The following is a 57,671-nucleotide window of genomic DNA, read 5'->3' as shown; positions in this document are numbered from 1 at the left end:
GGCGTCCATCCCGTCTTCGATGGCCCGACCGATACGGTCGATCTCGTGATCCATCTCCAGGTTGAAGAGGGTCTTGACCACGATGCGCAGCGTCAACTCCATGCTGTCGTGGTGGAACTTACGATCGGCCGTGTCCCCCCAGGGCTCCATCATCGTGCGCGTAAAGCGCACCATCGCGTCGGCGTAGGCCTGAATATGACGGCGCTGCAAGGTGGGCGCAGCGAGCTTACGTTGCCGACGCCAGAGCTCCCCCTCGCTGGTGAGCAGGCCCTGGCCGACGAGATCGTCGAGCTCGTGTGTGATCTGATCTTTTATGAAGTCCCCGGCCTTGCGCAGCATCACCTCTTCGATGAGCTCCGGATCGCCGAACTGCCACATGGTGTTGCCGGCGAAGCGAAAGCGAGAGACGTCGCCAAAGCGCTCCTGCAGCCCCTCGATCATTGGGATGGGGCCGCGCGCGAAGTCGCGCAGCGTCATCGCAAGCGTAAGCCCCCTGGGGCCAGGAACCGGGCGGTCGGAGCGAACGGGGGGAGAGGACATGGCATCACTCGCAGGAAAGCGCAGGCGTCAGAAGGCCCACGGCCAGGAGATCGGAACGTGGGCCAAGCTTCGCACAGCGCGTCCTGCGGTCAAGCTCGCCGCCCCTCAGCGTATCGGAAATATCGCCTCGACCGAGGCGCGCTCGCCATCAGCCTCGCTCCCGGCGATCGGAGCCGGCGGCTGCGTCACAGCGTTTGCCGGCGGCGGGTCCGGCCAGAGCGATAGCGTTAGCGCGCCGATCAAAAAGATCATCAACCCCAACGCCGCCAGCTGCGGCTGGGGCTGCGGATCGATCTTCTCCCCCTGCATACACACTCCCTGTGCGCATGCGCGACACCCGGCCCGCAAGGGCCCGGTCGATGCCGCGCATGAAGATGTCATCCCTGAGACTACCTTTGAATCTAATCACGACACCGCCCACCACGGAGCCAGCTTTGACAGACCTCTATCTGGGCCCGGGCTGCCGGGCCGCGCTCCCCGGCGATGCCGTCGAGCTCGACGCTCAGATCTGGATGCGCCCCTCCCCGGTCTGGGATCATCGGGTGATTCGCCACGGGGACGGGCGCGCGGTCATCCTTGGCGAGCGGCGTGCGCTTGAGGCCTTCTGGGATGATGTGATGGCGATGCTGGGTCGGGGCCACACCCACGCGCTCTCCAGCATCCCCGGCGTGCACAGCGGGATCTTCTGGCACAAAGGGCAGCCCGGCTGGATCTGGTGGCGGGATCGCTTCGGGCGCATTCCCTGGCAACACCGCAGCCGCCCGGCCCTGGCAGCCAGCACCGATCCCGAGATCATCGCCGGGCTCAGTCACAATGAGGCGCCCAACCCGTTCCGGATGAGCGACTTTCTGGCGGGAGGATTCGCCAGCGATCGGGCGGACTTCGCACGTAACGTCGAGCGACTCCGCCCCGGAGAGGTCGCCTCGATCACACGAGACGAACCCATCACCCTGGGCGGCTGGTGGCGCGCGCGCGCCGGCGCGCATCTCCCTGTCCCCTCATCGCCCCGGCGTCGGGCCGAGATCGCCGACGCGCTGCGCGCTCACCTTCTGCCGGGCGCGCGCACACTCGAGGAGCCCGGCACCTGGCTCGCGCTCAGCGGCGGCCTCGACTCCGCCACGCTGCTCGGATTGAGCCCGCAGCCCTCACGGACCCGCAGCCTGACCCTGGCGCTGGATCCCGGCGAGCTTCAGCGCGCCGGGGAGCTGGCCCGGGCGATGGGCGCGCGCTGGGAGCCACTCTCCATCGACGCCCGTTGGCCCCTTCGGCACCCGCCCCATCACCTGAGCGCGGCCGGCTGGGGGCCACACGCCCACCCCGACCTCGGGTGGTTTCCCGCGGCGCTCTGCGAGCTTCGATCGCGCCTCCAGGAGCCGCTCGCAACCCTGGTCACAGGTCACGGCGCCGACGACGCGCTGTGGATCCCGCCCCGGGTCTGGCTCAGCGAGCGCGTGGCCCGAGGCGCCACCAACGATCTTCTCCAGGCTGCCCGGCATCTCGGCCCGGCCCCGCTGCTCGCTGCGGCTCTGGGTGCGCTTACCGACGGCCTGGGTCTACGCTCTTTTCGCGAGCACGTGCGTCCCCCGGCCCCGCCCGCTCCGGCCTGGCTGCGCGCGCTGCCACTGACCACGCCGGCGATCTCTGCCCCCGTCGCGTTTCGATTCTCGCACTTTCGGGCCGCCCGTCTGCACACCTGGAACTGGGAGATGATCATGCGCAGCCTGGCCCGCATCGCTCGCCAGGCCAACCTGCGCCTTCTCACGCCTTTCCTTGATGCCGCGGTCTGGGACTTATCTTTAGAGCTAACCCCCGAAGAGCTGGTTGAGGGGGGACGCCAGAAAGCACCGCTTCGCCGCCTCGGTCACCGCCTGCCCACACCTGTGCGGCGGCGCCCGAAGCTCGGAAGTTTCGACGCGCTCGTTGAGCGCGGGCTGGCCGATCGGGAGCTCAATCGCGCGCTGCGCCTCATGGTCGACTCGCAGCTCGCCCGACACCGGATCATCGATGAAGCCAACTTCCACCACGCCCTCGCCGACTACCTGGCGCGCCCCGCCGCGGGGCCGCCCTGGCGCGGCTCCTGGGAGATCTGGCGAACCCTGGCAGCCGAACTCTGGCTGCAAAACCACCGCCGGTGGGCCACAGCCAATTCCACCTGATGCTTCTCTGTTGGAGGTTCCTATGTGTACGCATCAACCTCGCCATCGCATCGATCGCCGCGCCCTCTCCACACCGCGCGTTGACGCCACCCGCTCGGCCTCCTCAGGCTATCAGCCGCCTCGCGTTGAGCCCCTTGGACCTCTCAAAGCCCTGATCCGAGGCGCCACCTCCAAGGGAGTCGACGCCACCGGCGGCGTTGATATGGACATGCCCTACCCCGGCTGACGCCCACCGGCCTCGATTCCTGGTGACCACCCCACAACGGGAAGCTCGCGAAGCGGGGAGCTGTAAAACTCCAGCAGCTCCCCCTTCTGCTTGCCAAAGATCCGCAGGTAGCGCTCCACCTCCGCGCTGTTAAGCTCCACCATGAACGTCTGCAGGTAGCTTACCGGATCCTCAACCTCCGGCGGCGCCACCAGGCAGGTGCAGTCGCTGGAGACCACCGCGCCGCTCAAGTCGAGCGCAAAGCAGGGGCGCCTGGCACGTCGGGGCACGACCAACTTCGGCGCTCGCATCGCCGAGGCGTCTCGCGGCCAGTGCAGTCGGTACCAGGGCATCTTTCCGGTGCGAACCTCCCGACGCGCTTCCAGAATGCGCCGAAAGGGCCCCAGAACCTCCATCACCGCCGATCGATGCGCCGCATCCACCTCGCCGTCGAGGTAGAGCATCCAGGCGTGCACCTCCTGGCCCTCATAGACCTTCCCCGCCTCCAGCCTTCCGGATCGCAGCACCGGCCGAACATAGGCCAGCAGCGGCTCCCAGTGGTGCGGCGGCGCAGCCCCCTCACTCAAAAAGATCGGCGCCCCCACCTCCCAGCCCTCCTGATCGCCGAAGAGGGTGATGTGGCGCCGCGTCACCCGATCCGCGCCGCTGACCACCCCCTGGAAATCACGCAAAAGCTCTCCCAACGGCCGGCCCGCCGCCCGCCGCCGCGCTCCCCAGCTCAGGTCATCGTCGTCAGCCCGAGGGTTCCAGCGCGTCCCGCTGAGCGTCGAGGGATGCACCCGCTGCCACGTGCCCGCCCCCTCTCCCACCTCGGCCGCGGCCGTTGTCTCCGCCCGCCACTGCGGCATACGCTGCGCCGGGCCACGTCGAAAGATCGAGAGCAGCACGTCCTGACCCGGGGCCGCGTCGAAGACCGCGCTCGTCGGCAACCACTCAAAACGCTCCATCGCGCCGCGCGCCTGCAGCCAGTCTCGCAGCCGGGCCGCCCCGTCGGCTCGCAGCCAGTGCGGCGGCGTCAACCAGGCACATTGGCCGCCCGCCGCCACCATCTCCACCGAGCGCGCCAGAAAGAAGTAGAGAAGATCCGCCCGCGCGCCGCGCACCTCGTTCAGGCGAGGATGCGTGCGCAGCACCTCGGCAAGCGCCTCACCGTGCCCTTTCTCGGGCACATAGGGCGGGTTCATCACCACCGCCGCCACCTCGCCATCGAGGTCTTCCGGCAAGCGCGCCAGACCGTCGCCCGTGACGATGCGCACGCCGTCATGGGCGCGACCCCGGCGAGCGTCGAGAAGACGAAGCGCGGCGACCCGGGCCAGCGCCGGGTCGCGCTCCACCCCGACCAGCGCGCGCCCGGGCCAGCGTTGATCGGCAGCGAGCAATAAGGCGCCGGCGCCACACGCCGGATCGACGATGGGCCCTGGCGTGGCGAGCTCATCGAGATGTCCGATCAGCCGCCGGGCAACTGCCTCCGGCGTAAAATGAACACCATGAGCGCGCCGCTGCGCGTGGCTCAGCAGCCCATCCCACGCCTCACCTGGCCCACCGGCATGCACCGCCCCACGACGCCCGACCTCGGCCTCGACCGTCGCCCGCAACTCCGCAGCGCCCTCCCCCTCCACAACCTCCTCAATCGCTGCCACCACCACGCTGGCACCAACGCCCCACCGCCGCGCCGCCGCGCGCACCTCGGCGGCCAACGCCCGCCACAGCGACGACGCGCCCTTCGGCCCGCTCCCCTCCCCGACTTTTTTCTCCCCTTTCACGGCTCGTCCTTGCCTCGACGCTCTTCCCTTTCCTATGCTGCACGGGAGCCTATCAACGGCATCATTGGCAGCTCCGACCTGCATCAACCGGGCCGCAGCACCCCTCAGGCACCACACACGCTATGACGACGCTCTCCCTCTCGACACCGGGCACTCGCCTGGCCGACCGCTACGAGCTCACCGAAGCCATCGGCGAGGGCGGTTTCGGCATGGTGTACCGCGCCCGCCAGCTCAATGTCGACCGAGACGTCGCCATCAAAATCCTCCCGCCGCGCTTCGCGTCGGTCGACGATGTCGTCGAGCGTTTCCGCCGCGAGGCCCGCCTGGCAAGCCGACTTCAGCACCCCAACACCATCACGGTGCACGACTACGGCCAGCAGGACGATCTCTTCTTCATCGTGATGGAGCTCCTGCGCGGACGTGACCTGGCGGATTACCTCGACGTCGCTTCGCCACTGGAGATCCAGCAGGTCCTGCACATCGCTCGTCAGACCCTGGGAAGCCTGCAGGAAGCCCATGACCAGGGCATCGTCCATCGTGACCTCAAGCCCGAGAACATCTTCCTGACGCAGATCGGCGACGATCCCAACTTCGTCAAAGTCCTCGACTTCGGCATCGCAAAGATGGCCCAGGGTGGACTGGAGAGCGCTTCGGAGCCCGGCGGACGCCAGCTCACGATGAGTGGCTCCACCGTCGGGACCCCGCCCTACATGTCGCCCGAGCAGGCCGCCGGCGAGGAGGTCGATCCGCAGACCGACATCTACGCGCTGGGCATCATCATCTTTGAGATGCTCAACGGGCACCCGCCCTTTAGCGATCCCAACCCGGTCAAGGTGATGCGCGCGCACCTCTTTGAGCCCTTGCCTGCCTTCACCAACGCCGGGCTCCGCAACACCCGCATCGAGTCGATCGTGCGCCGCGCGCTGGAAAAAGATCGCACGCACCGCTTTCAAAACGCCGCTGAGCTTCTCGACGCCCTGGCGCAGCCCAACCTCACCGCTCGCTCGCTGGGCTTTGCCCCCCTTGCCAGCCCGGGCGACGCTGCGGCCAAAACACCACCCGCCACCGAGGCCACCGCGCGCGCCGAGGACGCCGTCCCCTTTGAAGACGTGCGGCGTCACCCGGTGGAGACCCCGCCGCCGGGATTCGCCAAAAGCGAGAGCTCCTCAAGCTCATCAATCATCACCGTGCTTGAGCCTCCCGCGCCTCGCGAAGACGTCATCGTGCTTACGCGCCGCAAAGAACACCCGACGCCCATCGCGGCCAGCTCACGCCAGCTCACGCCAGCCCCACACACCGATCTCGAAGCGCCCGACAACGCCCGCCCCGCGCAGCCCACCCCGACGCCCTCAAGCTCGCCAGACGATGTCTGGACCTGGGCCGACGACGCCACGCCCGACGCCAGCGGCTCTCAGCTGCTGGCCTCCCCCTACGAGCGCACCCCCAAAAGCGGAGCCAGCGCGAAGATCGCGCTGGCTCTGGTCCTGATCGTCGTGCTTGCCGCCCTGGTGATTCTCGGCGCGCTCGGCGTCCTCCCCCTGCCCGTCTAAAGGAGCGCGGGCGTTCACACGCACGCCCCATGTCGCAACTCAGATCAGATCGAGTTGATTGCGCACCTTGATATGCGTGAGCCTCGAGGTGATATCGGCCACGACCATGTTGATGGCGATGTCATTTTTGCCGCCGCGCGGGATGATCACATCGGCGTAGCGCTTGCTCGGCTCCACAAAGCTGTAGTGCATCGGGCGAACAGTGCGCTGATACTGCGAGATCACCGACTCCAGCGTGCGACCGCGCTCGGCCACATCGCGCTCCAGGCGACGAATGAAACGGATGTCGTCGTCGGCGTCGACAAAGATCTTCACCTCCAGAAGATCGCGCACCCGCGCATCGGCCAACACCAGGATTCCCTCGACGATCACGATCGGTGCCGGCTCCACGTCCACCACATCGGCCGTGCGCACGGACTCGGCGAAGCTGTACACAGGCTTCTTGACCGCCTTGCCCGCCGAGAGCTCCTGCAGATGCTGAATAAAGAGCTCGGTATCAAAGGCGTCGGGGTGGTCGAAGTTGAACTTGCGACGCTCCTCTTTGGGCATCTCGCTCAAGTCGCGGTAATACGAGTCCATATCCAGGCAGATCACGTCCTCGTCGAACGCCTCCAGAATACGGCGCACCACCGTGGTCTTTCCCGAACCGGTGCCCCCGGCAATTCCGACTAAAATGGGACTCGTACTGCTCACGCCTGACCTCGCTTGCCGCTTGTCGCGTTGAAGGTGGAGGCGCAAACAGGCTCAGGGCCGCTCCACCGTAACCTCATAAGGCTCACAGGAAGAGCCTCCGCTTGCGCTGACGGCCAGATAGTAGAGCCCATGGGGCAAGTCAATCGTTAACTCTTCATCGGCGCCGGGACCGGCACGATTGACCTGGGCGACACGGGCGCGTTCGTCATCGAGAAGTTCAAAACGCAGGTTGAGGCGATTGGCCTTCAGCCGCACGCGCACGGGCTCCGTCTCCGGCGGCTGCCAGCCGAGCGAATCCCCGGTCGGCGCGGCGGCGCCGGGATCGTCTTCGGCGATCGCTCCGGGCTCGGTCGCCTCCGGGGCGGCCTGATTCGCGGCGGCATCCTCATCACTGCGCGCCCCCTCTTCAAGGTTCTCAACCGGGGCGTCCGTCTCTGCCGGGCCGACCAGAAACGCGTAGTAGTCCACATCGCCCTCGGTGGAGACAAAGCCCACGCGCGCGGCCGCTTCCACCAGGCGATCCGACGCCTCCGGCGCATCGTTCGGCTCGATCTCCAGCCCGGGGGTTTTGGCGACGTTACGCAGCCGCAGCTCATAGTCGTAGGAGCGGTTCACCAGGCTGAAGTTGGACTCGACCGCCCGCACCTCCACGTCATACGCTCCCGGGCCGAGCACATGATTGCACACCGTCAGCGACTCGCGGGGCTCCTCGGCCTCCAGCGAAAACTCTCGCTCCCCACTCTCCACGTCGGGGATCCAGCGAAGCGCGAGACGATGATCTTCTTTGAGAGGGTTGAGGTTGAGCTGCGCCACAACCTCCGGCGCCTCCTTCTCGGGTACCGCCGCCCAGGGGTCGGCCTCAAGCTCCGGCATTTCCTCATCGCCGGCGTCCGGCGCGCTCGCATCGAGCACGTACTCGACCTCGTCCTCCTCGGGCGCCTCGATCACAAAGCGGTAACGATCCACATCGCCCGGGGCGTGCAGGTACGCTCGCACGACATCCTCAAAGTCGATGATCTGCGCCCCGGCGCTGCTGTCGTTGGGCTCGCGCTCCACCACAAACTCCGGCTCCGGCGGGTGCTCGATCACACGAAGCCTGTAGCCGCGCTGGCGGTCGTAGGCCTCCCCGGCCGTGAGCACAAACCACAGGCCCTGCGCGCCACTGGCCAGCGCGATGTTGGGGATGATCGCCGGCCGATCTTCGGCGACCACCAGCTCCAGCAGCGCCGCCTCCAGCTGCGGCGCCCCGTAAATACGCAACGTCTGCGAGATCCCGGGCACCGAGCTGACCTCCAGCGAATACACCTTGCTCGGGTCGAGATCGTCGGTTTTTACAAAGTAAATGTCGCGGTCCTGGGGGCGGTCATACACCCCCTGGACTTCACCGGGCACCGCGAGCGGCGAGGCGATGTGGGCAAAGTCGTTGGGCTCCACCTCGACGGCGCCGGCGCTCAACCTTCGGCTCACATCCACGCGGTACGCTCCGGTGCTGCCGTCGGCACCGCTCACAAAAAAGCGACGCCCCTCGGCCGGCACCGACATCATCGGCACCGTCTCCGCCTCACCAGGCCCCGCCACCTGGTAGAGCAGCTCCGGAAAGTCGCCCTCCCCCTCCACCTCGACATAGATTGCCGCGTCCAACGACTCGCCAGCGGGGGTCACGCTCACATCCACCAGCCACGTCGCCCCGGCCGGGGGCTGCACCACGTACCAGTCCACGTCTTCAGCGGGCTCAATCGCCCCGTGGGTCGGGCGCATATCGACGCCCAGCGCGATCGCCGTGGCCTGCGCCGCGCTGTCATTGGGCTCCGTCTCGCGAAGTTCGGTGGTCTGCTGGCGCTCCTCGGCCGGGATCACCCGCTCGTCTTCGCTCTTGCCCATCAACGAGCGCACCTTGCTCTCGACATCACAGCCCGACGCGCACAGCGCCAGGCCCAGAATCAATGCAGTGTAGCGGTGGGCTCGCATCATCGTCCTCGCCGCCTCGCCAGTGCCGATGGGCCGACGAGGCCGTGGGCGCTCACTTACTGGTGAGCGGCGTTGTAGCGTCGCACAAGCTCGTCGGTCAGGTTCATCCCGTCGGCCGCGTAGAGCACCGACGACTCGGTGCGCTCCAGAATCAGCGTGTAGTTCTGTTCGCGGGCCATCGTGCGGATGATCGCGCGCATCTTATCGAAGATGCCCTTGGTGGCCTCGGCCTCCTGCTGCGCGAGCTCGTTCTGAAGCTGCAGGTAGAGCTCCTGCAGCTCCTGCATACGGCCCTGAAGCGCCATCACGCGCTCCTGACGCGCCTCTTCCGAGAGCATCATGGCCTGCTGCTCAAGCTCCTGACGCATCTCCAGAACCTCGTTCTGCTTCGTGTCGAGGCGCTCCTGGCGCTGCTGGAACTCCCGCTCCAGGCGCGCTTTCACGCGCTTGCCTTCCTCAATGGAGTTGAGCGCTTCCTGCATATCGACATAGCCGATCTTCACGTCCTGGGCGCTGGCCGTCGACAGCCCCCCGAGGATCACGGCGGCGGCCATCATCAACGCCACCATCAGGCGGCCCATCGACTTGCTCAGTTGCTTGCTGCTCATGACGTCTCCCTTCGTTTCGGATCACTCAGCGGCCCGCTCGCGGGGGGATCCCCGCCGGGCCGCCTCAACTTAAAATGCGTTCTGAATGCTGAAATCAAACACCAGCGGCTTCTCGCCAGACAGACGCTGCAGGGGCACACCCCATTCAAAGCGCAGCGGCCCGATGGGGCTGAACCAGCGCACCCCGAAGCCCACCGTGGTGCGCAGCGCGTCGGCGTAGCGGTTGGCGTCATCACTCATCAGGTCGAGCTTGAGGGTGAAAGGGGTGCCGTCATCAAATGCATTCCCCACATCGGTGAAGACCACCCCGGTCACATTGCCCGCGGCGATGATCGGAAACTCCACCTCGGCCGTCAGCACCAGGCGCTTGTTGCCTCCGTAATGGAACTCACTGAGCCCGCCGGAGGGGTCGCCGCTCGACGACGGAACCCGACGGCTCGGCCCCAGCGTGTAGCGGTCAAAACCGCGGATGGTGTCGGGCCCACCGGCAAAATAGCGCTCGAAGATCGGCACCGGGCGGTCTGCCGAGGTGCTCGTCACAAAGCCCAGGTTCCCGTTGAGGCGCAGCACCATGTTCCAGAAGAGCGGGAAGTAGAAGCGCGCATCCAGGTCATACTTGATGAACTCGTTCTCACTGGCCGTCAGCGTGCCATCGGCAACCTCCACGCGCGCCGAGTGGTACATCCCGCGTTTGGGGAAGATGCGGTTATCACGCGTGTCCAGATACGCCCCCAGACGCACGCTGCTGGTCAACCCGCCGGTAAACAGCGGTGACGCCGGCTGCACGTTAGTGCCCGAATAGCCCCCGGGCTCCACTTGCACGTCTTCGAGTTTGTAGGTCAGCGAGGTAGAGAGCGCGTCGCCGATCTCCAGCCCCAGCAGCTCACCCAGCGGGTAGCCAAAGGTCAGGTTCCCCCCCGTCGAGATGCGCGAGAAGTCCTGGTAGAGGTAATCGAAGTTATAAAGGTCGACCGCAAACTGCCAGCGGCTACCCAGCAGCCAGGGCTCGGAGAAGCGCAGGTTAAAGAGACGCCGAATCCCCGACGCCTGAATGCTCAACGCCAGCGACTGCCCGCGCCCCAGCAGGTTCTCCTGCGAGACCTGCCCCTGGAAGATGAAGCTCTCCTGGCTGGAGAGGCCCGCGCCGATCTGGAAGGTCCCGGTGGGGCGCTCTTTGATCTCAATACGCAGATCCACAACATCCGGCGAGGAGGTAGGCTGGCTGGTCACGGTGACCTGCTCAAAGTAGCCCAGGCGCTCCACGCGCGCTCGCGACTGCTCGATGGCGCTGGCCGAATAGAGCTCCCCTTCCTCAATCACGAGCTCCCGACGCACGACCTTATCGCGAGTCTTGACGTTGCCCACCACCTCAATGCGACCGATGGAGACCAGCGGCCCCTGCGTGATCGTTAGCGCCAGGTTCACCCGCGAGGGATCTTCCTGCGTGGGAATCGGCTGCGGCAGCACACGCGCGTTGGCATACCCGACGTCCTGATAAAATCGCTGGATGCGCTGGATGCCCATCTGCATCTCGCCCCAGCCCATCACGTCGCCGGGCTCGATCTCAATCATCTCGCGAAGCTGCTCTTCGTCCGCGAGCAGGTCCCCTTGAATGGTGACCTCGTTGAGGAAGTGCTGGACGCCCTCATCGATGCGGATCGTCAGGTAGAGATCCCGCTTATCGCGAGAGAGCCGAATCGTGGGCTCGTCGACCTGCACCTGCAGATATCCCTTCTGATAATAATAGAGCACCAGACGCTGCAGATCGTCCTGGAAGTCCTGCTCGCGGAAGTTGCCAAATTTGGTCAAAAACGACAGCCAATGCCCCTCACGGGTGGCCATAATGTTTTTGAGTTCATCATCCTCAATGGCGGCGTTACCCAGCAGCGTCACACGCTTGACGCGCACCTTCGAGTACTCGCGGATCTCAAAGGTGACCACGGCCAGATCGTCGCGCCCCTCCACGCTCTCGATCTCGTAGTCGACCTCGGCCAGGTAGTGGCCCTTCTCGCGGTAGAGTTCCTGAATGGCGGTGGCGCTGCGGTTGATGTCGGCGAAGTTTGCGATGGCGAAGCGCTGCAGCTCCACGACCTCTTCGATATCGTCGGTGCTCACCGCGTCGTTGCCGCGGTAGCGGATGGCATCAATCGCCGGCTTCTCCTCCACAAGGAAGGTCACCACGACGCCTTCATCGGTGGTGGTCGCGTCGACCTGCACATCATCGAAATAGCCGAGCGCAAAGATACGTCGAATATCCTCGCTGACCTGCTCGCGGGAGAGGGCCATGCCGGCGCGAAGGCGCGCCCGATCCAGAATCGAGGCCGCCTCGACGCGGCGGTTTCCCTGAACCCGCACCTCGGCGATGTTCTGCCCCTCGGTCGCGGCCTCGCCACCGGGCAGCGGCGCACTCTGGCGGGGAGCCACCGGCGCGCGCTCCAGAATCTCGGGGCGCTCCAGCTGCGGCATCCCCTGGGCATGCAGCGCCGTCGGCATCCCGAGCAGCGCCACAAGCGCGCCGAGCAACAGCGCGGCCCTTACCTTTCCATCAACCATCACATCTGTTCCTGAGAGCATTTCAAAGTGGGCGCGCATCGTTACGCGTGCGGCGTCGGTGCAGAAGAAGCGACGCCGTCGGCACCGCCGGATGCGCCCGCCACGACCGCAACCTGGCGCGGGTCTCGGGGCGTCTGATCGATCAGCTCATCGGAGACACGCCCTTTGAGCCGACCATCTCCCGGTATCTGAGGGATGAGCTGCCCCTGGTCCACCAGGACACGGATGGGCATGGTCTCGGCCAGGTTCGGATCGTGGGTGACCACCACCACGGTAACGCCGGTGCTCTCATTGAGCTCACGCAGCACGGCGTGTATCCCAGCGCCCGTCTTAAGGTCAAGGTTGCCGGTGGGCTCGTCGGCCAGCAGCAACCGGGGCTTCTTGAAGAGTGCCCGGGCAATCGCCACACGCTGCTGCTCCCCGCCGGAGAGCTCTCCGGGCTGATGCTGCACGCGATCTTTGAGCCCCACCTTCTCCAACAACTCCATTGCCCGCGCTTCGGCCTCCCCCTTGCGCATCCGCCCGATGAGCCCGGGCATCATCACATTCTCCAGCGCCGTGAACTCGGGCAGCAGGTGATGAAACTGAAACACAAAGCCGACCTGCTCGTTGCGAAAGCGCGCAAGCCCGCTGGAGTTGCGCGCAAACACATCCTCCCCATCAAAGAGCATCGTCCCGGAGGTCGGCGCATCCAGCGTGCCCAGAAGCTGCAAAAGCGTGCTCTTGCCGGCGCCGCTCGGCCCCATGATCGCGACCTGGTCGCCCGGAAAGATCCGAAAGTTCAAGTCCCGGAGCACGTCGAGCTGCTGGCCGCGATGCTCAAAGCGACGGCTGATGTTTTTCAGCTCGATCAGCGGTGTGGTGGTCGTCGACTCAGTCATAACGAAGCCCCTCTACCGGTCGCATCTTCGCGGCCTGGTACGATGGATACAATGTGGCCAGGAAGCTGATGAGGATGGTGCTCAACACCACCGCCACAACCTCCAGGCGATCGACCTCAACCGGAAGGGTCGAGATATAATAAACCTCGGAGTCCAGCGGCAGCCCCACCGTCTGGAGCAGGTAGCAGATCAGCAGCCCCATCCCCAGCCCGGCCGCTGCGCCCACGGCGCCAATCACCACCCCCTGAAACATGAAGACCCGCATGATGCCGCCGTCGCTCGCCCCCATCGACTTGAGGATGGCGATCTCGCGAGCCTTCTCGATGACGATCATGATCAGCATCGCGACGATGCTGAAGCTCGCGACCAGGATGATGAAGATCAGCACCAGGAACATCGCGATCTTCTCGAGCTTCAGCGCAAAGAAGAGGCTGCTGTTCATCTGCTGCCAGTCCATCACGCGCAGCTCTGGCGCGAAGATCTCACGCAGCCGCTCACCGACCGCCAGGACCTCCTCCACATCGGCGGTGCGAAGCTCCACGCCGGTGGCCCCTTCAAAGTCGAGCAGGCGCGCAGCGTCATCGAGCGAGGTGAACGCGGCGTTGGCGTCGTACTCGTACATCCCGCTGTAAAACACACCGACGATACGAAATGGCCGGCTACGCGGGATCGGCCCCGAAGGCCCCATCTCACCACGCGGCGTGACCACGTTGACCTCATCGCCCAGACGCACCTGCAGCGAGGTCGCAAGCTCGGTGCCGATGATCAGCCCCGGAAGCCGTCCCTCACCCTCGGGCGCCTCACCGACGATGGCGGGCATCCCCGCGTCGGCCTCATCGCCCTCTTCACCGGGCAGAGGCGGAAGATCCCACCCCCCGGCGCCGCTATCGTCAAAGAGCGGAGGCATAAAACCCTCGTCTTCCCCGGCGACGTCCGGCGAGCCTTCGCCACTCCCATCATCGAGGTCGATCAGCGGCGGCAGGTCCTCATCGGGCGCCGGCATAAAATCGTCGCTGACGCCCGTAGCCCCGCGCTTCGCGTCGATGCTCTCGCGCAGTTCCTGGCTTTCCTTATCGAGGCGGTCGAGCAACACCTCCAGCTCTTCGTCGCGCTCCTTCTCGATGCGCTCCATCATCGCGCGGGAGTCACTCAGGTTGGCGAGCTCGCCCTTCTCCAGGTTCTCCAGAAGATCGGTGACCGTACCCACCCGATCGACGTCGATGCCGCGTAGCACCACGCCACTTAAGTTAGTCGGCGAGGAGACCATCACCTCGCTCTCGATGAAGGGCGAGGCGCCAACGACGCCCTCGACCTCCAGGGCGCGGTCGGCCACGGCGTTGGCGTCATCGAGCGGGCCGAAGTCCGGCTGCTGAATGACCACGTGGGCCTTCGCCCCCAGAATTTTGCTGGTGAGGTCGGCGCGAAAACCGCCCATCACGCTGAGCACGACGATCAGCGCCGTCACGCCCAGCGCCACGCCGCTCACCGCGATCAGGGTAATGATCGAGACGACGCGGCTGCGCTGTTTGGCCATCAGGTAGCGACGGCCGACGAAGCTTTCATAAGACATCAGCATCCCGTTGAGGGCATCGACGAGGAGAGCACGCCTGAGCGGCTCCAACCGGAGCGCGGCCGCGTTGATTCCGCGGCCGCGCCCGGGCACTTCTTACGCTTCGGCCTCTTCTTCACCCTCGGACTGCCCGCCGGCTTTCAGCAGGTACGCCTCCACAAAGGGGTCGAGCCCGCCATCAAGCACCTTATCGACGTTGCCCTCGGTGTAGCCGGTTCGAACATCTTTGATCTGCTTGTAGGGGTGCAGCACATACGAGCGAATCTGACTTCCGAAGGCCACATCCTTTTGTTCGGCGTGCTCATCGGCGGCCTTATCGCGTCGCTCTTGCATCTCGCGCTCATAGAGTTTGGCGCGAAGCATCTTCATCGCCGTGGCGCGGTTCTTGTGCTGGGATCGCTCGTTCTGGCACGCCACCACAATGCCGGTGGGGATGTGCGTAAAACGCACCGCCGAGTCGGTTCGGTTGACGTGCTGACCACCCGCACCGGAGGCGCGGTAGGTATCGATACGAAGATCGCTGTCTTTGATCTCAATCTCGATGTCGTCATCGATCTCCGGGGCGACCGAAACCGCCGCAAAGCTCGTATGCCGACGCTTCGCGCTGTCAAAGGGGCTGATGCGCACCAGACGGTGCACGCCGGCCTCGGCTTTGAGGTGCCCGAACGCAAAATCACCGGTGACGTGCAGGTCCGCGCTCTTGATGCCCGCCTCATCGCCGGCCTGCTGGTCGGTGACCTCCACCTGCCAGCCTTTCTGCTCGACGTAGCGCAGGTACATGCGCAAGAGGATCGAGGCCCAGTCCTGACTTTCGGTGCCGCCGGCCCCGGCGTTGATCGAGACGAAGGCGTTGTGGTCGTCGTGCTCACCGCTGAGCATCCGGCGCGTCTCCAGGCTCTGGACCGCGCTTCGCGTCTCGCTGATCAGCTCCCCGGCATCGGCCAGAGCCTGCGGATCGCCATCGGCCTCGGCGGCCAGCTCCAGGTAGAGCTCCGCCTCATCGAGGCTCTCAAGCTGCGTCTCATAACGCTCAATCACATCGACCAGCTCACCGCGCTCCTTCATCGTCTCCTGGGCGCGTTCGCCGTCGTTCCAGAACTCCGGGTCCTGGCTTATCGCATCGAGCTCTTCGATCCTGGCTTTCTTTTGAGCCAGGTCAAAGATACCTCCCGAGCTCAACCAGCCGTTGACGAAGATCGCTGATACTGGATCGGATCTCTTCACGGGTCATGGCATGACCTCCATATCGCCACGCGCAGCGCGCATGGGTAGGTGTGTTATCAAAAGGGGCGCATCGCCCGAAAATTCGCCACCTTCGGCGGCCGGGCGGTTGTAGCGCGCGGGCTTTCGACCTGTCAATCAGGCGTCCGACGCCGCGGGGCATTCGGTGCAAGAACAACGCGTCATCGGGCGTTCATCCCCGCAAAAACGCACAAGCGCCGCCCGCGCTCGATACGCGGGCGGCGCTCGCTCGAGCGTCGTCTCACGACGCCCCTGTGCACGACATCGCTTACTTGCCGAAGATCGAAGCCCCCGGGTAGCTCGCCGTCGCGCCGAGCTGCTCCTCAATGCGAATGAGCTCGTTGTACTTCGCCACCCTATCGGAGCGCGAGAGGCTCCCGGTCTTGATCTGGCCGCTGGCCGTGGCCACCGCCAGGTGCGCGATGGTGGTGTCTTCGGTCTCGCCGGAGCGGTGGCTGATCACGGAGGTGTAGCCGTTGCGATGTGCAAGCTCCACCGCGTCGAGCGTCTCACTGAGCGTGCCGATCTGATTGACCTTGATCAGAATCGAGTTCCCCACGCCCTGCTCAATGCCCCGCGCGAGGGTCTGGGTGTTCGTCACGAAAAGATCATCGCCGACCAGCTGCACCTTCTTGCCCAGGCGATCGGTGAGCGCCTTCCAGCCCTCCCAGTCATTCTCATCAAGACCGTCTTCAATGCTGGCGATGGGGTAGGCGCTGACGAGCTCCTCGTAGAAGTCGATCATCTTCGCCCCATCGAGCTCCCGCCCCTCCCCGGCAAGTTTGTAGGTCTTGGAGTTCTTGTCGAAAAACTCGCTGGCGGCGCAGTCCAGCGCCAGCACCACGTCTTCGCCCGCTTTGTAGCCGGCCTTCTCGATGGCCTCCATGATGCGATCGAGCGCCTCGCGGTTGCTCTTGAGGTTGGGAGCAAACCCACCCTCATCGCCCACCGAGGTGGAGTAGCCCTGGCCCTTGAGCACGCTCTTAAGCGCGTGGAAGATCTCCGCGCCGCAACGGACCGCCTCGGTCAGCGACCCGGCACCGACGGGCATGACCATGAACTCCTGAATATCGACGCTGTTATCAGCGTGAGACCCGCCATTGATGATGTTCATCATCGGCACCGGCATCACCGTGGCTTTCAGCCCGCCGATGTAGCGGTAGAGCGGCAGCCCCAGCGCCTCCGAGGCGGCGTAGGCCGAGGCCAGGCTCACCGCCAGCAGGGCGTTGGCCCCCAGACGGCTCTTGTTCTCGGTACCGTCGAGCCCGAGCAGGATGTCGTCGATGCGTCGCTGGTTCGCGCTGTCTTCGCCGATGAGCTCCGGCGCGATCTCCTCGTGGATGTTCTCCACCGCCTGCTGCACACCCTTCCCAAGGTAGCGCGCGTCGTCACCGTCGCGAAGCTCAATGGCCTCATGCTCGCCGGTCGAGGCGCCGCTGGGGACCGCAGCGCGCCCCATCGCCCCGCTCTCCAGATACACATCACACTCGACGGTGGGGTTTCCGCGGCTGTCGAGAATCTCACGGGCTACAATATCCACAATATCAGTCATGTCGTTCCTCAGTCTCAACGTTGCGCTCCAGGAGGTCACCGTGGGCGACCGCCCCTTCTTCATCATGTTCACGTAATGTCGTGGCATTCGACGCGTCGGTGGTGACCTCCGGCGAGCGCGTCGCCACCTCGGCGCGGTCATCTTGGACCGCCTCGCCATCACCAGGCTGGTCCCGGGCGCTGACCAGATAAATCGCCGCGTTAAAGAACTTCTGCCGCGGCCCCCGCGCATACAGACCAACCTGACCACGCTCGCCATCACAGACAAGAATCGCCTGGAAGGGAAGGTTGAAATAGGTCAGATGTTCGCGAGCAGCATCTTCGGTGAGCAACGCGTCGCTTTCCGGCTCCGACCAGAACATGCCCACCACGTGCCTGCGGGCGCTGCCGGGCTCCTCGCGACGCGCCAGCGCGGCGAGCTGGTCACTGACGCCGCGCTTCAGCGCATCTCCCGCGTCCCCCTCCTCCCACAGGTAAACCAGATCTTCAAAGGCCGTCACCTCGACGAAGGCACCGTTTCCATCCAGCGCAAAATGCCCGAGCAAGATGGCCACCGCGCGCTGCGATCGGTAGCGCGCCGCCTTGGTCAGCTCAGCGAGCACATCGGCGTAGATGTAGTAGCGAACCGGCTGGTTGCCATCTTCACCGAAGACGGCCACATCCACGGCCTCGCCAGAGGTAGGGGGCTCGGCAAAGAGCGCCTTTAAGACCTGCCGCTCCAACTGTGCGATACGCCGATCTGGAAGTTCCATCTCACTCGAATCAGCCACGCGGATTCACCGCCCGTTGCGCGAGCTGGCTAATACGACCAGCCGCATCGACCTCCTCTTTGCGCAGGTTCACATCCCAGGCGATCGTCTGCTCCGTACCATCGAGGTTGTAGACGTACTTGATACGGTAGACGCCCTCGCCGAGTGCCTCGGGCATCCAGCGGCAATTACGCTCTTCTTTGCAGGTTTCAAAGGCCTCGGCGGTATCGGCCTGGGCAGTGAGCAACCACTCCAGCGTCTCAATCAAGTCCGACTGGTCGAGCAGGGTCGCCAACGCCTTACAGCCATCCCGATGACGGGGCTGTCGGCACTGGCTACGCGCCGGCCCCAGCCAGCGGTTGGCGGCCACACGCTGCTTTGGATCGTAGGTGCCCGGCATGATGCTGACGCGATCGGTAGGCTCAAACTCCTCGCCGACCCTCATGATTTGCGCCGCCTGAAGATTCACCGCCCGCAGCGCGCGCTTATCGAAGTCAAACTCAAACTCCGCGTAGGTCGGCTCGCCACCCTCGGTCCACTGAAAGTAGGCTCGGAAGAGGTTGTCGCGATCGTGATCGATGGTCCATCCGAGCACCGTATCGCCCTCCACGGAGCCCTCCCGCTGCTCGAAGTAGAGCAGCAGCGCGCCGCCGAGGTTAATGCCCGCCGGGAAACGGTGATTCGTCATCGCCGAGACCACCTGCGCGGCCTTGTCGTAGTACTTCGAGTCCTGTCCTTTTGACGGATCGGTGGCGACCTGGGCGAGCACGTTTTTCGGCACGACCTTCTGAGTCTTCAGGTCCACCAGCCAGGCCGGCCCGATGCTGATGTTGGCGTCCTGGAAGGCATAGCGCACCAGAAAGAAGGAGGGACCAAACTTCGTCTCTCCCCACCACTGCGCCTGCCAGCCGACGGGTTCCGCGCCGCTGATCTTGAGCTTGTCTCGGATGAACGCGTCGCTCGCCATGAGCTCGCCAACCGTGCCGGCGACCTCGTCATCGCCTTCCTCAACGACGTTCACACGCGACCGCTGCACAAGCGCGATTGCGGCACCGCCCTGGTCGGCCCAGGGGTTCTTGCGCTCCTTCACCTCGCGCTGCTCGGCGACGGCCTGCTCAACGATCACCGTTTCGGCATCGCCCGTGAGCGCGACAACCATCAGCCCGCCAACCACGAGGATTAGCGCGACGACCACTCCCAATACAATCTGAAGAATTGTGCGTGTATCCATACAATGGCGCCGTCGTGGAGTTGGTGTTTCAGCGCGAGGCTCGCGCCTTCGTCCCGCCTGTTTCAGCGGGGGGACTCGCTCACATCCTTAGCTCTCGTCGTCATCCACCAGGCCCATCAGCTCCGGTGAGATCATCACCTTGGCTTCCGGAGCCGGCTCAGACATCCGTCGCGATGGCGAGCTACGTACCTCGACCTCACCGGCCAGAGCCGACGGGTTGGGCTCGGAGGGCGCTTTCGCCTCCTCAGCTGCCTGCGCGGGCACCGGCGTGGAGCGGGACTTCATACGCTGACGAAGTCGTTCTTTGAGGTCGAGCGTCGACTCGGCGCGCAGAGAACGCAGACGCGCCAGGTCGGCATCGATGTCGACGGTCTTCCCGAGGTCATCGTCCGCCTCACCATCGCCGGTCTTCGACGCCGGCTGCCCGGGCTCCGGGGCGCTCTTCCCGAGCATTGGTGCGGTCGTCGCCTCGATCTCCGCCCGCGACAGGGGTCGGTCCAGTTGAACCGTGGCGCGCAGGTCCTCTTCGGGCTCTTCGATATGAGCGCCACCGAAGCTGACGGATCCCGCGGCGTCGTCGCCTTCATCGGGCGCGTCGTCGGGTGCCTCCTCAAACGCGTCATCAATGCCGCCGATGACCCAGTCGCCCGACGTCTCACTCTCCTGCTCTTCAGTCGACTCCCAGGGGCTCAGAGTGGCGTCGCCATCCACGCGCTCGCCATGAATCTCAGCATCCGCCTCCCCGTCCTCATCGCGCATTGGAGAGAGGCGCACGGTCGGTCGATGCGCCACCGCGTCGGGCGGCAGATCGTCCCATGCGTCGCTGTCGCTGCTGGCTTCATCCTCGCTCACCTCAGCGCCCCAGCTGGCGTCGGAGCCGTCCCAGTCTCCCAGTGACGCGGCCAGCGGCGTATCGTCCAGGGGAAGACGGTCGTACTCTCGCGTCTCCTCGTCGTGCTCGGAGACCGGCGGCGCCTCGGAGTCGTCGTCGGCAACCTCAGGCGACACCTCGTCGCCCTCGCTACGCTCTTCGATGCGCTTGATGTCTTCGGTAAAGACGAGCGAGCCGGAGGGGGGGGTAAAATCAACCGCCGCCTCGGGGTCTTCTCGCCACTGATCGGGGCTGAAGCGGTACTCGGCCGGCACACCCTGAAGGCGATCGGCGAAGACCTGCACGAAGTTCCAGAGCAGCTTGATGGCCAGCCCGGGCGCGCTGCGCAAGATGCCCATAAAGTCATCGCGCGCAATGGCGAAGAGCGTGGTCGGCTCTAAGGCCTGCACCCGCAGTCGATTATCGCTGTCATCCTGAGCGTCGATCAGTGCCATCTCGCCAAAATGCTCCCCGGCGGTCAGCACGCTGACGCGTTGACCATCGAGGTGCAACGAGACCGAGCCGCGCAAAATCACGAAGAGACTATGCGCCACATCTTCCGGCGAGGTCACGATCGCTTCGGGCTGAACCTCGACGACCTCGCCGAGGCGCCGGATATGCTCAAGCTCGTTGGCGGCCAGATAATGAAAATACGGGGTGTTTCGCAGCATCTCGAGCACGGGTGCGACGTCGCCCTGCTCCGCCTCGGCGTCGACCGCATCGACCACGATCACCGTGATGTTATCTTTGCCGCCGCTCTCATTGGCGAAGTCGATGCAGCGCGTGATGATGTCTTCCAGCACCTCGCCAGAAGTCATATCGAGCACGTCGATCTCCTCCTCGAAGTAGCCGCTGAGCCCATCGGAGCACATCATCATCCGGTCGCCCGGCGAGATGCTGAACTCGAAGGCATCCACCTCGACGAACTCCCGAACGCCGACCGCACGCGTGACGGCGTTGTTATGCGGGAAGTCGCGCTCTTTGGTGTCGGGGGGAAGTTTGCCCTGGCGGATCATCTCGTTGAGCAGGGAGTGATCCATGGTGATCTGCTCAACGTCGCCCTCGCGAACCCGATACAGACGCGAGTCCCCGACGTGGCCCACAAACCCGTGCGCGCCGCTGATCAGCAGCGCCGAGCAGGTCGTGCCCATGCCGCGACGGCTGGCGTCCTGCTGGGCCATCTCGAAGATTCGCCCGTTGGCGGTCTGCACCGCCTGACGCAGCAGCTCGACGATCGCCTTACGCACCTGGGCATCGTCCGGGGCTTCTTGAAGATGCCCCAGAAGATCTCCGGCACCGGCGATCACCTCCCGCACTGTGCGCACGCAGACCGCGCTGGCGACCTCGCCAGCGGCGTGGCCGCCCATCCCGTCGCAGACCACGAAGAGCTGCAGACGTTTGTCGACCAGGAAGTTATCTTCGTTATGGTCGCGGACGCGCCCGGTGTCCGTAGCGGCCCAGAACCGCAATTCCATGGTGGCTCCTCAACTATGTCGCGCGGGGCGATCGGTCGGGCGCATCATAACCCAAAGTTGTCGATTCATCATCCGGCCAGTTGGCTTTTTTGCCAGCGGCCGACTCCACGCCGCAGCGCGCCATGATCGCCGCAGAGAGCGGCACCGTGCCGCGCTCTGACGGCCCCCATCATGGTGTGGAGGCGCGGCGCTCGGCAAGGTCGCGAGCAAAGTCATCAAAGAACGACGTCGCGTCGTTGGGCCCCGGGCCCGCCTCCGGATGGTACTGCACGGCGTGCACCGGAAGACGACGGTGGGAGAACCCGGAGATCGTGTCATCGTTGATGTTGACGTGGGTGATCTCCAGCTCCTCGGGGAAGCTCTCGCGGCGCACCGCGTAGCCGTGGTTCTGGCTGGTCATCGCCACGCTCTTGTCGCGCTGGTTCTGGACCGGCTGATTGGGACCGCGGTGCCCGAAGCCCAGCTTGAAGGTCTCGCCACCAAAGGCTTTGGCCAGAAGTTGATGGCCCAGGCAGATGCCCATGGTCGGGTAGCGCTCGCTGAGCGCTCGCACCCCGGCGATGAAAGGCTCCATCCGATCGGGATCTCCCGGACCATTGGACCAGAGAATTCCGTCGGGACGCTGTGACTCCACCGCGGCATGATCCGCGTCACGCGGCATCAACGTGACACGCATGCCGCGCGCCAGAAGATGGCGCAGAATGCTGAACTTCACCCCGAAGTCCATCACTACCACGTGCGGGCCGTCGCCGGCGGCCTCGCTGCCGGCGTCAGCGGGCCTCAGCTCCAGAGGGCTCTGCCAGGCATCGTCGGCGCTCACGCGAAGCGCGCGCGTCGTGGCCACCTCGCTCACATAGTCGACGCTGCCGTATCCCGGATGGGCGGCGATAAGCTCCAGGGCCGCCGCGGCATCCTGCGCGGTGGCGTCGTGCACGATCGCCGCCAGCCCCACCCCGCCCTGCCGGAGCCGGCGCGTAAGCTCACGGGTGTCGACTTCGCAAATGCCCACCACCCCGCGTGCCACGAGCCAGTCCTCAAAGCCCTGCTCGCTGCGCTGGTTGCTGGCGCGCCGCGAGAGCGAGCGCACGATCACGCCGGCGGCCTGCGTCTCCGTCGACTCGTTGTCGAGCGCGTTAACCCCGTAATTGCCGATATGCGGCATCGTGTAGGTGATGAGCTGACCGCGGTACGAGGGGTCGGTGGCGATCTCTTGATAGCCCGACATGCTGGTGTTGAAGACCACCTCCCCCACCGTGGATCCGGGCGCGCCTGCGCTCAACCCATCAAAACAGGTGCCGTCTTCCAGCACGAGGATCGCGGGGCTTCGCCCCGAAAGCGACTTCAATCTGGGTGGTGACTTCTTCAACGGATGCTCCTCAGGCGTACTGCGCTTGCTTTCCAAAATACGCCGCAATCACCGCCTGGCGCACCGCGACCCCGTAGGTCACTTGCTGCCAGATCAGGCTCTGCGGGCTCTCAATCACCGGATCGGCGAGTTCCACCCCCCGGATCACCGGACCGGGGTGAAGAATCACCGTCGACGGCGACATATACTGCTCAACGACCGTCGGGTCGATACCCCAATCCAGGGCATAGCGATGCGGGTCGACCACCGAGCTGCGCAAACGCTCCTGCTGAACCCGAAGGACCACCACCGCATCCGCCCAGCGCAGGGCCTCTTTGAGCGAGGTCGACACCCGCACCGGCCACCCGACGAGCTGCTCATCGGTGGGGAGCAGCATCTTCGGCCCGGCGATCATCACCTCGGCGCCAAGCTCCGAGAAGATATGCGCGTCACTGCGGGCCACGCGGCTGTGCACGATGTCGCCGATGATGGCGATCTTCAACCCGCCCAGCTGCTGGCCGGTCTTAAAGTGTCGGCGCAAGGTCAGCGCGTCGAGCAGGCCCTGAGTCGGGTGCTCGCCACTGCCATTGCCCGCGTTGATCACCGGAATGCGCACCCGCTCGCTGAGCACCTGGGGAAGATGGCGATCGTGATGGCGGACCACCAGCCCGTCGACGCCCATCGCCGCCAGGGTCTGGCAGGTGTCCGCGGCAGACTCTCCCTTCACCACGCTGCTCCCCTCACCATTGACCGTCACGGAGCGGCCCCCCAGGCGTTGAATCGCCAGATCGAAGCTCGCCCGGGTACGGGTGCTTGGCTCCAGGAAGAGCAACGCGAAGGTGCGTCCGCTCAAAAGCTGGGCGTCTTCGGGCGGAGTGATCACCCGCCCCTCCTCGTTGAGATAGCGCTCGGAGGCATCCAGAAGCGCGATCATCTGGTGGCTCGACAGGTCCTTCAGCCCAATCAAGTTCATCATCGCTCCCGGCGTCTCGGGCTCCTCAGAATGTCTGCTGCGGAGCCTCGTTATGGTCCAGACAACGCGTTACTCAATCGCCATCCCGAACCGCTCCCAGCGGATCCCCGGCTCGCCGGTCTGACCGTCTTCCAGCGAGAGCCAGATGATCATGGCGCGGCCCTTGATGTTGTCCAGCGGCACCTGCCCCCAGCAGCGGCTATCGGCGGAGTTGTCGCGGTTGTCACCCATCGCAAAGAAGTGCCCCTCTTCCACGGTGATCGGGCCGAAGTCATGGCCCTCATCGTAGCCCGGGGGGCTGTCTTCGCGGATCTGGTGGGTCGCCTCCCCGAGCGTCTCCAGGTAGTAATACGCGGTGCGTCCGGAGCGGTCGGGAGCCGGGCCGCGACGAATCGGCGTGCGGTCCACAGGCTCGCCATTGACCAGAAGCTGCGCGCCCCGCCCCTCCACCACATCGCCCGGAAGCCCCACAATGCGCTTGATGAAATCTTTCTCATCGAAGTTGAGGATGCACTCGACGGCTTTCTCGCCCTTGGCAGCAGCCTCTTCGCGACGCTTGCGCACATGCTCGCGCGCCTCCTCCGAGGGGAAACGAAAGACCACCACCTCGCCACGCTGCGGCTCGGCAAATCGCATCAAAAACGTGGTCGTGAAAGGCACGCGGATCCCGTAGCGGATCTTGTTCACGAAGAGATGATCCCCTTTAAGCAGCGTGGGTTCCATCGAGCCGCTGGGGATCTTAAACGCCTCAAAGAAGAAGGCCCGCAGCACCAGCGCGCACAAAATCGCCAGCCCCACCGTCTCGGCATACTCCTGCCAGGCGGGCTTGACGGAGATGCCCGCCAGATGCTCATCGGCCAGCTTGCGAACCGTCTGGCTGACCTCTTCGACGTACTCCAGATCCTCGCGCTTCATGCCCTGACGAAGCGCGTTTAGCTCTTCCTGGAGGCGGTAGCGCGCCTCGTCGGGTAGCTTGCGTGCGCGGTCCAGACGCAGCTGAGTCTCGCGCACCAGCTCCTGCGCGTCGTCGATGATCTGCGCCTTGTCGTTTTGCCTGCTCACCGCACCTTACCTCACGCTGGCTTAACCCTCATCGACGCGAAGAACCGCCAGGAAAGCCTCCTGGGGCAGCTCAACGTTGCCGACCTGCTTCATGCGCTTTTTGCCCTCTTTCTGCTTCTCGAGGAGCTTGCGCTTACGGCTGATATCGCCGCCGTAACACTTCGCGGTGACGTTCTTACGGAACGCCTTGACCGTCTCGCGAGCGATCACACGGTTACCGATCGCTGCCTGCAGCGCCACCTCAAACATCTGACGCGGGATGACCTCTTTGAGCTTCTTGGCCAGCATTCGCCCGCGGTTGTAGGCGAAGTCGCGGTGCACAATCACGCTGAGCGCGTCCACCGGCTCGCCATTGACCATCAGGTCGAGCTTGACCATGTCGCCCTTCTTAAAGCCGATCATCTCGTACTCAAAGCTGGCGTAGCCGCGCGAGACCGACTTCAGACGATCAAAGAAGTCGAAGACAACCTCGCTCATCGGCATCTCATATTTGAGGATGATGCGGTTGGTGCCCGAGTAGCGAAGATCGGACTGCGTCCCGCGCCGCTCCTCGCACAGCCCGATGACCGGCCCCACATGCTCCGGGGGCACGTGAATGGTCGCCATGATGAAGGGCTCTTCAATGCGGTCGATAAACTGCGTCTCGGGCAGGTCGCTGGGGTTCTCCACCATCAGCGTCTCCCCATCGGTGGTGATCACCTGATAGACGACCGAGGGGGCGGTGGTGATCAGATCGAGATCAAACTCCCGCTCCAGGCGCTCCTGGATGATCTCCATGTGCAGAAGCCCCAGAAAACCGCAGCGGAACCCGAAGCCCAGCGCCTGGCTGGTCTCCGGCTCGTAGGTGATCGAGGCGTCGTTGAGCACCAGCTTATCGAGCGCGTCACGGAGCTCGTCGTAATCTTTGGAGTTCGTCGGGAAGATCCCGCAGAAGACCGTCGGCTTGACGTCCTTAAAACCCGGCAGCGCTTCGGCGGCGGGTCGCTTCGCGTCGGTGATCGTGTCGCCGACCTTGGCCTGGTCGACCTCTTTGATCATCGCGATGACAAAGCCGACCTCTCCCGGCCCCAGCTTATCGACGGGGATGGGCGTGGGGCCGTAGACCCCGATCTGCGTCACCTCACTCCTGGCGCCGGTGGCCATCCACTTGATCTCCATGCCCGGGCGAAGCTCGCCCTCGACGATTCGGATCATGTTGATGACGCCGCGATAGGGGTCGAACCAGCTATCAAAAACCGACGCGCGCAGCGGGGCCTGAGGATCGCCCTGGGGGGGCGGAATGCGTTGAACGACGGCTTCCAGCGTCTCTTTGATGCCGATGCCGCTCTTCGCGCTGGCGAGCACGGCCTCACTGGCATCAAGGCCGATGACGTCTTCGATCTCCTCTTTGACCCGCTCGGGATCGGCCGAGGGAAGATCGATCTTGTTGAGAACCGGCACGATCTCCAGATCGTTGTCGATGGCCAGGTACACGTTGGCCACCGTCTGCGCCTCGACGCCCTGGGCAGCATCCACCACAAGAATCGCCCCCTCGCAACACGCCAGGCTTCGCGAGACCTCGTAATTGAAGTCCACATGCCCCGGCGTGTCGATGAGGTTGAGCAAATACTCCTCGCCATCATCGGCGGTGTAAAAGAGGCGTACCGCCTGGCTCTTGATCGTGATGCCGCGCTCACGCTCCAGATCCATGCTGTCGAGGAACTGAGCCTTCTTCTCACGATCACTGACCGCTTTGGTCTCATCGAGGATACGGTCGGCCAGAGTCGACTTGCCGTGGTCGATGTGCGCGATGATGGAGAAGTTGCGGATTTTAGATTGGTCGATCGAACGCTTCGCCATAGACGCTCTTGGCCTTCTTCAAAAAGTGACTCTGCTCTAACGGGTCGGAAGGGCTCGTCCTTCCCGACGTCAACGTGCTGACGACCGACGCCAGCGCGCACGGCTCCCGGGGGCGGTTTCATAGCTCAGCGCGCGAGCCGAGGCAAGGTCAGCCGCCGGCGCAAACGCTTCGGTTAACTTTGACACCGAAGCGCGAAACTTCCATGCTGCCCTGCAACGCGCCGGCGCCTTTTGAGGATGCTTAACCCTGCCGCGCCGTCTCCAACCCTCGCCACCGGCCTTTTTTAGAATGGGTGATCATGACGATGAACCGAAACCTGCTGACGTCCGCACTTCTCGCGATCGCGATGGTGCCACTCGCTTCAGGATGCGGCTCCGATGAGTCCGCCGAGCGCGATATGGGCGACCTGGGCGCTGCGAACTTCTCCCGATCCCGCAACGACGAAGGCCAGATCGTGGAGCGTTACGACTCCACCGGCGACGGCGTCGCAGACGTCCTCAAATACTTCGAGGAGAGCGCCGACCCGGAGGACCCCTCTCTGACCCAGCGTCGCCTGGTCAAGCTGGAGATCGACGCCAACGGAGACGGCAACATCAACGTGCGCCGCATCTTTGATGAGGCCAACACTGTGCGCTCCGAGGAGCTCGACGTGGATCTGGACGGCAAGGTCGACGCCATCCTCTACTTCGACGGTGGCAAGCTCACCCGCAAAGAGCTCATCGAGGCCGAGAGCGGGCGCGTGGGCACCACGCGCCACTACTCCGAGGGGACGCTCATCCGCGTCGAAAAAGATGAGAACGCCGACGAGCGCATCGACTACTGGGAGTTCTACGAAGAGGGCGTCCTGACGCGGGTGGGACGAGATACGAACGGCGACGGTCAGGCCGACACCTGGCAGGCTCGCTGAACCCCCGAATCATCAGATCGAAAAAGGGCCGCTCTCGAAGCGGCCCTTTTTGTGCACCATATATGTTTCGGGAGCTCAAACGCTGCCCTACTCCGCGGCGGCCTGCGCATCGAGCGCGCTGGTCAGCTCTCGCACCACCACCGAGGCGGCCATCATCCCGAAACTTCCGGTCACAAAGCTCACGGTGCCCTCAATGAGATTGCGATGTTCGCAGGAGTGGAGATCGTTTCCTTTGGTCGGGCAGATGCAGCGAAAGCCGGAGGTCCCATCATAGCTGAGCGACTGCGGCTCATGGCGCGTCTCACTGCTGTAGATCGTGGGGATGCCCAGGCGTTTGTTGCCGGAGAGCACACCGCGCTGACGCATGATCTTGCGCACTGCCCGCGCCAGCGGGTCGCCTTTGGTGCGCGCCAGGTCTGCGACCTCGATGCGCGTCGGGTCGATCTTGCCAGCGGCCCCCATACACGAGACCACCGGGATGCCCTGCTCCAGGCACGAGACGAGAAGATGAACCTTCGCGCTGACATTATCGATGGCATCGACCACAAAGTCGGGGCGCTGGCTTAAAAACGACGCGCTGGTAGCCTCGTGGTAAAAGGCACGCCTGCCGACGACGGTGGCCTCCGGGTTGATCAGCGAGCAACGCTCGGCCATCAGGTCGGCTTTCCACTTGCCGAACGTGCCCTTCATCGCGTGAAGCTGGCGGTTGGTGTTGGTGCCGCAGACCCGATCGAAGTCCACCAGGGTCAGCTTGCCGAGGCCGGTTCGTGCCAGGCTCTCAGCGGTGTAGCTGCCCACACCGCCCAGACCGAAGACCATCACATGTGAGCCGTAGAGGCGCTCCATGGCGTCTTCACCCAGGAGACGGCCCGCGCGGTCCCAGCGCCGGTGCAGCGACCACGACTTCATCGGGCGGCCTTCAAAGACCACCGTGCCGGCGTCATCCGGCTGGTTTTGTTCGTCTACGCTCAAACCATCGATGGGACAGCTCATCGTCGTATCTCACTGCTCGGGGGGGAAGCGACCATCAGACCTCGCAGGAGGTCCGAATCGAGGCGCGCAAATTACGCACTTTGCGCGAAGATCTCAACACTTAAGCGTCCGCGCTCAGCGTTGAGTCGAGGTGAAAGAGGCGGCGCGTGTTCTCGGCGCAGCGCGCAGCGAGCCGCTCGGGAGATTGCCCGAGCGCGGCGGCAACCGCGCGGACAACCTCTACAAGGTCAGCGGGCTCGGAGCGCTCGCTGCCCGAGTCGCCCGGAACGGGGCCATCGGGGCAGTCTGTCTCCAGGTGAAGGCGATCGGCCGGCACCTGCTGAACCACCGCCCGCAGTTTCTCGGCATGTTTCGCGAGCCGCCCGCCCACCGAGATATCGAGGCCGTGCATCAAAAAGAGCGGCACCTGGCGCGCCGACCCGCTGTAGCCGTGCATGATGCCTCCGGCCGGCGAGGGGCCTTCGCGGCGCAGGAGATCGTGGAGCGTGCTATGGCAGCGCACCGCGTGCAGCACCACCGGGAGCTCGCGCTCTCGCGCCATCCGCAACTGCGCCGAACACGCGCGAAGCTGCAGCGCACGGGCGTCCTTGTCGGTCGCTCGAACAAAATCCAGCCCGAACTCACCGACCGCCGCCCAGCCCGGCGATGCAAGCGCCTCCTCAAGCAAGGTCAGCTCGCGGGTCAACGCTTCAGCGCCCAAGGCGTCAACCGCCCAGGGGTGCACCCCGGCACAGACCGCGACACCGGGGCGCTCCCCGAGATGTTGAAGCGCCCCGCGCAGGCGATGATCGTAGTCGGCCACCACAAGACCCCGCACGCCGGCGTCGGCCGCGCGCGCGAGCGCCTCATCACGTTCACCGTCAAAGGCTGCAAAATGCAGGTGGCAATGCGCATCGATCATCACCGGGCCCTCAGCCTTCGCCGTGCTCAAAGGAGCTGACGAAGGCGTCGAAGCCCTCAGCCTGCGCGTCGATCAGGGGCTTGGGACCGACCATTCGGAAGAAGAAGAGCCCCTGGGAGGTCTCAGCGATCGCGCCCAGCATCCGCTGCGCATCCCGCGGCCCCTGCCCGCCCATCGCCATGCCGGCATCGTAGGTGCCGGAGGCATCGACGGTATGCACCTTCACACCGTTAACCTCGCGCTCGGCAAAGGTCGCCGGAGGCCCGTCGTTGAACTGCCCGGCCCAGCGCTCCAGGTTGGCCTCAACGCCACCGCCACCGCCCGGGCCAAAGTAGAAGACGACCAGCTCGGCCGGCTCCTGCCCGGCCTCACCGGGGATGCTGTACTGAGCCTGTCGCATGGCGTTGGTCGGCAGCTGGGGCTGCCAGGCGTCCGGGGCCTGCCAGCGAATGGGCCCGACCTTGCCGTACTCCTGAGGCGACATCCGGGGGACCTGCGGCGCGGGCACCCCACCGATCATCTCGCCACCCTGCCCGGCCTGCTGGCCCATCGGTGGATGGCCAGGAGGAAGCTCCGTGCCCTCGACCGGCCCCAGCCCGCCGGAGCGGCCCGGCGCGTCCTGTGCGGCGGGCTCGCCGCCCGCGTTCTGCGCAGGTGAGGAGGCCGACGCGCTCACCGAGGGCGCCCCCTCAAAAGGATCGTCCTCACAGCCCACAAGCCCCAGCGCCACAACCAGCGCCATCGAACCGAACGTTACTTTTTTCATGGTCACTACCTGAACTCAATGTGTTGAATCGTCATCGTCGTCGGCGTCTCACCCGCATCGGAAGCGTCCGAGTGCGCACGCGCAACCCTTAGCACCCTGTCGCGCATTCCCCCAGACGAGCCTTCGCCTTACATGAGCAAATGGCTCGCGTCGTAGTCCTGAATCTGGGAGTCCCCGCTGATCGAGAGCTGCGCGAACTGATTGAACCCGGTGCGCATATCGGTGGCCCGGACGCTGAGCATGCCGTTGGTGTCGACCTCAAAGGTCACCTCGATCTGCACCTCTTCGCGCGGTCCGGGCGGGATGTCGGTCAGCTCCAGCACACCCAGCTGCTGGTTATCTTCGATGCGGCGACTGTTGCCCGAGTAGATCGGAAGCACCACCCGGGTCTGGTCATCGCGCGAGGTCGAGAAGTAACGCGAGCGCTCAAGGGGAAGTTGCCCGTTGCGCTCGATGATGATGTCCATCACCCCGCCCACCGTCGCCACGCCCAGCGCGTGGGGGGTGACGTCGATGAGCAGCGGGCCGGCCTGAGCGCTCTGCTCGGCGGCGTCGATCTCTTCGAGCCAGCTCTCATCGACCTCGTCGATGCCCTCCTCAAAGCCGGCCACCGCCGGGATCGCGGGCATCGGCGCCGGCGCGGCCTGCTCCTGGACCATCGACGCGCCGAAGACCGCCGCGCCCACCGCGACCACCTCGTCGGGGTCGATGCCCAGCACCGGCTCCCGGTTAAAGAACTCCCGCGCGCGCCGCTGCACCAGCGGCACACGGGTGGAGCCGCCGACCAGCACCAGGTGATCGATCTCGGCGCGCTGCAACCCCGCGCTGCGCAGCGCGTCTTCGCAGGTTGTCAGGCTCTGATCGACGATGTCGGCGCAACGCTTCTCGAAGTTGTCCCGGGTCAGCGAGAAGTCCAGCTCCAGCTCGGTCACCGTCCCCGGGATGGTCTCCCGGATCATCATGCGCACGGCGTCCTGCTGGCTCAGCCCTTTTTTGATCTCTTCGGCGTAGACGCGCAGGCGCTGGCGCACCAGCTCATCGGCAGAAAGATCAACGTGGTGCTGACGCTCAAACGCGTTGAGGATCGCGCTGACCAGGCGAAAATCGAAGTCATCTCCCCCCAGGTAGCTGTTGCCCGCGGTGGCGAGCACCTCGAAGACGTTGCCGCGAAGCTCCAGCAGGGTCACATCAAAGGTGCCGCCACCGAAGTCGTAGATCGCCACGCGCTCGCGCTTGTCGCTGCCGTAGCCGTAGGCCAGCGCCGCAGCCGTGGGCTCATTGATCAGTCGCAACACCTCCAGGCCGGCAAGCTCCCCGGCGCGCTTGGTGGCGCGACGCTGCGCCTCATCGAAGTTCGCCGGCACCGTGATCACCGCCCGGGTCACCGGTTGGCCGAGATAGTCCTGCGCCAGCCCTTTGAGATAATGCAGAACACGCGCACCGATCCCCTCGGGTGGGTGAAGCTGCTGCTGCACCTGGATGCGCGGGGTGTTGTCCTCGGCCGGAACGATGGGAAAGGGAAAGAGCCCCATCAACATCTTGATCTCGGGACTGTCGTAGGGGCGACCGATCAGACGTTTGGCGCTGAACACCGTGTTCATCGGATCGCTGAGCCGATAGGGGCGCGCATCGTTCCCGACGATGGCCTGCCCCCCGGACATCAAATGCACGATCGACGGATGCACACGGCGCCCCTGTGCGTCCGGGATCACGATCGCCTCCCCCTCCAACACCACCGAGATCACGGAGTTCGAGGTTCCAAGGTCGATCCCTGCGACAATCTCCGACATCTGCATCTCCTGCGAGTTCAGTCCGATTTCATCCTGCGGGCTCCGCTTACTCCCAAGCCGCGCACGTCGGCGGCGATGGTGCCACAGCCCGGCCGTGGCGGCCAACCTCGACGTGTTGATGCAACGCGTCAGATTCTCGCACATCGCCTTGACCGGGGCCGCGGCGAGTTGAAGATTGCTGCGCGAACTCGCGCGGAGCCGGGGTTGCCGAGTTGGGCCGGGTTCGCTATGAAAGGGGGTCTTTGCGCCGCCTGATTTTCGTGGCGCTACGCTGTGTATCAACCCGAAACGGACGCCCTCCTTCCCCGAAACACTGGCAGGGCGGCCCCCGTAACTTATCTGGAGTCTCCATCGTGGACAGCTTCCTCGAACTCAGCACGGGTCATCAATGGTTCCGCGTGGTCCTGGGCATCGGTGTGCTCGTGGGCTTTGGCTTTGCGGCCCGCACGGTTTACTGGCTGCTGCGCTATGTCGCCGCCGGTCAGGGTGATCTTAAAACCAGTCAGATCCCCGAGCGCGTCAAAGGCATCATCACCCAGGTTCTGGGCCAGGCACGCGTTATCGCCGAGCCGGCCGGGGTCCTGCACCTCTTTATCTTCTGGGGCTTTTTGATCCTTCAGCTGGAAACGCTGGAGTACATCGCGCGCGCCTTTAAGTGGGACTTTCACCTGAGCGCCTTTATTGGCCGCGCCGCCTACAACGGCGCGCTCTTTATGCAGGATGTCTTCGGCTTTCTGGTGCTCGTTGCGATCCTGATGTCGGCGTTTCGCCGCTACGTCATCCGCCCGAAGCACTCGCTGCAATCGGTCGACGGCGCGGTGATCATCGCGCTAATTGCCTCGCTGATGATCTCCAAGTTCATCGCCAACGGCGCCGAGATCGCCTTTATCAGCGTGGAGAACCAGGCCCACGACGCGCAATGGACGCCGGTGGCGCTCTTCACCTCCACGCTCCTCCAGGGGCTCGGCGCCTCGCCGCAATCTGAGGGGATGTTCTGGATTTACCACGTCTCCTACTGGATCCACATCGGCATTGTGGTGGCTTTTGCCAACTACATCCCCTTCGGTAAGCACCTGCACCTGATCGGGGCCATCCCCAACATCTTCTTCCGCAAGCTCGAGCCCTCGGGCGCGCTCTACCCCATCGATATGGAAGACGAGAACGTGGAGTCCTTCGGGGCGGCCCGCGTTGAAGACCTGCGCTGGAAGCAGCTCCTCGACACCTACGCCTGCACCGAGTGCGGTCGCTGCGAGCACTACTGCCCGGCGTACAACACCGGCAAAGCGCTCAACCCGATGGCCGTGATCCACAACATCAAAGAGCACCTGCGCGAGAAAGGCACTGCCGTTATCCGGGGCAACAACCCCGAAGCAGCCGAAGAGTTCCCCCCCCTGGCCGGCGGCATCATCACCAAAGAAGAGCTGTGGGCCTGCACCACCTGCGGGGCGTGTGTGGCCAACTGCCCGGTCTACATCGAGCACGTTGACACCATCGTCGACATGCGCCGCTACCTGGCGCTGATGGAGTCGGACTTCTCGGCCGAGGTCGGCCGCACCTTCCGTAACATGGAGAACAACTCCAACCCCTGGGGTATCTCCTCGTCCTACCGTGCTGACTGGGCCGAAGGCCTGGACATCCCGCTGATGAGTGAGATGACCTCGGCGCCGGACTACCTCTTCTTTGTCGGCTGCGCCGGCAGCTTCGACGACCGCCAGAAGAAGGTCACACAGGCCTTTGCGAAGATCCTTCGCTCGGCGGGCGTCTCGGTGGCCATCCTGGGGCCGGAAGAAGCCTGCACGGGCGACCCCGCCCGCCGTATCGGCAACGAGTACCTCTACTGGATGCTCGCCACCCAGAACATCGAGACGATGAACAGCTACGGGGTCACCAAGATCATCACCACCTGCCCCCACTGCTTCCACACCATTGGCAAAGAATACCCGCAGCTGGGCGGCAACTACGAAGTGATCCACCACACCGCCCTGCTCAATGAGCTGATTCAGCATCAGCGCATCCAGCTCAAGCCGTCGGCCACGATGAAGGTCACCTACCACGACTCCTGCTACATCGGGCGCTGGGATAACAGCTACTCCAACCCCCGTGAGGTGCTTCAGTCCGTGCCCGGGGTGGTCATGCAGGAGATGGATCTTAATAAGAAGCAGAGCTTCTGCTGCGGCGCCGGTGGTGGCCGTATGTGGATGGAAGAGACCGAAGGCAAGCGCGTTAACATTGAGCGTACCGACCAGGCCCTGGCCACCACGCCGGACGCCATCGCGGTCAACTGCCCCTTCTGCCTGACGATGTTCGACGATGGTCTGAAGAACCGCGGCGCCGACGAGGTCAAGCTGCTCGACCTGGCCGAGATCATCGCGGAGAACCTCGTGGAGAATGCTCCCGAGGAGACGACCGAGGCGGCCGCCGAGTAAGACGATCTGAGGCAAGACCCGGCCGGGGCGCCCGCTTTCGAGCGCCCCGGCCACCCTCGAACGCCGCCGAAGCATCGCTGAGGCGGCGCTCTCGCATAAACGCCCTGCGCGCCTGGAGTTGGCGCCACACCCCCTGGAGACGCCATGACCCAACGATCCCCCGAGATTCAACAGGCCGATCCGGAAGTCTTCGAGATTCTCGAAGCGGAAGATCAGCGTCAGCACAGCACCGTACGCCTGATCGCCAGCGAAAACTACACCTCCAAAGCCGTGATGGAGGCCACCGGAAGCCGCCTCACCAACAAGTACAGCGAGGGCTACCCCGGCAAGCGTTACTACCAGGGTCAGGAGAACACCGACCGCATTGAGCGCCTGGCCTGTGATCGCGCTAAAGCCCTCTTCGGCGCCGAGCACGTCAACATCCAGCCTTACAGCGGCTCGCCGGCAAACCTGGCGGTCTTCTACGCGATGCTCGAGCCCGGCGACAAAGTCCTCGGGATGGGGCTCCCCTTCGGCGGGCACCTGACCCACGGCTGGAAGGTCAGCTTCTCGGGGCGCTTCTACGACGCGCACGCTTACGCCGTCGATCCAGACACCGAGCAGATCGACTACGACGCTGTCGCCAGACAGGCCCGTGAGGTTCGCCCGAAGATGCTGATCTGCGGCGCCTCGGCCTATCCGCGCACCATCGACTTTGAACGTTTCGCCGAGATCGCCCGCGAGGTCGACGCGGTGCTCCTGGCCGACATCGCGCATATCGCGGGGCTCGTCGCCGCCGGCGTGCATCCCTCCCCGGTGGAGGTCGCTGATGTGGTCACCACCACCACCCACAAAACCCTTCGCGGCCCGCGCGGCGGCATGATTCTCTGCAAATCCGAACACGCCAAAGCCATTGACCGCGCGGTCTTCCCCGGCCTTCAGGGCGGCCCGCACATGAACGCCGTGGCCGCGGCGGCCGTCGCGTTCGGAGAGGCCAACACCGACTCCTTCAAAGCCTACGCGCAGCAGATCATCGACAACGCCCGCGCGCTGGCCGAGGGCCTCCTGACCCATGATCTTCGTCTGGTGACCGGAGGGACCGACAACCACCTGGTGCTGCTCGACTTGAGCCCGCGTGACATGGGCGGGCGAGCCGCTGCCAACGCGCTTGAAGCGGCCGGCATCGTGGTCAACTCCAACTCCATCCCCTTCGACACGCGCAAGCCCTTCGATCCCTCCGGCATCCGCATTGGCACCGCCGCGGTGACCACCCGCGGTATGGACCAGGCGGCGATGGGGCAGATCGCCGGCTTTATCGGCCGCGCTCTCGACAACATCGATAACGACGCCGCGCTCAGCGCGATTCGCGCCGACGTCGAGGCCTTCTGCGCCGACTACCCCATTCCGTGATCCGAGCCGTCAGGGCTCCTCAACCGACCACTGATCGACGTCGCCCCGACGTCCCATTCGTGTCCAGGCAGTGAACGTTCTATGTACAACCTTCTTATCAGCATCGCAGGCTCACTCGTCGTCACCCTCCTCGTTGGTTTTCTGGTGGGAGGCGGCGAACTGCGCATCGCCTACGGCATCATCCCCGGGCTTATCACGCTGGCGACGATCTACATCATCCTGGCCCGCCGCTCGATGAAAGCGGTGCAGGAAGTGATGGCGCGCGCGCAGGTCGACCTGCAGGCCAACCGCATCGACCGCGGCATTGAGACCATCAAAGAAGCCTACCCCATCGGAAAGTGGCAGTTCTTCATCACCTCCCAGGTCGATGGTCAGATCGGCACGGTCCTCTACATGAGCCAGCGCTTTGATGAGGCCGAGTCCTTCCTCAAGCGCTCGTTCAAGCGCAACTGGGTGGCGCGCGCGATGCTGGGCACCCTGCTCTACAAGCGCAAACGCTACGATGAGATGGAGAAGGTCTTTGAAGAGGCGGTCATCGCCAACAAGAAAGAGAGCCTGTTGTGGAACCTCTACGCCTACTGCATGTGGAAGAGCGGCCAGCGCGATAAGGCCATCAAGGTGCTCAACCGCGCCGTGGAGAAGCTCGAGGGCGATCAGCGCACCGAGAGCAACCTCAAGGCCCTGCAGAACAACCGTAAGATGAAGATGCGAGGCTGGAACCTGATGTGGTATCAGTTCCACCTCGACCGGCCGCCGGCCCAGCGCCAGCAGGCTCAATTTCGTCGCCGTTAACCGTCATCGAGCCCCCACGCTCGACGCTTTATCCCTTGAGAGTTCAGCGTATGTCTGAAGCGACCCCCGCCTCCGAGATCCCCGAGAGCATTGGCCGCAATGATCCCTGCCCCTGCGGCAGCGGCCAGAAGTACAAGCGCTGCTGCCAGCGCACCCACCAGCTCCAGAAAGAGAGCGAGAAGCAGAGCCGTGAGCCGCACCAGCTCATCGGGTCGAAGACCATTCCTTATAAGGTCTACAAAGTTCTCACTCAGGTCTATGAGAGCAACGCCCTGGCCTTCTACTACGACCTCAGCCATGAGGCCGGCCCCTTCCGCGAGCGTTACTCCGAGAAGAGCGCCTTCATTGAGGCCGTGGACAAGGGCAATGACGCGCCCGTGGCTGGTCCCGACTACGAGCTTCAGCACTTCCGCATCGACGGGCACGACGTGCTCATGGTGCTCACCCGCGGACAGAACGACCCTCGTGCCGAGGAGGTCGAGATCGACGTGGTGACGCTGCGCCCCAACCAGATCGGTGCCGACGGCCAGGAGCGCGAGGTCGCCCACCGCGGCTTCCGCATCTGGGATGTGCAGCGTCAGACGCTTAAGAAAGACGACTACAACGCCACCGCCTTCCCCGATCTGAGCAAGCTCGGTGTGAGCTGGAAAAAGGTAGACTGATCAGGGATTGAACGACACCTGATAACGCAACAAAGAAGCCCCCGCAGCGTGCCGCTGCGGGGGCTTTTTTTTACATCGGCGCTTGCCTTGAAGCCGGGGTCAGCGAGGCCACGGTCACCGACCTGGGCACCTCAAAAGGCGCCCACGCCTCGCACATCAATCCACCTCGCTGATCTTCTCCCAGAAGCCCGGCGCGACGTTGGTCGGCACGCCCCAGCGCTCCTTATCCCAGCGCGCGCGATGGGCGCGGAACCATCCCACCGAGTCTTGCATCCAGCGGCTCGCCAGCGGATGCGCCTCGGCCACATCGTTGAGCTCCAGCACATCCTGACTGCGGTCGTAGAGCTTAAACTGCCCGGCCCGCAGGTAGATCTTCCACTGCGCGGCCTGCATCCCGTAGTGAAGCTGATACTGCGTGGCGACCGCCGGGCTGGGGTAGCCCCCGTGCTGCCCGAACATGGTGGGCAGAAGGTTCATCCCCTGCTTATCTTCCGGATGCTCCAGCCCGAGAAGCGCAGTGACCGTGGGCAAGACATCGACCACATCCGCCCCGGCCTTGACCACCCTCCCCCGCGGCAACTTCGCATAGTGGAAGATCAGCGGCACATGCACCATCTCCTGATGCACGTTGTGGCCATGGCCGACGCTGCCGTGCTCCCAGAACTCCTCGCCATGATCCGAGGTCACCACCACCAGCGTGTCCTCCCAGATCCCCAGGCGCTCTAGCTCCGCGCGCAGGTGCCCGAAGGCGTTGTCGTTGTACGTGATCTCGTTCTTATAGAGGTTGATGATGCGCTCTTTATCGCGCTCACTCACCGGAAGCCTTTTGCCTTTGACCAGGCCCAGGTCTTCGCCGGAGATGTAACGCTGAAAACGCCCGTTGTACGGCTCGGTGTCGTAGAGCCCGATGTACTCCTCGTGACGCCGGTAGGTCACATGCGGGTCGATCGTGCCCAGGTAGAGGAAGAAGGGGTGCTCAAGGTTGGACTCCACCCAGCGCAGGCCCTGGTTGGCCATGAACATCCCGTCGAGCGCGGTCTGCTCGTGGATGTTGTTCTGATACGCGTCCCAGGCCCGCCGAAGGTTGAGAAGGTGGGAGGCGTATCCGTTGCTGGAATACATCGCCGTGCGATAGTCGGCGTCTTTGAAGAACTGCTGAACCACGCGCACGTCATCGCGCACCTTGCCGCGGCCGGCCACCCCGTGACGGTTCGGGTAGAGCCCGGAGAAGAGCGAGGCGTGGCTGGCCCGCGACTCGGTGCCCTGCACGTAGGCCAACTCAAAGCTCACCCCCTCATCGGCCAGGCGTTTGAGGTTCGGCGCCTGGACATTGGTCTCAAAATGAATGGGAAGGTAGTCGGCGCGCAGCGTGTCGATCACCCAGAAGAGCACGTAGCGCGGGGGCTCGATGGTGGCCGGCATCTCGGGCAGCTCGCCCTCACGCACCACCTGAGCGCTCTTCAGGGTCATCGCGTCTGTGCAGCCCTCCCCGGCAAAGATCTCCAGGCGAGTGATGGCGTCTTCTTCGACGGGCAACTTCCAGCTGGTGGTCTGAGTATCGCCGCGTCCCTTCACGAGCGCACGCGCATCATCGAGGGCGGTCGCCACCGCGCCTTCTCCCGCTTCGCGCTCCAGGCGCACGCGGGGGCCGCAGCCAGGCTCTGCCTCAACTTCGAGCTGAAGATGTGCGTCGTGATGCGCCCAAACAAGCCACGAGAGGCCCTCGCCAGCTGCCAACGCCACCTCGCCCTGCCCCAGGTTGTGTTGATGAGGCTCAGGGCCCACGACTGCCGTCTCGCGCTCCGCCATCACCGGCGCCTCAGCGGCGCCCGGGTTGGCAGCTGCAGCCCCCTCAGAGCGTTGCGTCGCCTCGCTCTCGGGCGCCGCGCCAGTCGCGGCGTCGGGCGTTACCTCAACGTCAGTCAGCGCACTCCCCGTCTCGGCACGCGCAACCTCAGGGAGCGCGTCGCCCAGGCGCGCCCACGCGAACCCGCCGCCGGAGAGCTGCCCGTCGACGCGCCCCATGTTGGAGAAGCTCAACGCGATGGCGTTGTCCGCACGCACCGGGGCGTCCGCCAGGGGCAGGCGCAGCGTTTGCCAGCCCTCCTCCAACGCGACCTTCTCAAGGCGGTGGCCATTGAGGGTGATCTGAAGGTCGTTATGCCCGCGGGCCGGGCTGAAGACTCGCATGGCGAGCTCCTCAACCTCGCCAGTCGGTGCCGGAAGCCAGATGCGCGCCTCCCTCCCTTTGGTCGCCGAGATCACGCCGCCGTCCACCTCGGCGCGCACAATCCATTCGCGACCGTGGTTGCCGTGAATGTAACGCATGAAGTCCGGCTCGCGGGCATCCACCCAGTAGGCGCGGGCATCCGCCCCGTTGCTGACCCGATGCGCCAGCGGCCGGTTCCGCAGAAGATCAAAGGAGGTGTAATGCGCGCCATCAAAGGATGGCAGCGGCGGGTCGAGTTCGGGGGCGCCGCTGGTCGGCACGACGGCAGGATCGGCGACGCGCTCTAAGTTCTGGCGGGCCTCCGAGGCCTGCTCCGGAGACCGACTGCTGCAGGCCAGCGGGGCGCCGGCGACAAACACAAGGGTGGCGAACGCGAGCCCGTGGGGCCACTTCATCGATGTCATGATCGGATCTTTTGAGAGGAAGGGGCGCGCGGCGCAACACGGCGCCGCGCGCGGAGATCTTAGTTCTGAAGTGTGGTGCGGTTAAAGCTGGTGGTCACAAGACCGGCGCGCCGAAGCCCCACGCCGCTGGAGCGCACCAGATCATCGATGGAGACGGTCGTGCGGATCGCGTCGACGAGGATGGTGCCACTCGCAAAAAGATCGTCACGCCCCTGCGGAGGCTGCGGCACCCCGATGGTGTGGCTGAACTCGCCATTATTTCCCTCGGCGCCCATCGACCACACGTCCCAGCTTCGCTCCTCCCCGACCATCCGCACCCGGTAGATCGGGCCGGCGTCGGCATCGATCGCGATGGTGCGCTGACCGCGGTTCGCGCTCAGCTCCGACGCCCCCGGGAAGGTGCCCAGGCGCGTGGAGGTGTTGAGGGTCTGGCCGTTCCAGAGCGCGGCGGAGAAGTCGGTGGCCAGCGCGTCACCCTCGGCGCTGAAAGCCAGCGCGAGCAAGGCATAGCGCCCGCCCACCGTCGCGCCGTAAGGCGGCGCCATGAAGAGCGTGCGCGCGTCGGGGCGGCCATCGCCATCATCGTCGGAGGTCGCGCTGATGCCCATGGGCACAAAGCCCGGACCTTCGAGCTGTACGCCGCCCACGAGCACCGCCAGCGAGGCCGCTTCGTTACCGAGCTGCGGGAAGTTGGAGATCTCCACCGCCGTCGAGAGGCGCTGGCGCACCGAGGGCACCAGATCTTCTTCGGGGAAGTTGTTGTAATCCGGGAGCCACTCGCTGGTATCCCCGTTGCCATTGATGTCGCTGAGATCCAGCGCGCGCGGAAGCGACTCCAGCACCATCGGCTGCTGGTCGTGATCAAAGCGGCTGAAGAGCGGCAGAAGCGTGCCGATCGCCGCGTTGACGTTCTCCGGCGGTGAGGAGAAGAGCCCGATGAGGTCGCTGGCCGGCACCTGCCCGGCAAGCCCCCAGGCCAGGCGCGCGCCACCGGCGGACTGCACGTAGTAGCGCTGCTTGCCCTCGATCTGCAGCCCGAAGACGCTGCCGTAGGCGATGACCCCGCCGGGCAGCGGCACCTGGGCGCCGCCGAGGCCCGGAATGGAGAAGTCGGTCACGAACGAGTCACCCAGAAGGCGCGTCAGGTCGAGATCCAGCAGGTCGCCGGCGATGCTCGCGCCGGCCAACCCGATGTTGATGTCACCCGAGGTATTGAGCTGACTCAGATCAAAGGCGCCGGTAAGTCCGGCGGCCGGACCGTTGCCCGAGCGCGGTGAGACGGGCAGCCGTACATCACGCGCCTGCACGCCCTGCACCGTCAGATAGTTGTAGTTGTTGTGAAAGACCGAGACGGTGTAGGCGCCCTCGACCCGCTCAAAGGTCGCCAACCCGGCGGCGTCGGTCGTCGCGACCTGATCGCCAAGCTCCACCCGCGCCCCGCCGATCGGTCGGCCCGTCTCCATATCCTGCGCCACGACGCGAATCACATCGACGGGCACCAACCCGCTATTGCTGAACTCGGCCGTACCGTCGCACTGGATCGGGTCGCCTGTGGCCAGCGTCGCGCTGACCTGCGTGGTGCCGGCGGTGGTCCCGCCCACCAGATCGCGCCCGTCGATCGAGGCGACCGCCGGCGCGCTGGAGCTCCACATAAAGTCGGCCGCGACCCCGTTGCCCTCCTCATCAAACGCGAAAGCTTCGAGTCGCACCCGCTCATTCGGGGCGATGAGCCCCCCCTCGGTGATGACCACACACGAGAAGGTCAACGGCGGATCGATGCACTGACCATTGTCGCAGAGCTGCCCCTCCTCGCAGGTGTCGTTGCCGCGGCAGAGACGCTCCTGACAGAAGCCTCCGACGCACTCCGCGCGCTCTCCGCAGTCGTCGTCCGAGGAGCACTCCGGGGTAAACTGACACACCCCGGCGATGCACTGCTCCTGCTCACCGCAGTCGTCATCAAAGGTGCACTCGGGACGCTCCACACAGCTCTGCTCGACGCACAGCTCCGAGGGGCGGCATTGCCCGTCGTCCTCACACTCCGGTCCGGCCACGCACTCGCCGGCCTGGCAGATCTGGGTCCCGGAGCACTCCGAGTCGACCTCACAGCCGCGGCACTGGCCTTCGTCGCAGACCAGTCCGTCGCACTGGGCGTCGCTCTCACAGACCTCGGCCACGCAGCGGCACCCCAGCTGCACCCGCCCGTCTTCGCAGGTTACCGGGCACTCCTGAGGCACACATTCGCCAAGCTCGGTGTCGCAGATCGACTGCACGCACGCGTCGCCTGCGCTCTCGCACTGGCCGCTGCCGCAGTCGAGATCATCCTCACAGAGGATCGGATCGACATCCGGCACATCGCCATCGGGCACATCGGCGTCCGGGAGATCGGCGTCGGGAAGGTCCTCGCTGACGCAGATCTGCCCGACACACTGACCACCCTCCGGGCACTGATCATCGCTCTCGCAGCGCTGACCGATTTCAGTGCGGCCGCAGGCCGCGGCCATCACGCAGAGGGCAGCGATGAGCGCGGCGCGCGTCATCGACGAGAAGGAGGGCAAAGGCAGGGATGTCATGGTCATGAGCCTGGGATCATCAGTTCGAGTTGGGCGAATGCGCCCGAGTGTAATGAAGTTTGCCGGCGCGATCCAAAAGGCCCGCCGGCGGGTGGGCGATCAGCCCTCAAAGCGGAAACGCTTGCTGCGCGCGAGCTGACGCTCGCGGCGCAGCGCGTAGCGCGCGATGGCATGTTTATGCGGCTGTGAGATGGCGCGAAACACAAACGCCGCGCCGCTGCGCTCGCCATCCTCATCGACCCGCACCACCTCGCCCAACGCCAGGATCTCCGGGCTGTGCAGGCTGGGGATCTGCACCCGAATCTCCGCCAGATCACCGATCGACCAGGTCGGGTCTTCCTCACCTGCGGCCAGCCACATCCCCTGATCGTTGAGCTCCACCCAGCGGGAGTTGAGACCGGCCTCATTATGCGACTCAATGAGCCGCTGCAGCTCGGTGATCTGCTGGCGCATCGCACGCAGCTCGTTGAGCGCAAACACCATCTCCCGGGAGAGGTCCTCAGCATGATCGCGCCAGTCCAACGCGTCGTGCATCACCCCGTCGCTCTCCAGCACCGCGGCATCAAGGATGCGCGCCTCCAGCGCCTCAACATCGTCGACGGCCACGGCGCTCACCTGACAGGGCAAAAGACTACGCACACGCACCGAACTGCGACGCTCCGCGCCGGTTTTTTCGCTCATCATATCATCCCTCGGGTACCGGAATGCCGCCTCATGGGTCGACTCCCGCAAAAAGGCGGCGTCATTGCGGGCACTTGCGCCACCCAGACTACACCAGCCTACAGCCCGGGCAACTTGTTCTGCAGCGTCGCCTCAAGGGCGAAAGGTCAACGAGGCGACGTCATCGCTACTCACGCGCACGCGCTTCGTCTCGGAGTAGCGCTTGAGCGTCGTGAAGTAGACGCGCACATCGTACTGGCCCGGGGCCAGCGCGTGGCCGTTGAGACGCGGGCTGCTTGAGACGAGCGCCCCGTCGATGTAGATGCGCGCCTCGTCGGCTCCTTCCACGCGCACGTTGAGCCGGCCGGAGGCGGCCTCCGCGCCGGCCCCACCGAGCTCCCAGATATTGAGCGCCTCGGAAGAGGCGCGCTCCTCGGAGGCCTTCGCAGACGGTCGCGAGGCGCGACGCGGCGCGCGGCGCTCCTTGCGGGAGGCCGGCGCGCGGGCGACCTCTTCGGCGGGCTCCTCGGGCACATCAAAGGTCAGGTGAACATCGCGCACTCGGGGGTCATCCTCACCCCAGACGATCTCCTGCTGTTGCGCCTCAGCGCCTTCCATCTCCGCGTAGACCTTATGATCTTCGTCGCGAGCAAGTCCCATCGCCGTCACTGGCGAGGTGCCCAGAAGATCGCCGTCGACATAGACGCTGGCGCCCGGTGGCGAGGTCGTGATCTTCAGGATGCCTCCCAACGCCTCGAGCTGCACGACCACCGGGGGCATCTGAGCCTCGGCCACCAGGTTGAGCTCGCTGACATCGTAGCCATCGCGCTCAAAACGCAACGCGTAGCCGCGCCCGACACGAAGATCGCTCAACGTGGTGGGCGTGGCCCCCACAAAGGCATCATCGAGGTAGACGCGGGCGTTGGCCGGCTCGGTCGACACCATCAGGTCGGTGTGGGTCGCCGCCGCCGGCGCGCTCGCTGCCGCGAGCTGCGCCTCGGACGTCTCCTCGGAGCCTCCGGACAACGTCACCGCAGCCACCCCCACCACGCCGATCGCCACCAGCGCGAGCGCCGCGCCTACCAGATGCGGCCGCGTACGAACCATATGATCGAGGCGCGCCTTCAGCGGGGTCGCCGCGGCGGCGCGAGGCTGAGTGCCGCGCACGCTCTCGCGGGGCGACTTCTGCGACGCTGGCGAAGCCCCGGACGCCTCGCTGAGCGAGGGCCCAAAGCCCACCTGCGCCTTCTGACGCTTCTCAACCGCCGGGGAGGCCGCGGTGGGCACGGCCGCCGAGTCCGCCAGAAGACGTGCAGGCGGAAGCGCCTCGCGGGTCATCACATCGTCGGGATGCACCACCGCCTGCGCCCCGGAGCGAAGCGCCGGGCGATCTTCAGTGGTCTCCACCCCGTCATGTTCACTCCAGTCGACCATCGCGGTGGCGGCGTCCGCCTCCAGGTCGTCATGCTCATCGTCCCGCATGAAGATCTGGGTGTGGGCGTCTTCGGCGAAGCCCCCACCATCGTCGAAGTCGGCGTCGAGACCGGCGGCGCGGGCGTCGAAGATCACGCTGTGCTGACTGGCCTCGAACTCCCCGCGCTGCATCGCCTCAAAGCCCGCGGCGCGCGTCTCCTCGGGGAGATGCGCGTCGAGGTAGCCGCGCACAAACTCGGCCATTTCCATCCGCCCCATCACGTTGAGCTCGCGGCGGGCGACCTCAGCCAGGTCGCGGCGAAGCTCCATCGCCGTGCCGTAGCGCAGCTCCGGGTTACGCATCAGCGCGCGACGGATCACCGCGACGAGCCCCGGCGAAAGGTCCGGAACCACCTCCTCGATCGGGGGGAAGTCGGCCTGTCGCACCGCACGCAGCAGGTCGCCGTCGGGCACCCGGTCGAAGGGATGCTCCCCGCTGAGCACCTCGTAGAGCACCATCCCCAGGGCATAGACGTCGGTGCGACCGTCAATATGATGACCCAGGGCCTGCTCGGGGCTCATATAGTAGAACTTACCCTTGATGATGCCGGCCTGCGTCTGCTCGGCGCGCATCCGCGCTTTGGCGATGCCAAAGTCAACGAGCTTCACCTCCCCGTCCACGCTGAGCATGACGTTCTGCGGCGAGACATCGCGGTGCACAAGCTCCAGCGGTTTGCGGTCTGGCCCGAGCTTGGTATGCGCGTAATGTAAGGCCTCGGCGACCTCCATCGCCACATAGACCGCCACCTCGGTGGGCAGCTGGCGATGTTGGCGCTGCACCCGCTCGGAGAGCTCATGGAGGTCGAGCCCGTCGATAAACTCCATGGCGATGTAGTACTGCCCGCCGACTACACCCAGATCAAAGATCTGGCCGATGTTGGCGTGGTTGAGCTGCACCACCAGCTTGGCCTCGTCGATGAGCATCGAGGCGAACTCGCTGTCTTCGGAGAACTGCCGGTGCAGACGTTTGATCGCCAACACCTTGGCAAAACCGTCGACCCCTTCGGTGCGGGCTTTGAAGATCTCGGCCATGCCTCCCACAGCGATACGCTGCAGCAGGGTGTACTTGCCAAATTTCTCACCGGTTTCTATCATGGCGACTTCGGATTCAGGGCCAGGGAACGGGCCATCATTGTGGCGTATTTTGGTCATCAAGACCACCCGTTTCCTTCCCCCTGCCGCTGAAAAGGTTGGCCCCTCGCCCCCGCTTCAGCCCTCTCGACCATTTCCCCGTCGCGGCACTTTGCACCTTCTTCGAAGGCCGCGCCTCCTTGCAGCCCGTGTCGAGGCCTCATGGCGCCCAACGAGCCCTATTCTGCCCAATCTCAGCTCACCAAGATCGCCTACATCAACGGCGATCCCAAGACGGTGCACATCCGTCGCGCCCAGCTGATCATCAACCCGGGTGCCGACGACCAGCGCGAAGTCATCTTCGATCAAAACGTCATCAAGATCGGCGCGCTCGAGGACAACGACGTGGTGCTCGACGACGAGACGGTCAGCCGTAACCACTGCCGCATCGTTCAGGAAGACGACCATTACGTGGTCATCGACCAGGGCTCGACCAACGGCACGCACATCAACGGGGTGCGCATCCGCGAGGCCTTCCTCTCGCCGAACGTGATCCTGTGCGTGGGCAACACCAACATCCGCTTCCGCCCCATTGATGAGCAGGTGGCCGTCGAGCCCTCCCGCACCGAACGCCTGGGCAACATCGTGGGCCGATCGGTGAAGATGCGCGAGATCTTCGACATCCTCTCCAAGATCGCCCCGACCGCCGCCACCGTGGTCATTGAAGGCGAGACCGGCACCGGCAAAGAGGTCGTCGCTCAGACGATCCACCAGATGAGCCAGCGCAAGGACAAACCTTTCATCGTCTTTGACTGCGGCGCGGTGCCCGAGAGCCTCATCGAGAGTGAGCTCTTCGGCCACGAAAAGGGCAGCTTCACCGGCGCCATCATGACCCGAAAAGGGCTCTTCGAGATGGCCCAGGGCGGCACGATCTTCCTCGATGAGTTGGGCGAGCTCTCGATTGATCTTCAGCCGAAGCTGCTGCGGGTGCTCGAACAGCGCGAGGTGCGTCGGGTGGGCTCCAACAAGCCCATCCCCATCAACGTGCGGGTGGTCGCTGCGACCAACCGCTCACTCGAAGATGAGGTCAAAGAGGGTCGCTTCCGCGAAGATCTCTTCTACCGCCTGAGCGTGGTGCGCCTCTTCTTGCCCGCGCTGCGCGAGCGTGTCGAAGACATCCCCCTGCTGGTGGAGCACTTCCTCAAACACCTCGACTGTAACCTGGACTTCGACGGGGAGCGTCGCCTGCAGAGCGTGCAGCCCGAAGCGCTGGCCGCGCTGATGGCTTATGAATGGCCGGGCAACGTGCGCGAGCTTGCCAACGCGATTGAGCGGGCCTGCTCGTTTGCGGAGACCGACATGTTGCAGCTGGCCGATCTTCCCGACTATATCGCCGGGCAGCGGCCGCGCAACGTCGACTCCGGCCCGGTGGATGAGGACGATCAGTGGAGTGAGATCCCCGCGAAAGCTGAGCTCAAAGAGCAGCCTTTTAAAGAGGCCAAAGAGCAGTGGATCTCGTCCTTTGAGCGCGACTACATCGCCGAGCTGCTCTCCCGCCACGGCGGCAACATCAGCCAGGCCGCGCGCGAGGCGGACATCGACCGCAAGTACTTCCGCAAGCTGATGACGAAGTACGGGATCGTGGCCGACGAGATCAGCTAATCCGCCCTACCCTCGTCGCATGACGCTTACATTAAAGCTCAAAGCGTAGGTCGCGCCGAAACCCGGTGCCCTCGCCAGCGCGCACTTCGATGTTGAAGTCCACCTGGCGATCGCCGCGTCGGAAGCTCAGCGTGCGCTGGCCGGCGGCCACCGGGATCCGCGCGTCGCCCTCAATCGGAGTGACAAGACCGGTGGGGATGTCGTCGATGAAGACGCTCCACCAGTCTTCGCCGGTGGTCACGCTAAGCCAGCCGTAGTCCTCCGGGGTGCGCACCGGAAGCTCGTGCACCGCGTCGCTCTCAATACGGCCCAGGCCGAGCTCGGGGAAGCCGATCGCGCTCTTAAAGGTGCCCAGCTCCAGCGTGTAGACGCGCTCCGGACGCAGATCGGTAAGCACCACCGGGGGCGGACCGTAGGAGCGACCATTGAGCGTCACTTCGTAGGCGCTCTCACCGGCGATGAGCAGGCGTTCGGAGGGCTCCAGGGCGATCGCCACAGTGTTATCCGCCCCGATCTCCGCATGGATGAAGCGGCTGAAGGGTTTGTGTCCCGGGGCCAGCGCCTCCACGAGATGGCGGCCACGGGGCAGCCCCAGCAGCGCGTCGGCGCGCTCACGCACGCTGATCTCTTGCGTGTTCACAAAGACGCGAAGCCCTTCGATCGGAGGCCAGCTCAGCTGAACTTCGACATCGGCGGCCAGGTCGGCGCGGAGCTCGGCGCGCTCGTCGGCGCCGACTTGCACGGACTGCACCAGCGGCTCGTAGTCGGGGTGACGCAGCTCGACGGCGTAGGTCCCCGGAGCCAGATCGGTGATGGTGGCCGGCGAGCCCTCGGCGCGCTGCACGCCGTCGATCCACACGCTGACCCCCTGCGCCGGCGCGGCCTGAACGTCGAGCGTCGCCGAGGGCGGCGCCACGGGCTCGGCGGACTTGCGCATCATCAGGTAAAGCGCAGCCGTTCCCAAAAGCGCGACCGCCAGCACGGTCACAAACGCGGCGATGATGCGCCGGCGAGTGCCAGTATCGATCCCCGAAGGTGTGGCCGCCGGGGCTGCTGCAGGCAGCGAGGGCGTCTCGCGCGTGCCGGTGTTCTGAATCGCCGCCAGCGCGCGCTGCGGGTTGGCCACACCGGTTACGTCGGTGGCCTCCCCGTCAAAGCCCGGCCGAAGCGCCGGGCGCGGCGAGGCCGCGGTGTGCTGCCCGGTGGGCTCGGCGGCCAGGACCTCGTCGAGACGCGCTTCGACCTCGTCGCGGGTCTCATCGATGGTGTCCGGCGCGTCGGCCCAGGCCTCGTAGTCGGAGAGCTCCAGCCCGCCGGCCTGCACCACGGTGTGATTGGCCACAAAGGCGTCGAGATCCACGCCTTCGTCGGGGGCCTCATCCACGTCCCAGATCTGGGTGGCCTCTTCGAGCTCGACATCGCCGTCGTCGCCCCCCGGGCCGTAGTTTTGCGAGAAGACCTGGCGCACGTCGTCGGCGGTGTTGATGCGACGGAAACGCTCGCGCTTTTCCTTCTCAGCGTCGTACTCCTCCGCAAAGGCGCTGCGCATCCAGGTGGTCAGCTGAGAGCGGTGGTAGGGAGGCTTTTGCTGCGTGAGGTAGGCCTTTAAGTCAGCGGCCATCTCCGAGGCCCACTGGTAGCGATCGTCACGCTCGGCGGCCAGCGCGCGCATCACGATGGCTTCGACCTGCTCCGGCACCTTCGGGTTGAAGTGGCGCGGAGAGTCGATCTGCGGATCGCGAATCAGCCGCATCGTCTCGATCTGGCTCTCGCCGCGGAAGAGGCGCTGGTTGGTGAGCAGCTCCCAGAAGAGCGTGCCCATCGCGAAGATGTCGCTGCGATGATCGATGTCGTGGCCCCGCACCTGATCGGGGCTCATGTAGCCGAACTTCCCCTTGAGCACGCCCACCTGGGTACGGGTCGACTGCGAGGCCGCCTTGGCGATGCCAAAGTCGATGACCTTGACCTGCCCATCCCAGCTCACCAGCACGTTCTGGGGGCTGATGTCGCGGTGGATGATGTTGAGCGGGTTGCCATTCTCATCGGTCTTGCGGTGGACGTAGTCCATGCCGCAAGCGATCTCGTGGAGGATATGGCAGGCCATATCCACCGAGAGGATGGTGTTCTGGCGGCGCACCAGCTTCTGCAGAGCGAGCAGATCCTGGCCGGCCACAAACTCCATGAGGATGTAGAAGCTGGACTGAAACTTCCCGAGCTCGAAATTTTGCACCACGTTGGGGTGACGCAATTGCACGGTGAGACGGGCTTCATCGATGAACATCCGGATGAAGTCGTCGTCCTCGGCCAGGTGCGGCAGGATGCGCTTGAGCGCAAAGTAGCGGTTGGGATCCGGAGCCCCCAGGGGCTTGGCCCGGAAGACCTCCGCCATGCCACCGACGCTGACGCGCTCCAGGAGCGTGTATTTCCCAAATAGAAGGGGTCGTTCCAAAGCGAGGACCTGCGCGCGGCGTGACAACGTCCGGAGGGGGCGGCCCGCATGATTCGCGGGCGAAGAGCGGAGCTTCGAGAGGCGATCGGCGCGGTGGAAAATCGCGCCAAGATCGGTGCCGGAGTATAGGGAGGGGGCTCGCAAAGCGTCAATCGAAGCATTTGCTCCGGCGACGCTGGACAACACCGGGGCCGGGGTGCAGGTTTGGGCGCGATACGCCTGTCGGCCCTGTCTGCGCGCCCGCGGCACGGGCCCCTGCCCCTCCTTCAGCATAGAGAGCGACGTATGAGCAGTCCGGATATCTCCGATCGAAAACGCGATCATATTGAGCTTTGCGCCGACCAGGACGTGGAGGCCCGCATCAAGACCAACCTGCTCGACGCGGTGGAGCTCTTTCATGACTCGCTGCCGGAGCTCGACGTGGACGCTCTGGATCTGAGCGTGATGTTTGCGGGCAAACGCCTGGATGCGCCTCTGTTGATCACCGGAATGACAGGCGGAGCGCCGGAGGCCGAGCGCATCAACAAAGATCTGGCGATGGTAGCCCAGGAGCTGGGCCTCGCGTTCGGTGTGGGAAGCCAGCGAGCGATGGCCCGAAATCCCAACCTGACGGCTACCTATCAGGTGCGCGACGTTGCGCCCGACATCTGTCTCCTGGGCAACATCGGGGCGGTGCAAGCCGCCGAGATGAACACCGCCGAGGCCGAAGACCTGGTGGGTGCCATCGGCGCCGACGCCCTCTGCGTGCATCTGAACCCGGGGCAGGAGCTGATTCAGCCCGAGGGTGACCGCGACTTTCGCGGTTGCATCGACGCCATCGCTCGCCTCGTCGACGAGCTCTCGGTGCCCGTCATCGCCAAAGAGACCGGCTGCGGGCTCTCGCCACGGACCCTCGATCGCCTGCAGAAGATTGGCGTCACCCACGTCGACACCTCCGGCGCCGGCGGCACCACCTGGATCGGGGTGGAGGCGATGCGCGCCCCGGCCGATCAGCAGACCCTGGGTGAGCTCTACTGGGACTGGGGTGTGCCGACGGCCGCGTCGATTGTGTACGCAAAACGTCGCGGAATGACGGTGGTCGGCTCCGGCGGACTGCGCTCCGGCTACGATGCAGCCCGCGCCATCGCGCTGGGCGCAGACATCGCGGGCATGGCGCTGCCCTGGCTGCGCGCCTGCTACAACGAGGGCGCCCCGGGTGCCCGCGCCTTCGGCGCGCGCTGTCTCAGCGCGCTGCGCACCGCGATGGCGCTGACCGGTTCCTCCTCGGTGGAGGAACTTCGCCAGGCTCCCAGGATGATCGGCCCGCGCCTGGAGCGCTGGCTTGCGGCCGACCCGCTGCGCTGAACGCAGCGGGTCGGCCTCGTACCGCGCGGCTTAGCGCTCCTCACTCTCTCCTGCGGACATCGCCCCGTCTTCGGAGGGCTCATCCTCGGCGTAGGGCTGCCCGTCAGCGCTGCGGCGCCCCTCGCTGAGGCGAACTTTGCTCTCCTCAACGGCGCAGTAGAGCGTGGGCACGACAAAGAGGGTCAGGAGCGCGATCGTCATGCCCCCCACCGCCGGCACCGCCATCGGAATCATCACATCGGCGCCGGTGCCGTAGCTCGTGAGCACAGGAAGGAGCGCCAGAATGGTGGTCGCGGTGGTCATCAGACACGGGCGAATGCGGCGAAGCCCCGCCTCCACCACCCGCTCGCGCACCTGCGCGATAGTGTCGCTCTTACCCTCATCGAAGCGCTGTTTGAGGTAGGTCGCCATGACCACGCCGTCGTCGGCGCCGATGCCAAAGAGCGCGATGAACCCCACCCAGACCGCCACGCTCAGGTTCATGGGGCCGATCTGGAAGATCTCTCGCAGGGAGACGCCGAAGAGGCTCACATCCAGAAACCAGGGCTGGCCGTAGAGCCAGATCAGCAGGAACCCGCCCCCGAAGGCCACGGCCACCCCGCTGAAGATGATCAGCGAGGTCAGCAACGAACGAAACTGCAGGTAGATGAGCAGCGCGATGATCACCAGGATCAGCGGCACGAGGATGCGCAGCCGCGCCTCGGCCCGAAGCGAGTTCTCATAACTTCCCGCAAAGCTCAGGCGTACGCCCTCCTCCAGCGTGAGCTCGCCGCGCTCAATGGCCTGATCGATCGTCTGACGCACGCTCTCGACCACGCTGACCTCACTGGTGCCTTCGGCCGCATCGAACATCACGTAGGCGACCAGCGCGGAGTTTTCGCTGCGGATCATCTCCGGGCCGCGCTCATAACGCACCGTCGCGAGCTCGCTGAGCGGCACCTGCGCACCGGATGCCGTGGGCACCAAAATGCGACCCATAGCCTCAGGATCATCGCGAAGTTCGCGCGGATAACGCACACGCATCTCAAAACGCTCGCGCCCCTCCACGGTCTGGCCGGCGCTGATGCCTCCAACCGACGCCTCCACCACCTGTTGAAAGGCCGCCATCGACACCCCGTAGCGCTCCAGGCGAGTTCGGTCGGGCTCAATGATGAGGTAGGGCTTTCCGACGGGTCGGTCGGCGTTGACGGCCCCCTGGTTGACCAGGGGATGCTCCCTTAACAGAGTCTGAATCTGCAGGGCGGCGTCCGCCAGATCCTCCAGGCTCTCTCCCTGCAGCCGCACCGCCATTGGGGCACGGATGCCGCTCTGCAGCATCACAAGCCGTGTGCTGATCGGTTGCAAAAGCGGCGCGGTGGTGAGCCCGGGGATATGTCGTGCGACCTCCACGAGCTCATCCCAGATGTCTTCAGGGCGGCGGATCGTATCGCGCCACTGGCGGTAGGGGCGTCCGCTCGGGTCTTCGATCAGTCCACCGGTCTCATCGCGTACAAACTCGCCATCGGCGTTAACCTGAAAACGCATCCTGCGGCCCTGCGCGTCGAGCACGTATTCAGGCTTGTACTGAATGATCGTCTCCACCATCGCCACCGGCGCCGGATCAAGCGCGCTCTCGGCGCGGCCGAGTTTGCCCACCGAGACCTCTACCTCGGGCACCGTCTCAAAGAGAAGATCGAGGCTGGCGAGCATGTCGCGCGCCTCCCCCAACGAGCCGTGCGGCATGGTCGAGGGCATGTAGAGGAAGGTGCCCTCATCGAGATCCGGCATAAACTCGCGCTCCAGGCCGGGGAAAGCGTGGTGCATCCACTGGCCGGGGGCGCTCTTATGGAAGGCGTCCGGCATCCAGGCGAAGATCGTCGAGAAGCCCAGCCAGATCGTCAGGCCCAGCACCACAACGAGCGCCGGGGCGGGCAAGAAGATCGCCTTATGGGCCAGCACCCAGCGCAGGAGCGTCGGGTAGAGGATGCGAAAGACAAAGAATGACCCCAGCACAAAACCGACGACCAGCGCCACAATGAGCAGGTTGGCCGAAAGGCCCTGCCCGGCTCCCAGGGGCATCCAGGAGGTGGTGAGCAGCCAGGTGACAACGATGACGACCGCCGCAAGCCCCACCCATTGCAGGGCGCGCCGCCCCCAGGTGTGCGCAGGCGTGTCCTGCCAGAAGCCGCGAGTGTTCAGCACATCGTCGATGACCCAGGCCAGGCTGGAGATCAGAAGGGCCACGCCCACGCCCGCATGCACCGTGAAGGTGAGCGCGAGGGCGCCGGCGGTGGCCGCCAGTCCCAGCAAGAGGCGCGAGCGAAGCGAGCGGGCGCGCGCACCCAACACCCAGCTGGCGGCGGTAGGAATGATGAAGAGCGCGATGATCAGGCTGGCCACCAGCGCATAGGTCTTGGTGAAGGCCAGCGGGGTAAAGAGCTTGCCCTCCTGCCCGGTGAGCAAAAAGACCGGCAGAAAACTCACCACGGTCGTGGTGATCGCGGTGAGAATGGCCGGCGCGACCTCCGTGGCTCCCCGGGCGATCACCGCCAGGCGCGGCGCATCATCGGGGGCCTCATCAAGGTGCTGCGCGATGTTCTCCGTCATGATGATGCCCATATCGACCATCGTGCCGATGGCGATCGCGATGCCGGCGAGCGCTACCACGTTGGCGTCGACGCCGGTGTATTTCATGGCAACAAAGGTCATGAGCACCGCCAGGGGCAGAAGCGCTGAGACGAGCAGGCTCGCGCGCAGATGCAGCATGATGAGCATCACCACCAGCACCGTGATGAGGATCTGCTGGTAGAGCGCCAGGCTGAGAGTGCCGAGCGTGCGCTCAATCAGCTCCGAGCGATCATAAAAGGGCACGACAGTGACCTGGCTCACGGTGCCGTCTTCCAGAGTTCGGGAGGGCAAGGCGCGCTGGACCTCGTCGATGGCTTGTTTGACCTCGTCGATGACCTGCTTGGGGTTGGCGCCGTAGCGGGCGGTGACCACGCCGCCGACCGCCTCCACGCCGCTGCGCGTGAGCGCGCCGCGGCGTATGCCCGGACCGGTGGTCACGCGCGCGACCTGACCCACGGTCACCGTGACCCCGTCGCGAGTGACCACCGGGGCGCGGGCGATATCTTCGAGAGATTCGACGTAGCCCACCCCGCGGATCAGGTACTCGACGCCGTTGATCTCGGTGGTGCGTGCACCCACCTCGGCGTTGGACTGGCGCACCGCGTCGGCCACCTGAGCCAGCGTAACGTCGTAGGCGCGAAGCCGGGCCGGATCGACCTCGACCTGGTACTCCCGTACGTGCCCGCCGATCGAGGCCACCTCAGCCACGCCAGGGGCGCTGGCCAGCGCGTAGCGCACTGTGAAGTCCTGCAGAGTACGCAGCTCTTCGGGCCCCCACCCGCCGGCGGGCTCCCCATCGGGGGTGCGGCCTTCGAGCGTGTACCAGAAGACCTGCCCCAGCGCGGTGGCGTCGGGTCCGAGCTGGGGTGCGACACCCTCGGGGAGCAGCCCCCCCGGCAGACTCGCGAGGCGCTCGACCAGGCGCGCGCGCGTCCAGTAGTACTCGGCGTCTTCTGCAAAGATCACGTAGATCGAAGAAAACCCGAACATGCTCGTGCTGCGGATCGTCTCCACGCCCGGCACGCCCAGCAGCGCGGTGGTGAGCGGGTAGGTGATCTGATCTTCGATATCCTGCGGCGAACGCCCGGGCCACTCCGTGAACACGATCTGCTGGTTCTCGCCAAGGTCCGGGATGGCGTCGACGGGCACCGGATCACCGGGCTCGCCAGCGCCCAGATCCATTGGCGCGACATAGAGGCCCCAGCCGATCGCAGCCAGGGTGAAGACGACCACCATCAGGCGCTGGTTGAGCGCGCCTTCGATCAGCCGTGTGATGAACGAGGGAGAGGATGTCTCAGTGTGCATGATCCCCCCCGCTGTGATCGTGGCCCTGGTGGGGAGTGTCGTCCGCGTCGTTTTCACCGCCGCCCTTCTCTTCCAGGAACATCCCGCAGACCGGGCACTCGCCGGGCTCATGCTGCGCGTAGTGCGTGGTGCCCATATTGCAGTACCAGACCCCGTCGGGCAGGCGCGCCGGGTCGATGGGGGGATCAAAGCGGGAGCCTTGCGCATCCACCTCCACCGCTTCGAGCGCGTTCTGCTCGCTCATCATCGAGGGACCACCGCGGATTTGCAGCGAGGCGTCGATGCGGAACGCCCCCTGCGCGGCGACTTCGTCGCCGGCTTTGAGGCCCTCTTTAATAATCACCCGCTCGCCGATGCGCTCACCGAGCTCGACCTGCACCGGCACATAGGCCGGCGGATCGAGCGCGGAGTCGAGCTGGTAAACGAGCGAGCGTGGCCCCGTCCACAACACCGCGCTGAAGGGCAACGAGAGAAGCCCCTCATCGCCGACGCGGCGCTCCAATGATGCCTCAACAAACATCCCCGGACGAAGCTCGCCACCCTCATTCGGCAGCGGCACCCGCGCGAGCATCACTCTCCGCTCGGGTTCGATCTCGGGCGCGAGAAAGTCGACGCGACCCTCCAGCGTTCGCGCAAGCGCCGGCACGGTCACTGCGACCGGCTGGCCCACGGCCACACGCGGGATGTCCTGCTCGAAGATCTCCAGCTGGGCCCACACGGTATCGAGAGCGGCCAGTGAGATAATGGGCTGGCCGGTGGTCACATAGTCGCCCACCGAGACCAGGCGCTCACGCACCGTGCCGCTGGCCTGGGCAAAGACGTCGACCGTCTCGCGGGCGACGCCCTCAGCAAGCACCGCGTCGATCTGGCGCGCCTCCATGCCGAGTAGACGAAGCTCATCGCGCACAGCGCGCATCGACGCCTGCGCCGCTGCCGTGCGCGAGGGACTCTCGACGCTACGCGCATCGTCGAGGTTGCGTTGGGCCTGAATCAAGGTCTGCTGCGCGCTCAGAAGCTCGGGGCTGTAGATGCGGGCGATGCGTTGGCCACGTTTGACCGTCTCACCGCGGGCGTTGACGTAGAGTCGCTCGATGCGGCCGCCCACCCAGGCGCTGAGATCGACCTCAGCCTGTTCGCTCACCTCGATGCGACCAAAGACCTCCAGCCGATCCTCAAGCGGGCCGGCTTTCACCCTGGCGTTCTCAACGCGCGCAAGGTTTCGGGCCCCCTCGGAAAGGCGGACCGAGGGGATGTCGCCCTCCTCACCGGAGGAGCCGCCGGGCACAAGGTCCATAAAGCAGATCGGGCAGGTGCCCGGCCCATCCTGACGCACCTGGGGGTGCATCGGACAGACGTACTCTTCGGCCGGGGCATCGTCGGCCGCGACCTCCGAGGACGCGTTATCCTCGTGGTCGTGCGACGTCTCGTCGGAGCAGGCGGGCAGCAAGAGAGTCACCAGAAAAAGGGAGACGATCAGCGACGATGCGCCGCAGGTCGTGGTCGTGTTCATCGTTGACCTCGCAGGGTGGCCGGGTAGGCCCAGGGGCTCTCAGCAGCGAGCTGACCGGCGCTTAAGTATTGAAGTTCAATCAGTTGGTTGGCGCGCTCGGCTTTGAGTTCGAGGTAGCGGCCGTGCAGATCCCACTCCTCGCGCACCGCACCGAGGTAGTCGGTGACCGAGCGCTGACCGACCTCCACGCCGGTGAGCACCTCGGCGCTCACGAGCGAGGCCATGGGCATGAGCTCCTCGCGGTAGGCTTCCACCCGCTCATTGGCCTGGGTGGCGCGGGAGCGCGCCGACTCCATCTCTGCGAGAAGATCGCGCAGCGCCGCGGCGCGCGCCTCCTCGGCCGCCGCGGCGCCGGCCTGCCAGCGCCTGGCCTCAGTGCCGTAGCGTCCTCCCCAGATGGGTAGCGCGATCGAAAAGCCCACCTGAAAGACGTCATGACGCGGGTCTTCGTGGCTGTACATCGGCGCCATGTTGCCGTAGCCGACCATGATCTGCGGAGGGGGGCGAAGTTGCCGATCCACCAGCTCCTCCTGAGCCCGCGCCTCGGCCCGCTCGGCCTCAAAGCGCAGCAGCACCGGCGAGCTCGCTTCGATCGTCCTGGCAAGCTCGTCGCGCGGGGGGAGCGCGACGGTCCAGTCAAGGATGGCGGTGGTCTCCGGCAGCTCGAGCGCATCGATGCCGACCCCGAGGAGGTTGGCCAGGCGGCCCGTTGCCGCCCGCAGGCGCGCCTCTTCGTCCCGGCGCATGTCTTCGAGTCGCGCCTCCGCAAGTTGCAGCCGGTAGAGGTCGGCGTGCTCGGCGCGCCCCACCGCCAGGGTGGCCTCAATGATGCGGCGAACATCGGCCACAAGCCCGACCTCTTCATCGACATGCAGGAGCATCTCCCGGGCGCGAGCGATCGCCACAAGCTCAC

The 57,671-nt window shown here is 65.2% G+C and carries 39 protein-coding genes and 1 pseudogene (1 of these 40 running past the window's edge); 10 read left to right on the top strand and 30 right to left on the bottom strand.

The window, feature by feature from the left end; all coding sequences use genetic code 11:
* Both FRC96_RS19670 and FRC96_RS19665 read right to left on the bottom strand, forming a co-directional pair.
* Positions 1-540, bottom strand: partial view of a cytochrome P450 gene (locus FRC96_RS19670; protein WP_146977099.1) — the beginning only. It extends 810 nt beyond the left edge of the window; 540 of the gene's 1,350 nt are visible here — the first part of the coding sequence; the start codon lies at positions 538-540; its stop codon lies off the left edge, out of view.
* Positions 541-645: 105 nt separating this feature from the next.
* Positions 646-849: a hypothetical protein gene (locus tag FRC96_RS19665; RefSeq protein ID WP_146977097.1), complete on the bottom strand. Its 204-nt coding sequence runs from the start codon at positions 847-849 to the stop codon at positions 646-648.
* 125 nt (positions 850-974) lie between these two features.
* On the opposite strand from FRC96_RS19665, the gene FRC96_RS19660 reads away from it, so the two are divergent.
* A complete protein-coding gene (locus tag FRC96_RS19660) occupies positions 975-2,696 on the top strand; it encodes an asparagine synthase-related protein (RefSeq protein WP_230470494.1) in 1,722 nt (573 codons plus the stop codon).
* A gap of 22 nt (positions 2,697-2,718) precedes the next feature.
* Positions 2,719-2,922: a hypothetical protein gene (locus tag FRC96_RS19655; protein ID WP_146977094.1), complete on the top strand. Its 204-nt coding sequence runs from the start codon at positions 2,719-2,721 to the stop codon at positions 2,920-2,922.
* Here FRC96_RS19655 and FRC96_RS19650 read toward each other — a convergent pair.
* Positions 2,910-4,685, bottom strand: coding sequence for an N-6 DNA methylase (locus FRC96_RS19650; protein ID WP_230470493.1), 1,776 nt, complete (start codon positions 4,683-4,685; stop codon positions 2,910-2,912). The two genes, FRC96_RS19655 and FRC96_RS19650, sit on opposite strands and share 13 nt — an antisense overlap.
* Before the next feature lie 122 nt (positions 4,686-4,807).
* On the opposite strand from FRC96_RS19650, the gene FRC96_RS19645 reads away from it, so the two are divergent.
* Positions 4,808-6,235 carry a serine/threonine-protein kinase gene (locus tag FRC96_RS19645; protein WP_146977090.1) on the top strand — a complete coding sequence of 476 codons (1,428 nt, stop codon included), beginning with the start codon at positions 4,808-4,810 and terminating at the stop codon, positions 6,233-6,235.
* A 39-nt stretch (positions 6,236-6,274) separates the two neighbouring features.
* Here FRC96_RS19645 and udk read toward each other — a convergent pair whose 3' ends face one another.
* From udk to lepA, 15 genes and pseudogenes are all read right to left on the bottom strand, one after another.
* A complete protein-coding gene (udk, locus tag FRC96_RS19640; protein WP_146977088.1) occupies positions 6,275-6,928 on the bottom strand; it encodes a uridine kinase in 654 nt (217 codons plus the stop codon).
* A 51-nt stretch (positions 6,929-6,979) separates the two neighbouring features.
* Positions 6,980-8,899, bottom strand: coding sequence for a hypothetical protein (locus tag FRC96_RS19635; RefSeq protein ID WP_146977087.1), 1,920 nt, complete (start codon positions 8,897-8,899; stop codon positions 6,980-6,982).
* A gap of 53 nt (positions 8,900-8,952) precedes the next feature.
* Complete coding sequence (locus FRC96_RS19630; RefSeq protein ID WP_146977085.1) at positions 8,953-9,504, bottom strand: OmpH family outer membrane protein; 552 nt, start codon at positions 9,502-9,504, stop codon at positions 8,953-8,955.
* A gap of 69 nt (positions 9,505-9,573) precedes the next feature.
* A complete protein-coding gene (bamA, locus tag FRC96_RS19625) occupies positions 9,574-12,057 on the bottom strand; it encodes an outer membrane protein assembly factor BamA (RefSeq protein WP_146977083.1) in 2,484 nt (827 codons plus the stop codon).
* A gap of 197 nt (positions 12,058-12,254) precedes the next feature.
* Positions 12,255-12,938: pseudogene (locus FRC96_RS19620) on the bottom strand (ABC transporter ATP-binding protein); the annotation flags it as partial.
* Entirely contained in the window at positions 12,931-14,508 is a 1,578-nt protein-coding gene (locus tag FRC96_RS19615; protein ID WP_230470492.1) for an FtsX-like permease family protein, read from the bottom strand. The gene FRC96_RS19615 and the pseudogene FRC96_RS19620, both read right to left, overlap by 8 nt.
* 96 nt (positions 14,509-14,604) lie before the next feature.
* Positions 14,605-15,739 (bottom strand): peptide chain release factor 2 gene (gene prfB / locus FRC96_RS19610; RefSeq protein WP_146977079.1). Its coding sequence is split into 2 segments (ribosomal slippage): positions 14,605-15,678 and positions 15,680-15,739, totalling 1,134 coding nucleotides; the frame shifts between segments, so codons are not numbered across the junction.
* A 279-nt stretch (positions 15,740-16,018) separates the two neighbouring features.
* Complete coding sequence (eno, locus tag FRC96_RS19605) at positions 16,019-17,302, bottom strand: phosphopyruvate hydratase (protein ID WP_146977077.1); 1,284 nt, start codon at positions 17,300-17,302, stop codon at positions 16,019-16,021.
* Entirely contained in the window at positions 17,295-18,053 is a 759-nt protein-coding gene (locus FRC96_RS19600) for a hypothetical protein (RefSeq protein ID WP_146977075.1), read from the bottom strand. The genes eno and FRC96_RS19600 overlap by 8 nt, the downstream gene beginning before the upstream one ends.
* A 10-nt stretch (positions 18,054-18,063) precedes the next feature.
* Positions 18,064-19,281 (bottom strand): hypothetical protein, encoded by a 1,218-nt coding sequence (locus FRC96_RS19595; protein WP_146977073.1) that lies wholly within the window; start codon positions 19,279-19,281, stop codon positions 18,064-18,066.
* A gap of 87 nt (positions 19,282-19,368) precedes the next feature.
* A complete protein-coding gene (locus tag FRC96_RS19590; protein WP_146977072.1) occupies positions 19,369-21,627 on the bottom strand; it encodes a Stp1/IreP family PP2C-type Ser/Thr phosphatase in 2,259 nt (752 codons plus the stop codon).
* A gap of 169 nt (positions 21,628-21,796) precedes the next feature.
* Positions 21,797-22,993 (bottom strand): glutamine-hydrolyzing carbamoyl-phosphate synthase small subunit, encoded by a 1,197-nt coding sequence (gene carA, locus FRC96_RS19585; protein ID WP_230470491.1) that lies wholly within the window; start codon positions 22,991-22,993, stop codon positions 21,797-21,799.
* Between the two features lie 10 nt (positions 22,994-23,003).
* The gene (locus FRC96_RS19580) at positions 23,004-23,945 is read right to left on the bottom strand and encodes an aspartate carbamoyltransferase catalytic subunit (RefSeq protein ID WP_230470490.1); all 942 of its coding nucleotides are present in this window, start codon (positions 23,943-23,945) and stop codon (positions 23,004-23,006) included.
* Between the two features lie 69 nt (positions 23,946-24,014).
* Positions 24,015-25,007, bottom strand: coding sequence for a signal peptidase I (gene lepB / locus FRC96_RS19575; RefSeq protein WP_230470489.1), 993 nt, complete (start codon positions 25,005-25,007; stop codon positions 24,015-24,017).
* A 21-nt stretch (positions 25,008-25,028) separates the two neighbouring features.
* Positions 25,029-26,846 (bottom strand): translation elongation factor 4, encoded by a 1,818-nt coding sequence (gene lepA, locus FRC96_RS19570; RefSeq protein WP_146977069.1) that lies wholly within the window; start codon positions 26,844-26,846, stop codon positions 25,029-25,031.
* 299 nt (positions 26,847-27,145) lie between these two features.
* On the opposite strand from lepA, the gene FRC96_RS19565 reads away from it, so the two are divergent.
* Positions 27,146-27,754, top strand: coding sequence for a hypothetical protein (locus tag FRC96_RS19565; RefSeq protein WP_146977067.1), 609 nt, complete (start codon positions 27,146-27,148; stop codon positions 27,752-27,754).
* A gap of 87 nt (positions 27,755-27,841) precedes the next feature.
* Here the strand turns inward: FRC96_RS19565 and FRC96_RS19560 are convergent, their stop codons facing one another.
* From FRC96_RS19560 to FRC96_RS19545, 4 genes are all read right to left on the bottom strand, one after another.
* Positions 27,842-28,747, bottom strand: a complete 906-nt coding sequence (locus FRC96_RS19560; RefSeq protein ID WP_230470488.1) for a tRNA threonylcarbamoyladenosine dehydratase — start codon at positions 28,745-28,747, stop codon at positions 27,842-27,844.
* A 100-nt stretch (positions 28,748-28,847) separates the two neighbouring features.
* Positions 28,848-29,648: a TatD family hydrolase gene (locus tag FRC96_RS19555; protein ID WP_146977066.1), complete on the bottom strand. Its 801-nt coding sequence runs from the start codon at positions 29,646-29,648 to the stop codon at positions 28,848-28,850.
* A 10-nt stretch (positions 29,649-29,658) separates the two neighbouring features.
* A complete protein-coding gene (locus FRC96_RS19550; protein ID WP_146977064.1) occupies positions 29,659-30,414 on the bottom strand; it encodes a hypothetical protein in 756 nt (251 codons plus the stop codon).
* Positions 30,415-30,542: 128 nt separating this feature from the next.
* Positions 30,543-32,204, bottom strand: coding sequence for an Hsp70 family protein (locus tag FRC96_RS19545; protein WP_230470487.1), 1,662 nt, complete (start codon positions 32,202-32,204; stop codon positions 30,543-30,545).
* 353 nt (positions 32,205-32,557) lie between these two features.
* Between FRC96_RS19545 and FRC96_RS19540 the strand changes: the two genes are divergently transcribed.
* The 4 genes from FRC96_RS19540 to FRC96_RS19525 all read left to right on the top strand — a co-directional run bounded on the left by FRC96_RS19540 (position 32,558) and on the right by FRC96_RS19525 (position 37,473).
* Positions 32,558-34,630: a (Fe-S)-binding protein gene (locus FRC96_RS19540; RefSeq protein WP_146977061.1), complete on the top strand. Its 2,073-nt coding sequence runs from the start codon at positions 32,558-32,560 to the stop codon at positions 34,628-34,630.
* 144 nt (positions 34,631-34,774) lie between these two features.
* The gene (gene glyA, locus FRC96_RS19535; RefSeq protein WP_146977059.1) at positions 34,775-36,019 is read left to right on the top strand and encodes a serine hydroxymethyltransferase; all 1,245 of its coding nucleotides are present in this window, start codon (positions 34,775-34,777) and stop codon (positions 36,017-36,019) included.
* An 81-nt stretch (positions 36,020-36,100) separates the two neighbouring features.
* Complete coding sequence (locus FRC96_RS19530) at positions 36,101-36,811, top strand: tetratricopeptide repeat protein (RefSeq protein WP_146977058.1); 711 nt, start codon at positions 36,101-36,103, stop codon at positions 36,809-36,811.
* A 50-nt stretch (positions 36,812-36,861) separates the two neighbouring features.
* Positions 36,862-37,473, top strand: coding sequence for an SEC-C domain-containing protein (locus FRC96_RS19525; RefSeq protein ID WP_146977056.1), 612 nt, complete (start codon positions 36,862-36,864; stop codon positions 37,471-37,473).
* Between the two features lie 156 nt (positions 37,474-37,629).
* Here the strand turns inward: FRC96_RS19525 and FRC96_RS19520 are convergent, their stop codons facing one another.
* The 4 genes from FRC96_RS19520 to FRC96_RS19505 form a co-directional block, all read right to left on the bottom strand.
* Positions 37,630-40,107 (bottom strand): sulfatase family protein, encoded by a 2,478-nt coding sequence (locus FRC96_RS19520; protein ID WP_146977054.1) that lies wholly within the window; start codon positions 40,105-40,107, stop codon positions 37,630-37,632.
* Positions 40,108-40,166: 59 nt separating this feature from the next.
* Entirely contained in the window at positions 40,167-42,683 is a 2,517-nt protein-coding gene (locus tag FRC96_RS19515; protein ID WP_146977052.1) for a hypothetical protein, read from the bottom strand.
* 93 nt (positions 42,684-42,776) lie between these two features.
* Entirely contained in the window at positions 42,777-43,361 is a 585-nt protein-coding gene (locus tag FRC96_RS19510; RefSeq protein ID WP_230470486.1) for a hypothetical protein, read from the bottom strand.
* 129 nt (positions 43,362-43,490) lie between these two features.
* On the bottom strand, positions 43,491-45,905 hold the full coding sequence (locus FRC96_RS19505) for a serine/threonine-protein kinase (protein ID WP_230470485.1): 2,415 nt from the start codon (positions 45,903-45,905) through the stop codon (positions 43,491-43,493).
* A 198-nt stretch (positions 45,906-46,103) separates the two neighbouring features.
* Here FRC96_RS19505 and FRC96_RS19500 point away from each other — a divergent pair, with 198 nt between their 5' ends.
* Positions 46,104-47,543 (top strand): sigma 54-interacting transcriptional regulator, encoded by a 1,440-nt coding sequence (locus FRC96_RS19500; protein ID WP_146977047.1) that lies wholly within the window; start codon positions 46,104-46,106, stop codon positions 47,541-47,543.
* A 31-nt stretch (positions 47,544-47,574) separates the two neighbouring features.
* Here FRC96_RS19500 and FRC96_RS19495 read toward each other — a convergent pair whose 3' ends face one another.
* The gene (locus FRC96_RS19495; RefSeq protein ID WP_230470484.1) at positions 47,575-49,992 is read right to left on the bottom strand and encodes a serine/threonine-protein kinase; all 2,418 of its coding nucleotides are present in this window, start codon (positions 49,990-49,992) and stop codon (positions 47,575-47,577) included.
* A gap of 285 nt (positions 49,993-50,277) precedes the next feature.
* Between FRC96_RS19495 and fni the strand changes: the two genes are divergently transcribed.
* Positions 50,278-51,336, top strand: a complete 1,059-nt coding sequence (fni, locus tag FRC96_RS19490) for a type 2 isopentenyl-diphosphate Delta-isomerase (RefSeq protein WP_146977043.1) — start codon at positions 50,278-50,280, stop codon at positions 51,334-51,336.
* 30 nt (positions 51,337-51,366) lie between these two features.
* Here the strand turns inward: fni and FRC96_RS19485 are convergent, their stop codons facing one another.
* The 3 genes from FRC96_RS19485 to FRC96_RS19475 form a co-directional block, all read right to left on the bottom strand.
* The gene (locus FRC96_RS19485) at positions 51,367-55,248 is read right to left on the bottom strand and encodes an efflux RND transporter permease subunit (RefSeq protein ID WP_146977042.1); all 3,882 of its coding nucleotides are present in this window, start codon (positions 55,246-55,248) and stop codon (positions 51,367-51,369) included.
* Positions 55,238-56,758: an efflux RND transporter periplasmic adaptor subunit gene (locus FRC96_RS19480; protein ID WP_146977040.1), complete on the bottom strand. Its 1,521-nt coding sequence runs from the start codon at positions 56,756-56,758 to the stop codon at positions 55,238-55,240. Before FRC96_RS19480 ends, FRC96_RS19485 begins: the two co-directional genes overlap by 11 nt.
* The coding region (locus FRC96_RS19475) for a TolC family protein (protein WP_146977038.1) at positions 56,755-57,671 on the bottom strand (917 nt) is incomplete at its 5' end. The genes FRC96_RS19475 and FRC96_RS19480, both read right to left, overlap by 4 nt.

It is taken from the genome of Lujinxingia vulgaris, assembly GCF_007997005.1.
Lineage (GTDB): Bacteria > Myxococcota_A > Bradymonadia > Bradymonadales > Bradymonadaceae > Lujinxingia.
The sequence above is the reverse complement of the archived record's forward strand: the minus strand, read 5'-3'. Positions and strand labels throughout refer to the sequence as shown.

Bases quoted from the DNA above. Each gene is read 5' to 3' on its own strand.
- FRC96_RS19600 (WP_146977075.1), bottom strand. From the start codon at position 18,053: ATGGAACTTCCAGATCGGCGTATCGCACAGTTGGAGCGGCAGGTCTTA.
- fni (WP_146977043.1), top strand. From the start codon at position 50,278: ATGAGCAGTCCGGATATCTCCGATCGAAAACGCGATCATATTGAGCTT.
- FRC96_RS19630 (WP_146977085.1), bottom strand. From the start codon at position 9,504: ATGAGCAGCAAGCAACTGAGCAAGTCGATGGGCCGCCTGATGGTGGCG.
- FRC96_RS19565 (WP_146977067.1), top strand. From the start codon at position 27,146: ATGACGATGAACCGAAACCTGCTGACGTCCGCACTTCTCGCGATCGCG.
- FRC96_RS19525 (WP_146977056.1), top strand. From the start codon at position 36,862: ATGTCTGAAGCGACCCCCGCCTCCGAGATCCCCGAGAGCATTGGCCGC.
- FRC96_RS19655 (WP_146977094.1), top strand. From the start codon at position 2,719: ATGTGTACGCATCAACCTCGCCATCGCATCGATCGCCGCGCCCTCTCC.
- FRC96_RS19480 (WP_146977040.1), bottom strand. From the start codon at position 56,758: ATGAACACGACCACGACCTGCGGCGCATCGTCGCTGATCGTCTCCCTT.
- FRC96_RS19510 (WP_230470486.1), bottom strand. From the start codon at position 43,361: ATGATGAGCGAAAAAACCGGCGCGGAGCGTCGCAGTTCGGTGCGTGTG.
- FRC96_RS19590 (WP_146977072.1), bottom strand. From the start codon at position 21,627: ATGGAATTGCGGTTCTGGGCCGCTACGGACACCGGGCGCGTCCGCGAC.
- FRC96_RS19505 (WP_230470485.1), bottom strand. From the start codon at position 45,905: ATGATAGAAACCGGTGAGAAATTTGGCAAGTACACCCTGCTGCAGCGT.
- bamA (WP_146977083.1), bottom strand. From the start codon at position 12,057: ATGGTTGATGGAAAGGTAAGGGCCGCGCTGTTGCTCGGCGCGCTTGTG.
- FRC96_RS19635 (WP_146977087.1), bottom strand. From the start codon at position 8,899: ATGATGCGAGCCCACCGCTACACTGCATTGATTCTGGGCCTGGCGCTG.
- glyA (WP_146977059.1), top strand. From the start codon at position 34,775: ATGACCCAACGATCCCCCGAGATTCAACAGGCCGATCCGGAAGTCTTC.
- FRC96_RS19560 (WP_230470488.1), bottom strand. From the start codon at position 28,747: ATGAGCTGTCCCATCGATGGTTTGAGCGTAGACGAACAAAACCAGCCG.
- FRC96_RS19550 (WP_146977064.1), bottom strand. From the start codon at position 30,414: ATGAAAAAAGTAACGTTCGGTTCGATGGCGCTGGTTGTGGCGCTGGGG.
- FRC96_RS19615 (WP_230470492.1), bottom strand. From the start codon at position 14,508: ATGTCTTATGAAAGCTTCGTCGGCCGTCGCTACCTGATGGCCAAACAG.
- FRC96_RS19580 (WP_230470490.1), bottom strand. From the start codon at position 23,945: ATGAACTTGATTGGGCTGAAGGACCTGTCGAGCCACCAGATGATCGCG.
- FRC96_RS19545 (WP_230470487.1), bottom strand. From the start codon at position 32,204: ATGTCGGAGATTGTCGCAGGGATCGACCTTGGAACCTCGAACTCCGTG.
- FRC96_RS19485 (WP_146977042.1), bottom strand. From the start codon at position 55,248: ATGCACACTGAGACATCCTCTCCCTCGTTCATCACACGGCTGATCGAA.
- FRC96_RS19645 (WP_146977090.1), top strand. From the start codon at position 4,808: ATGACGACGCTCTCCCTCTCGACACCGGGCACTCGCCTGGCCGACCGC.
- FRC96_RS19515 (WP_146977052.1), bottom strand. From the start codon at position 42,683: ATGACCATGACATCCCTGCCTTTGCCCTCCTTCTCGTCGATGACGCGC.
- lepA (WP_146977069.1), bottom strand. From the start codon at position 26,846: ATGGCGAAGCGTTCGATCGACCAATCTAAAATCCGCAACTTCTCCATC.
- FRC96_RS19520 (WP_146977054.1), bottom strand. From the start codon at position 40,107: ATGACATCGATGAAGTGGCCCCACGGGCTCGCGTTCGCCACCCTTGTG.
- FRC96_RS19555 (WP_146977066.1), bottom strand. From the start codon at position 29,648: ATGATCGATGCGCATTGCCACCTGCATTTTGCAGCCTTTGACGGTGAA.
- FRC96_RS19530 (WP_146977058.1), top strand. From the start codon at position 36,101: ATGTACAACCTTCTTATCAGCATCGCAGGCTCACTCGTCGTCACCCTC.
- FRC96_RS19665 (WP_146977097.1), bottom strand. From the start codon at position 849: ATGCAGGGGGAGAAGATCGATCCGCAGCCCCAGCCGCAGCTGGCGGCG.
- FRC96_RS19500 (WP_146977047.1), top strand. From the start codon at position 46,104: ATGGCGCCCAACGAGCCCTATTCTGCCCAATCTCAGCTCACCAAGATC.
- FRC96_RS19595 (WP_146977073.1), bottom strand. From the start codon at position 19,281: ATGGATACACGCACAATTCTTCAGATTGTATTGGGAGTGGTCGTCGCG.
- eno (WP_146977077.1), bottom strand. From the start codon at position 17,302: ATGACTGATATTGTGGATATTGTAGCCCGTGAGATTCTCGACAGCCGC.